Raw genomic sequence first — 57671 nt, forward strand, 5'->3', positions numbered from 1 at the left:
ATTTTTGATGCTCGTACAGGAATTAAAGCTCAGAACAACCCAATTAATTCAAAGAGTTGTATCAAGGCCGTATTATTCGATGTTTTTGGAACTGTTGTAGATTGGCGAGGAACAATCGTTAAAGAATTTGGTTATTTTTTTGACAAAAAGGAAGTTAAAAATATAACGAGTGAAGAGTTTGTTGCGGTTTGGGTCAACGCATATTCTGAAAACATGCAGAAAATTAGTAAGGGGGAAAGAGCTTTTGCAACAGTTGACGAGCTGAATAAACTTGCTTTAATCGAGATCATGCAGCAGTATGCTATCCTTGATAAGTTCACAAATGAAGAAATAGACCACATGAGTATGGTCTGGCATCGATTGGAACCATGGCCAGATTCAGTTTCAGGCATTCATCAGATAAAAGACCTTTTCATTACCGGTACTCTTTCGAATGGAAACATAAAGTTGCTGGAAGGCCTGTCAAAAAAAGCTCAGATTGATTGGGATGTAATTTTATCAGGTGAGTCTTTTCGCTGCTATAAGCCGAATCCATTGGTTTATCAAAATGCTGCCAAGGTTTTAAAACTAGAACCTTCAGAAATTTTGCTTGTTGCTTCACATAAATATGACCTTGTGGCAGCGCACCAATGCGGATATCAGACAGCATACATTTTTCGACCCCTGGAATTTAAAACCGTTCAAGATAACCAAATACCTAAAGACAGCGAATTCGATTTTTTAGTGGATAGCCTGGATGATTTGGCAGAAATGTTAAAAACTCTGAAACAAAATTCACGCTATTGCGGACTTTTATAATAATTTGGTTTTTAAATCAGGGAGTGATTATGAAATTACATATTCAATATGTTCATCCTTTTGAAATCAAGCATAGCCATACCGATGAAACTCAAACAGATATAGTAGAAGGCAATCCACTCTCGTTCTGAGGCGCTGCTAAAAATTTACGCTTGAATCCATTCAAGGAGAAAAAATGAATATTTTTCTAGCGTCAGGACTCTTTATAGTCGGCCTTTTTCTTGTAATTTATTTTGCTGAGAAGCTGGTAAAAGGAGCAATGGGCGTTTCTATCGGCTTTGGAGTTTCTGCTTTTTTCATCAGTGTGTTTTTTATTGGTTTTGACCCTGAAAATTTGGCAGTTGGTTCGGTAGGTTCTTTTAACGAAATGGCGGGTATCGCGCTAGGTTCCATAATTGGCGCAGCAATGGTGGCAATTGCGCTCGCGTTTGGTATGACGGCAATGATCGCGCCTATGGCATTTAAGCAAGCGCCGAAACGGATTCTTATTTTACCAAATTTGGCTATTGTTTTATTTGGGTTATTGGCCATGGATGGGGAGCTTTCAAGAATTGACGGCCTCATTTTATTTATGGGCTTTGTTTTTTGCATCATCTATCTTTTATGGCTTAATAAAAAAGGTTATGACATCAAGCCCTCGCATGAGCTTTCTGAAGCCATCGCATCAGCTAAAAAAGAGCATCGATGGAAAGCTTTAGGGCTTTTATTTATTTCTCTTTTTGCCATTATCGCAGGCAGTGAGCTAATCGTTACGGCATCCAAAACTATAATTGATTATTTTGGGCTGTCTGGTACTTTTTTTGGAATAATTATTCTTGCTTTTCTGGTCAGCATTGAAGAAATAGCAAGAGAACTGCCCGCAGCGCTCCAGGGCAGGGCGGAAATCAGTTTCGGTAATGTAGTCGGTTCAATTTTTGCTTTTTTCCTCTTTAATGCAGGCATCATTTCCATGATAAAGCCAGTCATTGTTAACCAGCAGGTATTGCTTTTTTATCTTCCTTTTTGTTTGTTCACCATGTTCCTAATCTCTCTTTTCATGTTAACAAGGACAATATCTCGATGGATGGGCGGCAGCCTCGTTATTCTGTATTTAATTTTCGCCGCAGCAGGTTATTTTTTTGAATAGGCCAGAACAAGGTCTGTTTTTTCCAACTGATCATCTTGGAAAATTTTTTGGAATTCTTTTTTGAATTTTAAAAACTCTTCCGGGGTAAAGAGGTCTTCAAGGCTTTTTATTTCGATTCTGCTTTCAGTTTCATAATCTCTGCAAATCAATTCTATTGTTTCCAACTGATCTATATATTGCAAGCTTGTTGATGGTGAGCTCTTGGCAAGCTTATCTTTAAGCCATGAAATTTCATCAGATAACTTCTGCATGTTCATATCACTGGTTTCAAGGGGTAATAGATGCTCTTTTTTAGTTATTCCAGTGACCTGATCTGCAAGAGATTTAGAGGATACCTGCGCAGATTTTCTCCAAAAAATTTCTTTTAATGAGTCAAAGAATCTGTACATACAGGTCCCCTTGTTCAGGATATAATATTGTTAACAGCAGCCACAATAACCCATGATATCAAACTAATATATAACAGGCTTGCTGTGTATCCTAAGACAATAAATATTCCGTCTTTTTCAATCAGCCCCATACTGAAGACAATGAGCTGGATTGCAAAAATAAAATTGCTGAATGGTATGGGCAAAATTAAAAGGAGAGCCAGGACCAAAATAACCAAACCGTTTAAAATTTCCATAGGACGGCTGGTCATAAATGCCCATCTTGGTTTTAAAAAAAATTCTGCTTTCTTTAGATAGGGGAGGGTGGTGTTAATTATTTTAGCCAGAGATTTTTGCGATACGGTTTTTTTTGCAATAATATCTGGCAACCAAAGCGTGCTTCTGCCAAGAATCATTTGAACTGCAATAAAGAAAATAGGGGTACTAAAAACAAAGGCCAGGCCTGGAATAACTGAAAAAGGCAGGGCATTGGGTAGAGAAAATAGCAATAATGCAATACCAAAAGCACGCGTTCCAAGGAGTTCGATTATTTCTTCAAAAGAAATAGCTTGTTCCAGTTTATGGGAATGGATAATTTCCAATAGTTTCTCAGAAGAGCGTTGATTATTTTTCATAGTCTTAAATTATAGTCCGATTCTTGAATGTCGGCAGCTGACGTTTTTTAGCCTGTTCTGCCGTCATATAAATGCTTTATTCCCAATGAGATTGCTTTGCTCCATTAGGGAAAAGATTGTTTCTATGTCATATTGCCCGCTCTCATCCATATTTCCATCACCTAACGAGAAAACCAAAACCTGCTTTGTTTTGCTGTCTAGCACAATATAAGGGCGATTTTTTCTTGCTTGTTCTGCAAAGAAAGCATTTGCTTTTTCCTTGTCAGGAAAAAATAGCGTAGCTTCATCGTCTTCAATTTCAAGGTTCTTATTAGGATAAGTGCCTGTCAATTCCTGAATGTAATCTTTATAATCATCAACCATATCTTCAAGTGCTTCACTATCCACAAAAACAGCCACAGGCAATTGTTCTTCCAGCGGATCTTTTAACCTGCGCATTCGCCAAAATATAAAATCATGCTGCAGTTCCTTTTTGGGCCCTTTATATTTCCATAAATTAATGGCAGGATGGTTTTTGTTTTCCATGATAAACTGACGTATTTTTTCATTCATCAATGCTGGTTTGAAATTCCCTTTCAGCCATTCTCGTTTTTGTTTTTTCTCCTCATTCAGTAATCTAGTCAGTTTTTCAGAGTATTCTCTGATGATGTGTAAATTTCCTGATTCAACATAGAATGCCTGGAAGTCTTTTTGATGGGTCAGAGGCATGTTGAAAAATGATTCATTCTCATCCATAAATTGCTCTGTTTCTCTTATAGTTGGGGTAGTCAAATCTTTCTCCAGTGATTGGTTTTACTGTTTTTTGATTGCTTGTTATTTATTAAAATTTTCTCTAATCCGAGTCTTTCTTTTTCTTAGCTTTAGCAATTGCAATAGCAATAGCTCGCCCTTCTTCATAACCTTCTTTCAGTAATTTATTGGCGATTTCAATTGCTTTATTTCGAGTAGCTGCATCGAGATTTTTCATGGAATCAGGGTAATCTGATTTAGTCCAGGGCATACTATTCTCCTTACAGGGCTTATGCGTGAAAAAACTCTTGACTTCTACGTTCTGCGGTTTATCCGCGAAATCCAGTGATTCTGAATCAAATGCTGGATCCCACGAACAAGTCGCGGGGCGTAGAAATAGGAGTCAGGTTGACCTCAGCTAATTCAAGTTTGATTTTCATGCGTAGGCCCTGATTCTCCTTAATCATATTTTTGTGTTGACATGGAATATGTATGTTATAGCATGGCTATTTCTTCTACAATTGTTCGCTCTTCTTAGGTTAAGGTAGATAATATGAGTAAAAACAAAATGGATAAAGTGATTAAATCAGCGATTAAAACCGCTCTTGGCTTAACCGCCGCCGGTGTTCTGGCGACAGCACCTGAAGCCATTGCCCATGGCGAAATCAAAGGCAAGGAAAAATGTTATGGGATTGCCAAGGCTGGCATGAATGATTGTGGTACTGCAACGACCTCCTGTGCGGCTACTTCCAAAATAGACGGGCAGGGTGATGCCTGGATTTACCTGCCTGAAGGCACCTGCAAAAAAATTGTCGGCGGTTCACTTGAACCCAGGAATAAAGATTGATGTACGCCAACATTAAAAGCAACTTGAATTGGATATTCTAGTGTCAGTTTAAAGCTCTAAAGCGCAGCACCACGCTGGAGAATTTTAAAAATAAAAGCTTCTTTGCCTGCTCAAATATTCGGATGACGTAGGGATATAATTCTTAGGCGCAGTTGTTTTTCTGTTTCAATTAGCGCAAAAAAAACCACTCCAATAGCTATGACTAAAGCACCATCAAAGAAAGGAATCGCTTCAGTCGAAAAAATATGTTGCATAAAGGGCAGGTAGGTAATCGAGAATTGCGCTATCGTAATGACAATAATGCTTATCCATACAACTCTTGTGCCTTTTACAGCATGCCAGGTTAAAGAAGTTCCGTAAATATTGCGGATATAAAATAAATGAAAAATTTCCAGTACCACCAGTGTATTTAAGGCAATCGTTCTTGAAAGCTCAAGGGAATATCCTTTATCCAAGACATAATAATAAATGCCAAACACCCCACAAACAAAAAGAAAAGATACAAGGACAATGTGCCAGGCCAGTGCACCGGTTAATATTGGTTCATTGCGGGGTCTGGGCGGCCGATGCATGGTATTGTCTTCAGTTGGTTCAAACGCGAGGGACAGGCCAAGGGTTACTGTTGTGATTAAATTGATCCACAGTATCTGGATAGGCGTTACAGGAAGGCTCAAGCCTAACAGCAAAGCAAGAATAATGGTCATTGCCTCGCCAGCATTTGTGGGCAAAGTCCAGCTGATTACTTTTTTTAGATTATCATATACAGTACGGCCTTCCTGGACTGCTGCGGCAATTGAGGCAAAGTTATCATCGGTTAGGATTAATTCAGCAGCTTCTTTGGAGACTTCATTGCCTTTTTGCCCCATGGCAATGCCCACATCGGCTCTTTTAAGGGCCAATGCATCATTGACTCCGTCGCCAGTCATGGCAACAACCATCCCATGAGATTGCAAAGCCATGACGAGCCTTAACTTATGCTCAGGACTGGTGCGGGCAAAAATATCATTTTCTAAAACCGCGTTTGCAAGTTCCATATCATTCATTGCATCAATCTCAAAGCCTTTGAGTATCTTATCCGGATGTTCCAATCCTATTTGCCGGCCAATAGCTTCTGCGGTTACAGCATGATCACCTGTGATCATTTTCACGTGAATCCCGGCATCAATACATTGGCCTACGGCAATAATAGCTTCTTCCCTGGGCGGGTCTATCATTCCGGTCATCCCTAACAGCACCAGGCCTTCTTGAACGTCTTGCATCTGAAGAACGGTTTTATCTGCTGGTATGGATTTCATGGCAAAAGCAAGCACTCTCTGACCTTTTTTGGCAGTTTCTTCAACTTTTTGGAGCCAATAAGCCTGATTGACCGCTTCCTGATCTCCTCTATCGGATTGTTGATTTTGACATAAAGTTAATAATTGCTCTGGAGCTCCTTTAACAAAAATATAAGCATGGCCCTGATGGTTATGATGTAAAGTTGCCATAAAACGATGTCTGGCATCAAAGGGAATGATATCCGTACTGGCCCAGGTTTGGCGTATTTCGTTGATTGGAATACCTGCTTTTTCTGCAAGCACCAGCAATGAGGCTTCCATAGGATCACCTTCTATTTGCCAACTTCCTTGCCGATGGTATAAAGTCGCAGCGTTACAAAGGACTGAACATTGTATAAGTCTCAAAAGCGAAGGATGTTTATTTGGATTAATGATTTCGCCATGGAGTTTAATGGAGCCAACAGGCAAGTAGCCGGAGCCTTCAACTTCATAGAAATGATTTGCAGTTAATGCACTAACCACGGTCATTTCATTGCGAGTGAGCGTTCCTGTTTTATCAGTGCAGATAACTGAAACTGAGCCAATTGTTTCAATTGCTGGCAGGCGCCGAATAATGGCATGCCTGCGCGCCATAGCCTGCACACCTACCGCGAGTGTAATGGATAAAACTGCGGGGAGTCCTTCAGGAATCGCGGCAACAGACAAACCAACCACTATCATGAATAACTCGCTAAAATTGTAATGCTGAACAAAATAACCGAAAATCAATAATAAGGCGGCAACCATTAAAATCAGTATTGTGAGCCATTTTGCAAAAATATCCATTTGCCTCACTAAGGGTGTTTTTAATAACTCAACTTTTGCCAAGAGGCCACTGATTTTGCCAATTTCGCTATACAGGCCGGTTGCAACAACTACCCCCGCTCCAGTGCCTCTCGTCACAAGAGTGCCGCTGTAAGCCATGGAAGAGCGTTCCCCAAGAACGGCATCCTGTGCTACGGGTTTGGTATCTTTCTCGACAGAAACTGATTCGCCTGTGATGACTGACTCATCGATATTCAAACCATGGGCTTTGATAAGACGTATATCGGCCGGAACCTTATCGCCTGCTTCCAGCAGTACTATATCTCCTGGCACAAGTTCTTTTGCAGGAATTCTTTGGCGCTCGCCCCCGCGTAAAACATCAGCCATAGGGGACAACATATGACGAATGGCATCCAGGGCTTTTTCTGCTTTTCCTTCCTGGATAAATCCAATAAAAGCATTCACAATAACCACAAGAAGTATTACCACAGTATCTACCCAATGTCGTAATAGGGCGGTTGTGACGGCAGCGATCAGAAGCACATAAATTAAAAGATGATTAAAATGTCTTAAAAAACGCACAAGAATCGTTTCTTTAGCAGCGGCAGGAATTTGATTGAAACCAAAAATCGCCTGCCTGTCGCGCACTTCATTGGCATTTAGCCCCTTGGCGCCTGTCCCAAGAGTAATTAAGGCTTTTTCTGCGGGTTCCGCATGCCAGTTTTTACTCATTTCCCTAAGACTCCTAACTTCCATTTGTTTTCCCTAAGCCAGTTATGTCATTTGCTTTTCAGAGAAAATGACTCATAACATTCTATTATGACCAGTAAATGAGTTTTATAAATAGCTATATTGAAGCTTTTGCCAAGGACAATTTTAATCCTAATAATAAAGTTCATAAAGCAAGATTTGCTAGAATCCAACAAAATCAAGCGCTTCAAGCCATTCATTTTCTTGATGAGTTTCTTGCTATTGAGGAAGGCAAGGAATTGGAGACTACCCGTATCGGTTATTGGCCGCTCAACAAAAAACATTGTTCTTGGCGAACAAAGGCGTATTTAGTAATCGTACCGGCAAATTGTTAACGCGGTTAAAAAATAGAACAGACAATGTTTCAGGTTTGCAAATTGATTTAACCAAATAGTCCTGCTAATTTTAAAAAACGCCCAATAAATAAAGCTTGTTATGGACAGAAAGGTCAGGATTGCCATTATCGGAGCAGGGACTGCTGGATTATCCGCATATAAGGAAGCCCAAAAATATACGGATGATATTTTAGTTATTGATGGGGGACCATTAGGTTCCACCTGTGCACGAATTGGATGCATGCCTTCTAAATTATTAATCCAGGCAGCGAATAACTATCACCAACGGCTTCATTTTGCCGAACAGGGGATAAAAGGGGCTCAATATCTTAAGACAAATTTACCTGAAGTCCTAAACTATGTTCGGAAAATGCGCGATAAATTTACCTCCGGTGTTGTGGAATTCACTCAATCTTTGGGTGAATCGTTTCTGTATGGCAATGCAAAGTTTATTTCCCCAAACGCCCTTCAAGTTGGAGATCAGATCATCCACGCCGAGAGCATTATCATTGCCTGCGGTTCAAAAAGCATCATCCCCGATGAGTGGCTTAAATTTCAAGAAGATATATTAACCAGTGAAACTATCTTTGAACAGGATTCATTGGGCCATGAGATAGGTCTTATTGGTGCGGGTAGCATTGGTTTGGAATTTGGCCAGGCGCTCTCTCGTTTGGGGATTAATATTTCTGCGTTTACCGCTACCGGCCACATTGGGGGAATAAGCGATCCTGAAGTCAATCAAGCAGCGCTTAATATTTTTCAGCAGGAATTTCCCATTTATCTCAATGAGAAAGCTTCATTAAAAAAGAAAAACGGTCAATTGTATATTCATGCATCAAGTGACATTCCAGTCAATCAAGTCATTGTCGCTATGGGGCGTAAACCAAATTTAGCCAATTTAGGCCTACAAGAACTTGGTATTGAACTGGATGAAAAAGGAATTCCGAAATTTGATTCAACCACCATGCAAATTCAGGATTCCCCTCTTTTTCTTGCAGGAGATGTGAATCATGCGAGGCCATTATTGCATGAAGCAGCGGATGAAGGGCGAATTGCTGCTTATAATGCAATAAATAAAAATCAGTGTTTTAAAAGGCGAACGCCTCTTCGTATTTTGTTTACCGAACCTAATATAGTGGTTGTTGGAAAAGCATATAAAGAATTAGAAGAAGGATCCTTTATTGCTGCTGGAATTGACTTTTCAAATCAAGGCCGAGCCAAGATTTTGCAGCAAAACCACGGTTTATTGCGAGTATATGGGGCGAAAAAAAATGGTGAACTCCTTGGCGCTGAAATGGTAGCCCCCGGCGGTGAGCACCTGGGGCATTTACTGGCTTGGGCTATCGAGCAAAAAATGACGGTATTTGATATGCTAAAAATGCCTTTTTATCACCCTGTACTGGAAGAAGGGATGAGAACAGCGTTAAGAAAGCTCAGCAAACAAGTGGAAGAGAAATCCAGTGATTTTGACTTGGCGATGTGTGATAGTGAGGCAATTCATTCATTGTCATAAATGGCTAAAAACTTACGGAATACAGCAAATAATGATTCACTATCGGGGGCAAAAAATGGACTTAAATATCAAACATGATGAAAAAAATCAGAGATTCTATGCTACGAAAAATGATGAAGAGAGTGAGTTAAAATATAAAAAAATTGACGATACGACTTTAGATTATTTTACAACCTTTGTACCGGAAGGCTTAAGACACCAGGGAATCGCTGCAGAAATCACCAAGCATGCATTAGAATATGCAAAGGAAAACGGTTATAAAATCGTACCGACCTGTCCATTTGTTAAGAACTTTATTGATGAGCACCCAAAATATCAGAATTTGGTTAAAAAAAAATCAGAAAAAAGTTCGGATGAATCCTCCTTGAAACGATATTGGCCTTTGCTTTCTTTAATTATTGTCTCTTTCCTTGCAGCACTGAGCATTAACTGGCAAGTTGGCGGGGACATGCGCGTATGGATGCATTACTTTATGGGTATTTTTCTGGTGATTTTCAGTACATTAAAACTATTCCATCCTGTAGGCTTTGCTGATGGTTTTGAGATGTATGATATTATCGCCAGGCGTTCACGCCTTTATGCTTATTGCTATCCGTTAATCGAATTGTTTCTGGGGCTTGCGTACCTATCGTTCTTTTTACCGATACTGACTTATTTATTGACCATCGTTTTATTAAGTATTGGGGCAGTGGGGGTGGTTAATGCATTGCAAAAAGGTCTGGATATAAAATGCCCATGTATGGGCACGGTTTTAGATGTGCCTTTATCAACCGTGACGCTTACGGAAGACATTGCCATGGCAATAATGGCTTTTATATTGTTGATAAAGAGTTTATTTACCGCATAATCGATATTGTTGTTGCTCAGCATAGGGATTATTAATTAACAGAGCAACAGCAGTTGTTCGAACGGGTTCATTTCTGTATGATGTCTTGCCTTTTAGGATTATTATGATTCAATTGGCACAATTTATTAATAGTTATGTCAGGTTCAGGTGATTTTGAAATTCACATTAGATGACATATAAAGTGTTTTTATATAGAATCCAGGCATTTTTATAATGCTTTCTTTTTTTACCAAAGAGCCTCATTGAGAAGATAAATGCCTGGTCAAAATAATCAATCTATTGTTCAAAACTCCCCTATACCTTCTTATCATCAGATTTATGAAATGTTGAATATGATCCCTTGGGAACCAGATAATACCGAGGAAGCTCTTGCTGTTCGGAGTCAATGGATACAATCGATTTCTGAGCAAAACCAGCCATTGGGCACTATTCAAAGTGGCAGTAACAATGTTGAAGAGTTAAATGGATCATTGCTTTCTTTGCCAGAAAATAACGATGAATATTTATTCGATTTTGTACTGAATTCCAGCGGTGTCTCCTCTCCACTGAATTTCCCTCCCGATTTCCTGCAACCAGGAGGATCGTTTTCGTCACATCATGACGCTAATACTACACTCCAGCATCAGGTTGAAATGATGCAGCAAATGCTATCTTACCAGCAGGCGATTATTACCCAGCAAGCCGAGCGAATTCAATGGCTGCAGCTGCAGCTCCAAATTCAAAATATTCCTCAGCAGATCCAGCTTCCTGAAACATCTTCAGAAAATATCACTAATCCAGATGATAGTGGGGAAACAAAAATCACTCACGGGAGTAAACCAAAAGCGCACGGTAAGCGCAGTATTGAGGTTAGAGCGGCAGAAGCTGGAGCAAGATTGGCTCGTTTGAGGATGGGGCACTCTAAACCTGAAGAATCGAGCGAAGAAATCACTCAAAGGCTGCAAAAAAGAAGCTTTGACCAAAAATATATAAGATTATATATAAAAGCCTATAAAACTGTTTACATGAGGCATAAAACAGAAGATGCATCCTTAAAACGAAAGCGGCAGCCTGAAGACATACCAGGCGCTAAAAAACAAAGAAATGATTGGAATAATTCCTCTGAGGCCAGTTTTATCTCCGGACCGAGCACTTTTTTTGCAAATTCTAAACGTACTGCGAATTTCAGTGCCTCAGAAAATGAGGTGAGTTGCTCTGACGATTCAACGAATTTCAGTTCTGTATCGAAAAGCTAGAATATTAAATGGAGCCGAAAATCGTTATAAAAACCGTAGGTAAGTCATTTTTGATACGTAATGTTGTTTTGAATGACGTGGGGAGTTTTTTTACTATCAATGTCGTGAGTTTCGTGTGATACCTGAATAACTTAAAGCAATCCTCAGGATTTGTATGAATGCTCCCTAAAAAGGCGCTGATTTCGCCTACCCTGTAACCAACCAGAGGAAGCTATCATGTCTTTCTCTTGGAACACCGGGGTAAATTTCCCTAGTCGATTCATCAAATAATGACTGTTGCCTGGATCGAGTAAACATGTAACTATTCTGCTAATTAACCTAAAGAGTTATGTTCGCATTCATGAAAAACGAAAACTTATCCGCTGAAGATACTCTAAAAACAATTCAAGCATTACGCGATCGCATCAGAAAATATGATTATCATTATTATGTGCTGGATGAACCGCTCGTACCGGATGCAGAGTATGATCGCTGCTTTAAGGCTTTGCAGGAATTGGAAAAAAAGTTCCCGCAGTTTAAATCGCCCAATTCTCCAACCCAGCGCGTGGGGGCGACTCCGGCTTCTTCCTTAGAACCTATTGCCCATCAAAAACCAATGCTTTCTCTGGCTAACGTGTTTTCAGAAGAAGAATTGCGGGCATTTATGAAACGTTTGGCGGATAAACTTGAATGCCAGATTGATGATTTACAGTTTGCCTGTGAGCCAAAGCTTGACGGGCTTGCGGTCAATCTTACTTATGCAAACGGCCTTCTGCAGTCCGCGGCAACGCGCGGCGATGGTATGGTTGGGGAAAATATTACCAATAATATAAAAACCATTCCTGCAGTGCCTTTAAAACTGTTGCTTGATGACGTACCTTCATTAATAGAAGTCCGCGGGGAAGTCTATATGCCCAAAGCGGGTTTTGAGGCATTTAATGAGCAGGCAAGGCTGCGTGGAGAAAAAACATTTGCCAATCCCCGCAATGCGGCAGCAGGAAGCTTAAGGCAATTAAATCCGCAAATAACAGCAAGCAGGCCTCTATCTATTTATTGCTATGGCATAGGAGCCTGTGACGGATATAGGCTTCCTTCCACCCACCTTGAGCAGTTGAAATTATTGCAGAAGATGGGCTTTCGCATATCCGACGAGTCAAGGCTTGCTGTAGGGATGAAAGGTTGCATGGATTATTATTTCAGCATATTAGAGAAACGGAATGATTTGCCTTATGAAATTGATGGCGTGGTTTATAAAATTAATTCCATCAGTGAACAGGAAAAATTAGGGTATGTTTCACGCGCGCCCCGGTTTGCCTGCGCGCACAAATTTCCTGCAAGTGAAGAAATGACGCAATTACTTGAGGTTGATTTCCAGGTTGGGAGAACTGGCGCATTGACCCCTGTTGCGCGTCTTCAGCCCGTCAGTGTAGGCGGCGTTACCGTCAGTAATGCAACTCTGCATAATATGGATGAAATTGAACGAAAAGATATACGAATAGGCGATTATGTGGTTGTTCGTCGCGCAGGGGATGTGATTCCCGAGGTTGTGTCGGTTGTTTTGGAAAAGCGTCCCAAGCAAACAAAAAAAATTCAATTGCCCGCACACTGCCCTGTTTGCGGAGCAGATGTTGTACGTGAAGAAGGGGAAGCAGTGGCTCGCTGTACAGGGGGGTTATTCTGCAAAGCACAGCTAAAGCGGATGGTCTGGCATTTTGCATCCCGCAAGGCCATGGACATTGAAGGTTTAGGAGAAATACTGATTGAACAGCTGGTAGATAAAGAACTGATAAAAGATGTGGCAGACGTGTACGCTTTAAGCGAGGAAGAACTTGCGGGCTTGCCGCGCATGGGCAAAAAATCAGCGCAAAATTTAATTGAGGCATTGAATAAAAGCAAGAAAACAACATTTCAGCGCTTTTTGTATGCTTTAGGAATACGGGAAATTGGCGAAGCAAGCGCTCATATTCTCGCGACTCATTTTGAAAGCCTTAACGATCTAAAAAAAGCAACGACAGAGAAACTGACTGAATTAAAGGACATCGGCCCTATTGCCGCAAACCACATTGTCCATTTTTTTCGCGAGCCGCATAATCTTGTTGTAATTGATAAATTAATCGCCCGCGGCGTTGTATGGGAACACGATAAAACTCCCCAAAAAGCCGATAAGAGCCATCCGTTTTATGGTAAAACCATTGTGTTAACCGGGAGTTTAGCCAGCATGAGCCGAGAAGAAGCCAAAACAAAACTCCTGGCCATTGGCGCAAAGGTCACAGGCTCTGTTTCTGCGAAAACAGATTATGTCATCGCAGGATTCGATCCTGGTTCAAAGTATGATAAGGCTGAAAAACTGGGCGTGCCGATTTTAAATGAAGCATCATTTATAGATATGTTATCAGGCTGAATAAAACTGTTTTGGCGCACGGCCGGGCTACTTATTTAACTGGATGGGCCAGGGCTAATCACTGTAAGGATGCATCCGTTGTTGCAAACAATCATGCCGAGAATATTGTTGCTGTTATTGCTCTGCCTCAAAGCGGGTGTGGCGTCTGCCGGGTGGGTATTCAATAATCCCTATCCCCAAAGCGAAGCGGATGAAAATATTTATTATTCATCCTTTAACGAACAACCCAAAACCTTGGATCCTGCGAAATCCTATTCCAGCAATGAATATCAGTTTATCGGCCAAATCTATGAACCTCTTTTGCAGTATGATTACCTGACTCGTCCCTATAAACTCATTCCATTGACAACCGCTGCCATGCCTGAGGTTCATTATTACGATGAAAAAGGCCATGAATTAGCCGCTTCAGAAAATACAGATGTGGCAACCAGCGTGTATACCATTCATCTCAAACCGGGTATTTATTATCAGCCGCATCCTGCATTTGCAAAAAATAAAAAGGGAGAGTTTTATTATCATAACCTAACGGCCGATTACCTGGACGAACATGATATCAATCAATTAAGCGATTTTAAGCAGCAAGGTACGCGGGAGTTGATTGCTGATGATTATATTTACCAAATTAAACGGCTTGCGGATCCTGCCGTAAATTCACCGATATACGGTTTAATGAGCACATATATTTTGGGATTTAAGGAGTTTGGCAAAAAGCTTCCTTCAAGCGTCGATCGCGCATTTGTAGATTTAAGGCGTTACCCCTTGGCTGGCGTGCAAAAGATCAATGATTATACCTTTAAAATTATTGTTAAGGGAAAATACCCACAATTCATTTTTTGGCTTGCCATGCCTTTCTTTGCCCCTGTGCCCTGGGAGGCAGATTTATTTTATGCCCAACCGGGAATGGAAGACAGGAACATCAGTTTAGGCTGGTATCCAATCGGCACAGGGCCTTTCATGTTGACAGAAAACAATCCCAATAGCCGCATGGTTCTTGAAAAAAATCCGAAATACCATGCAGAATATTTTCCATCGCAGGGAACTGGCCTTGATATAAAAAAAGGGTATCTGCATCACCCGGATGCGCGCTTGCCCCTGATTGAAAAAGCAGTCTTTACCCTGGAAAAAGAAGCCATACCCCGATGGAATAAATTTTTGCAAGGCTATTATGATTTGTCAGGGGTAGCCGCAGACAGTTTTGACCAGGCCATCCAGATTACACAATCCGGGAATACGACCTTGACTCCTGCCATGAAAGCAAAAGGGATGCGTTTGACTCAAATGACTGATCCAAGTATTTTTTATCTTGGATTTAATATGTTAGATCCTGTTGTTGGCGGCCAGTCTGAACGCGCAAGGAAACTCAGGCTTGCTATTTCTATTGCCGTTAATTATGAAGAAAATATTGCAATTTTCTTCAATGGCCGTGGTATTCCGGCACAAGGTCCGATTCCTCCAGGCATTTTTGGCTACAGGGAAGGCAAAAAAGGCATTAATCCCTATGTTTACCGCTGGAAGGGAGAACCGGTTCGGCGACCTATCAGCGATGCCTTACAGCTGATGCGTGAAGCGGGATATCCAAATGGCTTGGATCCAAACACTAATCGGCCTCTCATTCTTCATTATGATGTGCCGGCCAGCAGCGGTCCCGATGCTAAAGCGCAATTGAACTGGATGCGTAAACAGTTTGCCCGTATTGGCATTTCCTTAAATATCCGCTCGACCCAATATAACCGTTTCCAGGAAAAAATGCGAAGCGGAAACGCCCAGATTTTCAGCTGGGGATGGAACGCAGATTATCCGGATCCTGAGAATTTTTTATTTTTATTGTACGGTCCTAATGAAAAAGTGGCTTATGGAGGTGAAAACGCAGCAAATTATCATAATCCCTTATATGATCAATTATTTGAAAAAATGAGATATCTCCCCAATGATGAAGAAAGGCAAAAAATAATTGACGAGATGGTGGCAATTCTTCGCCATGATGCGCCATGGGTTTGGGGAATCAACAGCCAAAGCCTTGTCTTAAGCCAGCAATGGGTAGCCCCGTTTAAAACCAATACCATTTCACAAAATACCCTAAAATATATGGCGATCAACGTATCCTTACGGAACTATTTGCGGACCTTGTGGAATCAGCCGGTGTTGTGGCCTGTTCTATTGTTCATACTTTTGTTGTTATTATTATTGCTTCCGTTTGCTTTTGCTTATGTTCAAAAACAAAAAAAGCGTGCCGAGAGAATCCCGCTATGAGTGCTTATTTATTACGCAGGCTTTTTTATGCTGTTCCAGTACTTCTTGGAATTAACATTTTAACGTTTTCTTTATTTTTTGTTGTCAATTCTCCTGATGATATGGCAAGAATGCATCTTGGCCAAAAGCATGTCAGCGAGGATGCAATTGAATATTGGAAAATGCAGCGAGGGTATGATTTGCCCTTGTTTTACAACGGTAAAGAGCAGGGGATTCTTCAATTTACGCAAACCCTTTTTTATAAAAAGTCGTTTCTATTATTCACCTTTAATTTTGGGAGCTCTGACGCCGGTCGCGATATCAGCCAGGATATTTACCAGCGCATGTGGCCAAGCCTTGCAATTGCCCTGCCGGTTTTACTGTTAGGCTTGTTTGCCAACATTGCCACAGCAATGACCATGGCTTTTTTCCGGGGGACTTATCTTGATTTAACAGGCATGATTTTTTGTATTATTTTAATGTCCATATCCGCTATGTTTTATATCATTGGCGGCCAGTACCTGTTTGGTAAAATCTTACGCCTGGTTCCCATATCAGGTTATGATGATGGGTTGAACAGCTTTAAGTTCATTATATTGCCCGTGATTGTCGGTATTATCGGCGGGTTAGGCGCAGGAAGCAGGTGGTACCGAACCCTGTTTCTTGAAGAAATCAGCAAAGATTATGTAAAAACCGCGCGCGCCAAGGGTTTATCTGAAATCAGGGTATTGTTTCGCCATGTGTTAAAAAATGCAATGCTGCCAATCCTTACAGGGGTTGTGGTTATTATTCCTTCATTGTTTATGGGGAGTTTGGTTCTTGAATCATTTTTTGGCATACCGGGGTTAGGAAGTTATGTGATTGATGCAATCCAGCAACAGGATTTTGCTATTGTCCGTGCCATGGTATTTTTAGGGTCAATTTTGTATATCCTGGGCCTCATGCTCACAGATATTTCCTACACTTTGGTTGACCCGCGCGTGAGGCTCAAATGACTTTTGAATTGCTATGGACTGATCAATGTTTTTTAATTGTCCTGGCATTCAGTTTTGCGGCTATAGGAATTAGCTTGCGCAAAAAACATACCAGATATGCTTTTTTCCAGCTTTTCAAGAAACCTATTGCGGCAAGCGCTTCCATCATTTTATTGTTTTTTTTACTGATAGGCATATTAGATTCTATACATTATAAAACAGCAAACGAATATCAGCCGCAATCGATTCTTGACAGGATTCTTGCGCCTTTAAATACCCATCATGAAAAAACTTATTCCGCCCCATTGGCCCTTACGCTTTATACCACTGAAACCATACTGGCTGACGGGCAGGCAAGGCAAGTGTATCCGCGCCTCACTTATCCCTCAAAACAGTTTAAAACCACAAAGGATGTCAAATTTTGGCTCGAGAAAGTTTTCATTAAAAGCATTTTTTTTAGTCTTATGATGATTTTGTTTATTAGCCTCTGCGCGCTCATTGTTAAAAAATTTATCCTGAAAACCAGGTTGATTAAGCTCCATGCTGCCGGCATCAGCGCTTTACTGACTTTGTTTGTGGTATTGACAATCACTGTTGCAAGCTATTGGATATCGCGGGAATTACATGTATTAGGCACTGGGGAAATTGGCCAGGATATATTTTATTATTCTATAAAAAGCATACGCACGGGCTTGGTTATTGGCACTTTAACAACCTTATTTATGATGCCCCTTGCCCTCATTCTCGGAACAGCAGCAGGATATTTTGGCGGCTTTGTAGATGATGTTATTCAATATATATACACAACTTTAAGCTCAATTCCTGGCGTATTGTTGATAACGGCGTCTATTCTTGCGATGCAAACATATATCACCAATCATCCGGATAAATTTACAAGCCTTGCCCAAAGTGCGGATGCGAGATTGCTGGCATTATGCTTTATTCTTGGAGTAACAAGCTGGACAAGTCTTTGCCGTTTACTGCGTGCTGAAACATTAAAATTGCGGGAAGTTGATTTCGTAATGGCGGCGAGAGCGTTGGGCAGCAGCTCATTTAAAATTTTAAGAAAACATATTTTGCCAAACGTCATGCATATTGTTTTGATTACTCTGGTTCTCGATTTCAGCTTCCTGGTTCTGGCTGAGGCAGTTTTATCTTATGTGGGCGTTGGAGTTTCCCCGTTGACCATCAGCTGGGGCAATATGATTAATGCTGCAAGACTTGAACTTGCACGGGAGCCTATTGTTTGGTGGCCAATGTTAGCCGCATTTGTATTGATGTTTATTCTGGTATTGGCCAGCAACGTATTTGCTGACGCAGTACGGGATGTGTTTGATCCTCGCCAAGCAAAGTTGATATGAAAACAGGGCTTGCTCTCTGCCTATCGGTTCGGTACAGTTCATTCATAATAGATTGAAAATTTATCTTTCCATGCAACAACGCTTTGTTCATCTTCGCTTGCATACAGAATATTCACTGGTTGATGGGCTGATTCGCATTAAGCCTTTAATGCATTGCCTCGCTAAAAAAGGCATGAATGCAATTGCGGTAACGGATTACTGTAATTTATTTGCTGCAGTGAAGGTATTTAAGGCAGCGATTTCCCAGGGAATCAAGCCAATTATTGGTTGCGATATTCCATATCATGACCCTGAGAAACCAGAACAGGTCTATTCAATTGTTTTATTATGCCAAAATGAAACAGGTTATAGAAATCTGACTCGCCTGGTTTCAAAAGCCTATCTTCAGGGGCAGTATGATGGAAAACCCCATATTCACCGATCATGGATAGCAGAATATGCTGAAGGGCTCATAGCCTTATCAGGAGCCCGCATGGGAGATGTAGGCCAAGCATTGATTGCAGGTGATGAGGATAGAGCAGAAATGCTCGCTCTTCGGTGGCTTGAAATGTTTCCTGATCGGTTTTATTTAGAAATTCAGCGAACCGGACGAGAAAATGAAGAGCTATATAATAAACGCGTGGTCAAGCTTGCTGAATCGTTAGCGCTCCCCCTGGTCGCAACCAATGATGTGCGCTTTATTGAAGAAGAGGATTTCGATGCCCATGAGGCGCGGGTTTGCATACATGATGGATTAACTCTTGCAGACCCCAGGCGAAAAAAAATATTCAGCAGCAAACAATACTTGCGGTCCGCCGAAGAAATGCTGGAGTTGTTCAAGGATTTGCCCCAGGCCATAGATAATACCGTAGAAATCAGCAAGCGATGCACAGTCAAACTGAATCTTGGCCAAAATTATTTACCCAATTTTCCGGTACCTGCCGGTTCCTCGGTAGAAACTTACTTGTCTCAATTGGCGGAAGAAGGTTTGGACAAAAGGTTAGAAGAAATCTATCGGCACAAACCCGAAGCCATCAGCAGCGGGCGCAAGCAATACGAGCTCAGATTAAAAACAGAGCTTCACGTTATTAACTCTATGGGATTCGCGGGGTATTTCCTTATTGTTGCTGATTTCATTAAATGGGCAAAGAATAATGGCGTTCCTGTGGGTCCAGGGCGCGGATCTGGCGCGGGTTCTTTGGTGGCCTATGCGTTGAATATAACTGATTTGGATCCATTGGCCTATGACTTGCTTTTTGAGCGTTTTTTAAACCCGGAACGTGTATCCATGCCGGATTTTGATATTGATTTTTGTATGGAAGGGCGCGATAGGGTCATTGAATATGTTACCGACAAATATGGCAGACAAAGCGTTTCTCAAATAATCACTTTTGGTACCATGGCCGCCAAAGCGGTTGTGCGGGACGTAGGGCGTGTACTGGGGCATCCCTATGGCTTTGTTGATAAACTGGCCAAACTCATTCCTTTTGAGCTGGGTATTACCTTGAATAAAGCTTTGGAACAAGAGGATGAACTTCGGAGAAGATATGAAAATGAAGAGGATGTCAAGGAACTAATCGATTTAGCTTTAAAACTGGAAGGAATTACCCGAAATGCCGGAAAACACGCTGGCGGCGTTGTTATTGCGCCGTCTGAGTTAAGCGATTTTACTGCAATTTATTGTGAACAGGGTTCCACCCAGCTGGTCAGTCAGTTTGATAAAGATGATGTTGAAGCGGCAGGGCTTGTAAAGTTTGACTTTCTGGGTTTAAGAACGCTGACCATTATCGACTGGGCTTTAGCCATCATCAATGAGCGTCAAAAACGCGCCTCACAACCCCCTGTGAATATTGCAGAAATCTCGATGGAGGACGAGAAGACATTCAAGCTGTTGCAAGCCTGCCAAACCACAGCGGTATTTCAGCTGGAATCCAGAGGAATGAAGGAGTTGATCCACCGCCTGCAACCCGATTGTTTCGAAGATATTATTGCTTTGGTTGCCTTGTTTCGGCCAGGACCCTTGCAATCAGGCATGGTCGACGACTTTATCAACCGTAAGCACGGCAGAGCGTCAGTAGAATATCCGCACCCAGATCTGGAACCTGTTTTAAAACCAACCTATGGCGTCATTCTTTATCAGGAACAAGTCATGCAGATTGCCCAGATCCTGGCAAATTATACTCTGGGAGCAGCAGACTTGTTGCGTCGCGCTATGGGAAAGAAAAAGCCTGAAGAAATGGCAAAGCAACGGGAAATTTTTATACAGGGTGCGAATGAACGGGGGGTGGAAGCTGAAATTGCTACAAAAATATTTGACTTGATGGAGAAATTCGCAGGCTATGGCTTTAACAAATCACATTCTGCAGCTTATGCTTTGGTCGCATATCAAACAGCATGGTTAAAAGCTCATTATCCTGCTGAATTCATGGCAGCAGTCATGTCTTCTGATATGGACAATACCGATAAGGTAGTGAATTTTATTCATGAGTGTAGGCGCATGAATATAGAAGTACTTCCGCCTTGTTTGAATCGTTCCTGCTATCATTTTACGGTGTGCGATGATAATAAAATTATCTATGGCTTAGGCGCAATCAAGGGTGTCGGTGAATCTGCAATCCAGTGCATTGAACAAGAGCGGGAAAACAGGGGAGCATTCAAGAGCTTATTTGATGTATGCCAACGACTCGATATGCGTAAAGTCAATCGCCGTGTCCTTGAAGCTTTAATAAAAAGCGGGGCGATGGATGAATGGGGCATTAATCGCGGGATTTTGTTTGAGTCAATTGACAAGGCACTGCAAGTGGGGCTTAATTTTCATCAGCAGCAAACAAGCGGGCAAACTGATTTATTTTCGTTGTTTGATGATGGCAAGGAAGATGTTGATTATGTTGCCGGTAAACCCTGGAATGAAAAAATGCGGCTTGAAGGGGAAAAAGAAACGCTTGGCTTTTATATAACAGGACATCCAGCAAGAAGTTATTTACATGAATTCCAGGATCTTGTCATTCCGATTGCTGATTTAACTCCAGCCGCCAGAAAGGCGATCATTGTCGGCATGGTAACCAGCACAAGGCGAATTCTTACCAAGCGGGGTAAAAAGCTCGCTATTATTAGTTTGGAAGACGGTTCAGGGCATATTGATGCTGTCGTTTTCTCAGAAGTATATGAGCCATTTCAGGAAAAAATTCAAAGTGGGGAAATTCTGGTGTTGGAAGGGGAGCTAAGCCATGATGACTACACAAACAGAACCAAACTGACCGCATCAACTTTATATTTGTTAGCTGATGCCAGAACGCGTTTTGCGAGATGCGTGCGCATTCGGCTAACAGAGGCAGAGCAGCATGTTTTTCCTCTTTTACAGTCTGTCTTGAAAAATCACCGGGGGGAATGTGTTGTGCAATTAGAATATATAAACAGGCATGCAAAGGCAGTTTTGAACCTGGGAGCGCAGTGGCGAGTTATGCCTTCAGATGAACTACTGTCTATTCTTACTGATCTTTTGAACAATAAAGCAACTGTCTGCTATTAAATAGGTTGGCAGGTCAGAAATATAGTTTTTAACGGATTCTCGTACCAGGAAGATTAAGGATTCAATATGACAATGTGTTTAATTTCCCGATGTTTTACTTTGTTGCAATGCCAACAAATCATGAAATTTTTACTTTTACTGTGTTTTTATTTTTTCGGTGTAGGCGCATCTTATGCCGAAATACGTAGCGCTGCTGAAATCATTATGACCGAATCCGTTATTTCCAGCACCCAGATGGCTAACTCAAGTACTCAAGCGGCCGATGCTCGCGCCCTGGATGCCAAGCCAGATGTGCAAGTTGCAGACTCTGGGGCTTTGTCTGTCAAGACTATGCCTCGTTCCCGTAAAAATACTCAATATTTTTACCGCAATATTTGGGAGCCTACTTATCATATATTACGCTTGAATTATTGCATGTTCGACGGCAAGGAATGCGGTATGGCAGTCGCTTCCCGTTATTGCCGTATGTTAGGTTATGATGGGGCTGATAAGGAAATTGTTGCAAACAACGTTGGATTAACTCACGTTTTAGCCAGTAAAGCGAAATGCCAAGGATGGCAATGCAACGGGTTTAAGTTAATTCGTTGCATAGGCAAGATAAATCATCAGCCTGCAAAACCTTACTATTACCGTGAGAAGCGTTTTGTTTATCCAAGACTGGATTCTTACCGCATTGCCTGGTGCTATAAAGATGGCAAGGAATGTGGCCAAAGAGCAGCTTATTCTTTCTGCCGCAGAATGGGTTATCTTCAAGCAAAACATTATAAAAAGGAAACCGAAATCGCCGCGACCAAAGAGCTTGGCAATCAAAAATTATGCTTTGGTAAAGATTGCAGCGGGTTTCAATATATTACCTGCTACCGTTGATGAGATTTTCTATCTTAAGTTTTTGTTAATCTTCTTCAGGTATAATTGCTTATAACATTATAAATACTATTGTAATAATGAGTAAAAGCCCTGAAAAATTTTTATTCGTCAATCATATTTCCTCTCGCGGCAATAAGCGTTTGGTTACTGTCGTAGGCGGATATCCGTTCTATCAGTCAACGGGCAAGAATTCTTCTGAGGAAAATACATTTTTTCCTTTTGGCGGAATTTCTCTTTATAACTTCTCATCAGGATGGTTTCTCAAGCCAACTTGCTCAATTTCTCAACCTTATTTCCCGCAAAAATTGGCTAAATTCATTACTGATAATTTTCCCGGTAAAGACGAATTTTTTATGAGATTTGGTAATCTTGAAACAATGTTGCTGTCCATGTTAATGGGTGGTGGTTATTGGGACGGGATAGAGGGCACTAAACTTAAAATATACTTATTGGGTGAGTTTGCTGCAGAAATTCATTCCTTACAGCAGCAAAATAGGAGTTTTTTTGATTATTATCAGAAATTGGACACGCAAACAGTTCCGGAACTAAATAATAATGAACAAATTAATGAGCTATTAGCGCGGCACTCTTTTCGCCTGAAGCTCGAGGCAATGAATAAGAATTTTAAAGTACCTGCTGAGATTGATTACGCAAAACACCAGTTTGTTGCTACCCAATCCGCCGATAATGATCAAAACAGGCGCAAATATGTTGTCGCTGCTATCGCCTTGTGCGATGAATATTTGAAGCATTTAAGGTCCCGATATGATCATCAAACGCATACCATAGACAAGATTAATGCTGTTCAAGCAATGCGTGATGCCTTAAGTAACAGCAACGTAAAAAGCGACCTTGAAAGACTTAAGCAAGCATATAAAATTCATAATGAACACCAGGAATTATGGAAAAAACATCGAGACCCGTTGGGTTTATTGATAATAAAATTTATAGGACATATTTTGACTTTAGGCATAGTTTCAAAAATTAACAAGGGAACTTTTTCTTTTTGGAAGCCGCATAGTCAGGTATTATCCGAGAATCTTAAGTCTATTTTTAATCAATCGGAAAGCCTGCAAGAATACCAAAACAGCCCGCAGCAGGCCTCTTCTATCGCTCTACAGTCTGGATGAGACAAAGTGATATGGCTTGAGATTCTACTCTTTCCTGCATTATCTTATGCTAACGCGGGCTAACTTTTTCCTTATCCGCCGATTGAATGAAAAATTGCGAAATCTCATGAGATAATTGAGTTAATTGATGGTTCATGCTTGAAACCAAAGTTTGTGGCGAAACCTTGGATAACTTGGTGCAGTAACAAATGGATTGTTTTTTCACTGTTTGTTCATGGTGATAGATCAGATACTCGGCCCTTAATTCACTTTTACCGCCTATATCGAGCTTATACTCTGATATCATGACCTGCAGCGTATATTCCGGCACAAATCTACGATTCCATGGTTCAACCTCAATGATTGCGCCAGGCAATAAAGTGGATAGATTGGTTTGCAATACGCGCATAATATTATCTTTCAAAGCTTCAGCCCATTGATGATTTTCTTCGAGATGAACCTGGTTTGAGGTGCAGTAAAAACTGAGTTGTGGTTTTTCAAGATAGCCTGGAATTTTTATTCGGTCTATTCCAATTCTTAAATGATGAAAGACAGGCTTTTGTTGAGAATGTTTACATGGAATAGGATTTAGGACGTAATATTGAGATTCTTTGCTTCGTCCGCAACTGACAATAAGCATCATAAAAAACAGGATTAAAAAAAGTCGCATCCCTCGATTCATGTTATTCACACTCTGCCTCGCAACAGGGACTCAGGATAGCGGCTTAAATAATCCATAAAGTTTTCAGTGGCGTAAGCAGCTTTGGAAATTTGCTCGAGGCTTTGATTTAAATAGGAAATTAATGGATTCACATTCTGATTTAAATTACTCGCCAATTTATCAATACTCCTTGTCATGTCTTTAATGGATTGTATGGTTTCGGTTACTTCCCTGGATTTAATGAATTCTCTGATATCTTCCAGAGCCTTGCGCGCTTCTTTTAAGGTTTCATCGACCGAGGTATGTTTTTCGACAATCAATGTGGTTGGGAAAATCGGATATTCACGGTAGAATTTTCTTTGGGTTCTGACAGGGGTACCTGATTCAATCAGTTGAATGCTCGCAACGCCCGTGATTAAATTGGGCTTTGATATATCAGCTACGTAGCCTTGGTCAATTAAAAGCTTAACAGGGTTATGTTGAAATCCAATGGTTCTTTCTACGAAAAACTGTACGTATACCGGAACTTCTACAGTATTATTGACGGGATTTTCAGTGATTTCTATCTTCGTTACCTCGCCTATCTTGACGCCGCGATAGGTAATGATGGATCTGGCTTCCAAACCTTCCAGGGAACCGTTGAAGAACATGACATAAGTTTCCATTTTTTGCTGGTAATATGCGCGGTAAAAATAAGTTGCGCCAAGCATTAACAAAGCTATTGCCCCGATGACCAATATCCCTACTAATGTATACATGCGATCCTGAATCATGAATAATCCCTGTTGCAATTCATCCGCTGATTTGCGCTTATTGGTTTGGCAGCTTGCTAAGTACTGAAAAGCCCCAAATATACGCTCGCAATTATGATGAAAAGCAGGCTTCTTGTCATAATTGTAGAAACTGCTTTGCGCAGTGAGACTTTTCGGATTGCTACTTCATAATAATAATAACCAACCACTATAGCGACAATCCAGCAATATAATACAACCTTGCTGAACGAAAGATATAAATCCCAAAGAGTTATATAACTTGCGATATTGATTAAGTAAATGCTGACGTCGAGCCTCAGAAAAAAATAAAATGTAGAATAAATGCCCAATAAAAAAGCAATCAATGAATAAACATACAAGAGGATGCCGGCAATCAGGATTCCTGCCATGGCAGGTATTACATGAACCCGTAAAACAGTTTGCGGCATTTCGTGTAATTTGTGAATGCGCGCATTAATCAAATTCAGTGACGATTGTATGGATAAAATAATGCCAATTAAAATTGGGACAATGCTTCTTATGGCAATGCTCTGTGTGAGCGGCAGGGCGCTTTGAAATAAATGAAACCGGTTAAAAAGACTGTGAAAAGTCATAGCCAGAGAAAAACCGGTTAAAATACTGATAATAATAATTGGAGTAGAAAGCCTTACTCCTGAGAGAAACAAGGTGTTAATCGTATATGACCAGGCAATGGATGTTCGTCCCAGAAGAAATTGAACGCTAACAATCGTAAGATGTCCTAAAAATTGAAGAAACAGGCGAATGCTGCCTAGAAAGCGTACGGAGGAATACCCAATTTCCTGGAAACTATACATTTAGCGGCGCCTGTAAAAATGACCGTTCGTTATGCTGAAGCAATTGATCCAATTTATCATATACATGAATCTGATTTTGTTTCAACGTGTTAATGGATTTTTACTGGCAAATCTTCCTGGATATCCTTGTTGAAAATAAAATAGCATTAGTGCTGATATATTTGACAGCCAATATGTGACTTCCGATACTTAATGTAAGTCCATATTATACAGGGAAGACTCTATGAGCAGTTTGAATGAGATTTACCTTGTCGAAGATGATGAAACAAAGTGCAAAAAGATTGATCATTTGTTTCAGTTTGTTGGCGAATCATGCCGTGTTTATAATCGGGAAAGCAAGCTTTGTTTAAAAGACTGCAAGGCTCTTTTGGTCGGAAGCTGCTCATCTATTGAAATTAAGGAGCTATTGAAAGAAGCATCCGGCACGAGGCCTGATTTACCTGTAATCCTGATGGGAAATGCCTGGGAAAAAAACGATTTAACTCTAAATAGGCATGGAACTATATCTTATCCTTTTACTTATAATGAGTTTTTAGCCGCATTACACCAGTGCCACTTGCCATCAGAGAAAAAAAAACTGTCCGCATGCAATGAAAGCACACCTTTAACACGGAGTTTGATAGGTCAGAGCAGCAGAATTTGTGAAGTTAGAAAATTAATCAATCTTGTCGCAAATACAGACGCTTCCGTACTTTTGCTGGGAGAATCCGGAACAGGTAAGGAAGTTGCTGCGCGCAATATCCATGACTTATCCTCTCGTGCGCATAAACCTTTTATACCGATCAATTGCGGTGCGATACCGTCAGAGCTGCTGGAAAGCGAACTTTTCGGCCATGAAAAAGGCTCTTTTACCGGCGCCATTACGGCAAGACAGGGACGGTTTGAGTTGGCGCATGGGGGAACTTTATTTCTGGATGAAATAGGGGATATGCCGCTTCCCATGCAGGTGAAATTACTGCGGGTGCTGCAGGAGCGGCGTATTGAGCGGGTAGGGAGTAATAAAAGTATTGATATTGATGTACGCATCATAGCTGCTACTCACCGTGATCTGGAAAAGATTATTCAAGAAGGTTTGTTTCGCGAAGATTTGTATTACCGTTTGAATGTTTTTCCCATCGAAATGCCTCCATTGCGTGACCGAGTAGAAGACATCCCTTTATTGCTGGATGAGTTAAATCAGCGCAGGAGAACTGAAGGTTTGCCAACCATTCAATTGTTATCGGATGCCTTGTCCATATTATTTCATTATGAATGGCCGGGAAATGTGCGGGAGTTAGCGAACCTTGTAGAGAGATTAGCTATCTTATTCCCTGGCGGGGTTGTTTCAGCCCGGGATTTACCAAACAAATTCCAGAAAACTATGCAGGATTCCGAGACCAGAACCGAGCGCGAAGTGATGCTTGATTTGCTGGCTAATCAAAATATACGCCCAGAGAATGGGGTTGATTTGAATCAATATTTACTGAATGCTGAGGTTAAGCTCATTCAGGATGCTTTAGAAAAAACCGATTGGGTAGTGGCTCAAGCCGCACGTTATTTAAAAATCAGACGCACAACGCTCGTTGAAAAAATGAGAAAATACAAGTTGCAACGTTCTGAAGCTGTTTAAGTCGAATTGGCAAAAAACATCACTTAAACTGAATTAGCGTCATTTCTGGTAATGACGCCATACTCAGCTTTCTTTTTTATCTTTATTTGCTTTTGATTCAGGTTCTGATTTTGTTTTTTCTGTATTTTCAGTCTCAACGGGCGGAACTTCCGGGGTAGAAATAACTGTAGGCTTGGGCTTTATTTCTGAAGGCTCCTTTTCGGTTTTGGCCTTATCCTCAGAACCAGATTTTTGTTCATTCTCAGCGCTTTGCGCCCGTTTATCCTTGTAATCACTGATAATTTCTGAGACGCTGTTTTTAATGTCTTTAAACAACTTGCTTGTCATTGAAGATAATTCTTTAAAATCCGGTAATTTTGATTTGAAATCACCCATCATGAATCTCCACTGAAAAATTAATTTCTACAGGTAAGTATATACGATTATTAGAGTTTTTGCTTGTCAAAAACTGGCGAAAACACTTCCGGCATGATGTTGACCATACTGTCCATCATTAGATGGACAACAGAAGTCATGCCCAGGGATGAAGCATTTTTAAAACAGGCTTAAGCAGTTTGTCTGTTAGTGAATGCTTGCCATGCACCGTAACCTTGTAGCAATGATGAGATTCCATTTTATCAAGCAGATATTCATCACTGGTTTTTAGAGCATCCACAAGGCGCAAATCAAAAGCATCCCGGGCAAGCCAATGCTCGCCTGTAGATACTTTATCAATATCGAGCTGCTGGCGGTTTTTCAAGACATAATCGCGAAAAGACTGGTGAATTGATTCCAATTCTTCTTGAAATTTTTTTCGGCCTTTTTCCGTGTTTTCGGCAAAGAGCGTGAGGGTTCGTTTATATTCACCGGCCGTAAGCAGTTCAACATCAATATTATTCTTTTTTAGCCAGCGGTAAAAATTAGGTATCTGGGCAACGACACCAATTGAGCCTATGATAGCGAAAGGAGCAGCAATAATGCGGTTTGCAACGCAAGCCATGAGATATCCCCCGCTGGCCGCGACTTTATCAATGCAGGCGGTCAATGGAATATTTTTATCACGAATACGGTGCAGCTGGGCTGCCGCAAGCCCATAAGCGTTTACGGCGCCGCCAGGGCTTTCAAGGCGGATCACAACTTCATCCTCGGGGGTTGCTACCGAAAGCACAGCGGATATTTCATCACGTAGCTGCTGGACTTCAGAAGCTTTTATATCGCCATTAAAATCAAGTACATACAGGGAAGGTTTGGATTTTTTAGGTTTATTCAGTTTTTTGGCTTTCCTGGCGGCTTTCTTGCCAAGTACTTCTTTTTGCATGGTATTTCTGAGCTGCTCCCAATCCTCATTCAGAGAGCTGATTTCAAGTTTTGGTCTGGGTTTTCGTCCGAGGGAAAACAAACCGCCGACAAGAAGCAGTATGGCCACAACTACTGTAAACGATTTTAAAAGAAACATGCCGTATTGAGCGATAAAGTCCATCTTGACCCTGCAATTTTTTTAAAAACGATATTATTACTGCCAACGCGTTCGGGTTCAAGTCAGATCATGCTGTCGCCTGTGAGATTTCATCTGAAATGATCTCTTAAAGAGCTTGTCAAAAAGATGGAATACCGATAGTCTGCAGATTTTTCCAGTGTCATTTTATGCTTGAAGTTACTGCCATCAATTTTGAATATCCTGAGAGATCTGTGTTATCTCGTGTCAGTTTCTCTGTTGAAAGAGGGTCTTTGCTTCATTTAAGGGGAATGAATGGCGCGGGAAAGACAACATTGCTTAAATTGCTGGCGGGAATTCTGCCGGTGCAGGACGGTACAATCCAATTCCAGGGCAAAAATATTAGTGACGATTTAGCATGCTATCAACAGCAGATCTGCTTTTTGGGTCACAAATCAGGAATCAGTTCTTTATTGACCCCGCTTGAAAATTGCCGTTTTGATTTATCAAGAAATGAAATTTTTTCCTCCCTGAACCAGTTATTGAAACAGTTTTCTCTGCAACATGTGGCTGATATCCCCTGCGGCCTGCTTTCAGCTGGTCAGAAACGGCGGGTAGCTTTAATGCGCCTGGCCATGTCTCAAGCCACGATATGGCTTCTTGATGAACCCATGGTTGCACTGGATCGCGAAGGTACAACACTCTTGATGGACATGATTGGCGAACACCTAAAACAAGGAGGAATGGTTATTTTATCCTCGCATCAAACAATCCCAAACCTCGGGAAAGCATATCAGGAGTACTGCCTATGATGTCTTATGGCAGGCTTATTAAAAGGCAGGTTATGCGCGAGGCGTTACTGCATGTCAGGGAGTTGAGCCTTCTTGTTAATTCGCTTTTATTTTTTTTGATGATACTTGTTTTTTTCCCCTTGACCATGCCTGCAGAAACAGCATTGCTGCGTACCGTAGCGCCAGGAATAGTTTGGATTGCAGTCTTGCTTGCAATGCTTCTTTCTGCAGAAAGATTGTTTCAGCGTGATTATGAGGATGGCGTAATTGAACAGTGGCTGGTTTCAGGATATCCCTTAAGTTTATTGGTTTCTATTAAGGTTATCATTCATTGGTTTTTAAATTTGCTGCCTTTAATTTTTCTCAGCCCAATTCTTGGTATTTTATTTTCATTTTCACTTGACGAAATATTGGCATTGATGTTTAGCCTGCTGTCAGGAACCCCGGCGCTTCTATTTCTTTGCGCCTTGGCTGCGGTGTTCAGTATTGGCTTGCGGCAAAAAGGGGTGATGATGGCGCTTGTTTTATTTCCCCTGACCATACCAGTTATGATCTTTGGCAGCAGCGCAATAACTGCTGCCATGCAAGGGTTTGCCATATCCGGTTACTTAGCGTTACTGCTTGCTTTTTCCGTGGTTGCAGCGGGTTTTCTGCCGTTTGCAATTGCAGCCATGATCCGAATCAGTCTTGTTGAATAGCCTTATTCCCGTGCGGTGCCGGGTTAACAGGACGATTTAGCCGTGATAAAATTTTAATCTTTTTTGATTTTATTCTTTGCCTATGTGGAATTTACTTTATCAGCTGGCTTCGCCCAAGTCTTTTTATAGCCTGACAGGACGTCTGTTATCCTGGCTTGCAATTTGTGGCGGATTGCTTTTTTCCCTGGGCGTAATCTGGGGTCTTGTTTTTGCGCCGGCTGATTATCAGCAGGGCGAAGCTTTCCGTATTATCTACATGCATGTTCCCTGCGCATTCCTGTCGATGGCTTTATACGCATGCATGGGCTTTTGGGCTTTTCTGTTACTGGTTTGGCGCATTAAGCTTGCCGGCATTATGCTTTCTGTGACTGCGGGCTTGGGCGCCTCCATGGCTTTTTTGGCGCTCTTAACTGGAAGCTTATGGGGCAAGCCGATGTGGGGAACCTGGTGGGTTTGGGATGCGCGGCTTACTTCAGAGTTAATTCTATTGTTTTTATATGCTTCTATCATTGCAGTAACCAATGCCGCGCCGAATAAAGAGCAGGGCGACAAAATAGCAGCCATACTGACCATAGTAGGCCTTATTGACTTGCCGATTATTCACTATTCTGTGTACTGGTGGAATACCCTGCATCAAGGCGCGACAATTTCTGTTCTCGCCAAACCCAAGATACATTCCAGCATGCTCTATCCTTTATTGTTTACCCTGGCCGGTTTGTCCCTTTACTCAGTGTTGGTGATCTTGTTAAAAGCACGCAATGAACTATTATGTCGGGAAAGGCGGCAAAACTGGGTAAAAAACCTGGTGGAGAGGGGAGGATTATGACTCAATTTTTACAGTGGTTATCCATGGGAGGTTATTCTATATATGTTTGGCCTGCATATGGCGCAGTTTGTATAGTGCTTGTTATGAATTTACTGGGTATTAAATGGCAGCGCAGACGTATTTTAAATAAACTTAAGTTTTGGCTTAAACGGGATTGAGGATGAACGCCGTACGAAAACGAAAACTCCTGATGTTGTTATTGATTGTATTAATTTTAGCAATCGCTACGGCTTTGGCGCTCTTTGCCCTGAAACAAAATATAAATCTGTTTTACTCCCCTTCTGAGGTGGTAGCAGGCAAAGCTCCGCTCAATCATCCCATCCGCGTTGGCGGTATGGTGGTTAAAGGTAGTGTCATACGAAATGCCAAGGATTTATCTGTACGATTTAAAATAACTGATTTTCGTGAATCGTTTGAAATCAGTTATCAAGGAAGTTTGCCCGATTTATTCAGGGAAGGGCAGGGTATTGTGGCGCAAGGGGTATTGGTTGAGAGCGGGCAATTTAAAGCTACCGAAGTCTTGGCTAAACATGATGAGAATTATATGCCGCCGGAGGTAAAAGATGCATTGGCCAGGGCTAAAGGGTAAATCATGATTGCTGAGATTGGTCTTTTTTCTCTTATTTTGGCCTTGATATTTGCTTGTTTGCTTGTGATTGTCCCTTCAATCGGCATATTCCGCAATAAGCCTGATTTGCAATCTTCAACAAATCTCTATGTGTGCGGCCAGTTTGCTTTTATTGCCATTTCTTACCTGTGCCTGACTTGTTGTTTTTTGATGGATGATTTTTCAGTTATCTATGTATTGTCAAATTCCAGCATTTCATTGCCCTGGTTTTATAAGTTATGTGCTGTTTGGGGTGGCCATGAAGGTTCCATGTTATTATGGGTTTCTGTATTAAGCCTTTGGATGCTTGCCGTTTGTTTTTTTAGCCGACCCCTCGATGCGGCAACCAGAGCCCGGGTTCTTGCGGTACTTGGTTTCATCAGTGCGGGATTTATTTTATTTCTGTTAATCACTTCAAACCCATTTCTTCGTCAATTTCAATTACTGAATACTGATGGTCGCGATCTCAACCCTTTATTACAGGATCCCGGGTTTTTATTTCATCCCCCGATGTTGTATATGGGATATGTTGGTTTTTCTGTAGCATTTGCTTTTGCTATCGCTGCTTTATGGTCAGGCCGGGTGGAAAGCGCCTGGGCCAAGTGGACCAGGCCCTGGACCCTCGCGGCATGGTGTTGTTTGACTGCAGGTATAACTTTGGGAAGCTGGTGGGCATATCGGGAATTGGGCTGGGGAGGCTGGTGGTTTTGGGATCCTGTAGAGAATGCTTCATTTATGCCCTGGTTAATTGGTACTGCCTTGCTGCATTCCCTTGCTGTGACAGAGAAGCGCGAACAGTTTAAGGCATGGACGCTATTGCTTGCCATCTGTGCCTTTTCATTAAGTCTGGTCGGCACATTTCTTGTGCGGTCAGGTGTATTAACTTCCGTGCATGCCTTTGCTGTTGATCCTCAGCGCGGATTGTACATTTTGCTGTTTTTATTATTGGTTATAGGCGGGTCGCTTCTTCTTTTTGCTTTTCGTGCGCAAGCACTGCATAGAAGCAGTCAGCCAGGCATGTTCTCTCGTGAAAGTGCGTTATTGCTGAACAATGTCATACTTGCTGTAATGATGCTAACCGTTTTATTGGGCACAACATATCCTTTGTTGATAGATGGGCTGGGGCTTGGTAAGTTATCTGTCGGCGCCCCTTATTTTAATACAGTTTTTGTTCCTTTAATGTTCCCATTGTTATTCCTTATGGGCATTGGCGTGCATGTTAAGTGGCATAGGGACAGCTTCAAAGAAGTTTTGCTGAAACTCCGCTGGGTTGCGCTTTTAAGCGTTATTCTCCCTTTATTATTGCTCGCAGGCTCAGTTCGTGTACTGCACCTTTCAGTTTTAATTGGTTTGGTTTTTGCCTCGTGGGTCATGTTGAGCACGTTTAAGGTTGTGTTTAATCGGGTTCAACAACGCAGTAACCACACCATAGGCCGTTCATTTTGGGGTATGGTTGCGGCTCATTGTGGGGTAGCAGTAACAGTAACTGGCATTGCAATATCATCAGGCTATGGTATTCAGACAGATGTAAGATTGGCTCCGGGAGAGAGCACTTTATTTGCAGGCTATCATATACGCTTTGTTAATGAGTCGGAATTAAAGGGCGCCAATTACCATGGCACACAGGCAAGATTTATCATTAACCGCCATAATTACCATGCCGTGATTTATCCTGAAAAAAGAATTTATAATGTAGGCCGTATGCCAATGACCGATTCCGCGATAGATGTTACGCCATTCAGAGATTTGTATGTGGCATTAGGCGAGCCTCTGGAGCAGGATGCCTGGTCTGTCAGGCTGTATTTTAAACCGTTTGTTCGCTGGATATGGGGAGGCGGCTTTTTAATCCTGTTTGGCGGGTTTCTGGCCTTGAGCGACAAGCGTTACTATAAGCTTCGGCATAAAGAGACCATTTTGTACAGGGAGGCTTCTCTATGAAAATCAGTCTTTGGCGCCTGCTGCCGTTTACGGTATTTCTGCTCCTTGCCGTATTCTTTTGGCGTGGTTTGTCTTTAGAACCGCATCATCTGCCTTCTGTACAAATCGGCAAAAAGCTTCCAGATTTTAAATTGCCTTCACTTCAGCATCAAAACGAATTTTTTACCCCTCATGCCATGACTGGCCAGTATAAGTTGTTAAATTTCTTCGCAAGCTGGTGTAATACTTGCAGTGAGGAGCAGATTTTTTTGCTTAGGCTGGCTCGTGAAGGTATCCCTGTTTATGGCGTGAACTACAAAGATAACCCAATTGATGCAGAGCGCTGGCTTCTCACTTGGGGCAATCCTTATCGAGAAATTGGTATTGACCGAACCGGTAAAATGGCCATAGATCTCGGAGTATACGGTACGCCTGAAACTTTTCTCATAGATAAAACGGGAGTAATCCTTGCTCGACATGTCGGGGCATTGAATCAAGAAGCCTGGGAAAAAGAATTTCTGCCTCATATTAACAAACATACGGTTTGAAATGAAAATAACGCTACCATCACAATTAAGCTTGCTGATAATGATCGCTTTATTGATGCTTTTAGGCTCGCTAAATTTTCATTGCTATGCCAGCTCCCTTTATCCTTTTGAAACCAAACAGCAAGATGCGCAATTTCAACATTTATTGCATGAATTGCGTTGCCTGGTGTGCCAAAACCAGGATCTCGCCGATTCCAATGCGCCGTTAGCAAAAGATTTGCGTGATGAAGTGTATCAATTGGTTAAATCGGGTAAAACAGATAATGAAATAATTCATTTTTTAACAGAGCGTTATGGAGAATTTGTATTATTTAAGCCGCCGCTCAAAACAGTTACGATGCTGTTGTGGTTTGGTCCTTTTATATTTGCCTTATTGGGTTTACTGATAGTCTGGCGTACTTTTGCAAGGCGAACTACCAATGCGTGAATGGTTTTTATTGATAATTCTGGGATGTTTACTGTGCCTTGCTCTTGCAATGGCGCTTTATCCGTTGCGAAAGCGTAAAAAAAATCTGTTGATTGTATCACCGTTACTGATTTCTGCCGCCCTTGTCTTGTACTGGTATTGGGGGGCATTTAACGCATGGCATCATTTTTTACAACAAGAAGCGAACAGGGAACAAATTTTAGCATTAATGCAGACAATTCGTTCACCTGAGGAATTAATAGCCAAGTTAAAAGCGCGGTTAAACAACAAACCAGAGAGCGCAAAAGGATGGTATTTGCTGGGTCGATTGTATGCGAGCCAAAATAAATGGATTGATGCGAATCGGGCATTTGCGACCGCAAGGAAGCTAAAGCCCGATGAGATATCATTTATGATTAACTACGCTCAAAGTTTGTGGCAGCTAAACCAGCGGCGCTTTAACGAGGACATTGTTAAGTTATTTAAAGAAGTTTTAAGCCGTGATGCGAAACAACCCGATGCCCTGGCCATGCTTGCAATGGATGCATTCATGCGCCATGATTATTACTCGGCAATTGATTACTGGCAACGATTGTTGCAAATTGTAGAGCCGGGCTCAGAAGATGATCTGGCCATTAGAAAGGCAATTGCCAAAGCTGAGCAGAATATCGCCAGAAAATAATGTCGGGCTTTTGTATATCAGGGAGATTTGAAGCATGGTTGACAAAGTTTATCAGGTTATAGAATTGGTCGGAACTTCACAAAATGGTATTGAAGAAGCCATTAATAATGCCATTGCCCACGCTGCAAAAACTCATGGCAAGCTGGACTGGTATGAAGTGGTTGAAACGCGAGGATTCATTGAAGGCGATAAAAGCAAGTATTATCAAGTTCATCTGAAAATAGGCTGTCACGCTCATTAATATTGCCATCAAGTCTACACTTGCCGCTTTCCTCGCAGGAGCGTGGGGAGAGGAGGTGTGGGCACCTCAACTGCCTTTTTTAGATTTGCGTTCTGCTACTTTTTAACCAGATTGAGCGGCCAGGCGTTATTCCTGCTGAATTATCTTTAAAAACTGTTTTCCATACAGGTTCAGCTTGTGCTGGCCAACGCCAAAAACGGATAATAAGTCGGTTAATGTCCGAGGCTTCACGCGAATCATGTCATGTAGAGTTACGTCGCTGAAAATCATAAAAGGCGGTTTATCTTCTTCTTCAGCCAATTGCTTTCTTAATTCCCTCAACCGCTCAAAGAGGGGATGAGCACAGTTTTGAACTTTGGGGAGCATATTTTTCTTTTTGCTTTCATTATGCAATGGCATGCGCGGAAGGTTGATAAAAATTTTCTCATCACCGCGTAAAACAGGTTTGGCATTCATATGCAGGCGCAATACTTGAAAGTGATCAAAATCCTGGTAACAGTATTCTCGAAGAATTAATTGCCACGTTAAGTATTTCCAGTAATTTTGAGATTTATCTTTGCCAATGCCAAAGGTGGATAAACGGTGATGGCCTGCCTGGGTGATTTTTTCGGTCATCTTGCCGCGCAATACGTTAATTAGGTGGGATAAGCCATAATTCTGCTGCATGCGGAAAATGCAGGAAAGCACCTTTTGGGCATCCACCGTAGCATCGACTGTTTCAGGAGGTGAATCACAAACATCACAGTAGCCGCATGGCATATCCATCATTTCATTAAAGTATTGCAGAAGGATTTGCCGCCGGCAGGTGGAGGCATCAGCATAGGCGAGCATCAAATTAAGTTTTGCATGTTCATGTTGTTGGTGTGATTTAGGGGTGTTGGCAGAAATCAAGCTTCTTATCCTTGTGCTGTCAGCCGGGTCATAAAGTAATAATGCGTTTGCCGGCAGTCCATCTCTTCCTGCTCTTCCTGTTTCCTGGTAATAACTTTCTATGGTTTTTGGCAAGTCATAGTGCACAACAAAACGCACATTGGGTTTGTCAATTCCCATTCCAAATGCAATGGTCGCGACAATCAAATCCACTTTATCATGCCGAAACATTGTTTGAACTTCCCGCCGTTCCTGGTGGCTTAGTCCTGCATGATAGGCGCGGGCATTGTACCCTGATTCCCGGAGTTTTTCGGTTAACCGTTCGACTCCCAGCCGCGTGCCGCAATAAATAATTCCCGGGCAATTGGCTTTCGAGTCAAGAAACTGTTTTAGTTGGCGCAAGGGGTTTTCTTTCGCTAATACTTGGTAATAAATATTAGGACGGTTAAAGGATGCGATGTATTCTTTGGGATTATAGTTTAACTTTTCTACAATATCCTTTCTGGTTTGTTTGTCGGCTGTTGCAGTTAAAGCAATTATCGGCACTTTGGGAAATTTGGTTTTTAAAATGCCAAGAGCGCCGTATTCAGGACGAAAATCATGTCCCCATTGCGAAATGCAGTGCGCCTCATCAATGGCGAAGAGCGCGATGCGACACTCGTGAAGATGCTCCAGAAAGGACTGGCTTAACAGCCGCTCCGGGGCTATATAAAGCAAATCCAGTTCATCGTGATGCAGTTTTTGAAGCACGGTTCTTGCTTCCTGACTTGTTAATGAAGAGTTATAGTAATCAGCCCGGATGCCAAGCAGTTTTAACGCAGCCACTTGATCTTCCATTAGGGCAATCAATGGGGAGACCACAATTCCTATGCCCGGGCGCACTATTGAAGGAATTTGATAACATAGCGATTTTCCGCCTCCTGTAGGCATTAATATCAATAAATCCTGGCCAGATATCAGATCAGTTATGATGTCTTCCTGGGGTGGACGAAATGACTCAAAACCATAATAATTTTTTAATGCGTCAAGGGCAGGTGTATGTGAGTTCGTGAAATTTTCCATGAGTTTGTTCTTATTTTTCTTTCACGGGCGCAGGATTTTGGCAATAATATCATTTTTCAATGGATCGTCCATCCGTTTAATTAAAACGGCAGGAATCAGTCTGGAGAGGGAACGATGCAATTTGAGCTTACAGAACAACATCGGGCTTTTAGGGATATGGCCGCGGAGTTTGCCAGAAATAAACTATTGCCAAACGCTGATAGGTGGGATGAAGAGAAACATTTTCCCGTGGATGTTCTACGGGAGGCGGCACAACTTGGCATGGCGGGTATTGTGGCGAGAGAGGATATTGGGGGCTCCCAGCTTACGCGCCTCGATGCAGCCTTGATTTTTGAACAACTGGCAGCAGGCTGCGTCAGCACCAGCGCTTACCTTTCCATCCATAACATGGTTACAACCCTGGTTGACCAGTATGCCGATGAGGCCTTGCGAAAAAAATGGGGACCGCGGCTGACTTCTATGGAGGCATTGGCCAGCTACTGTTTAACAGAGCCTGATGCAGGCTCAGATGCAGCCTCCCTAAAAACGCATGCTGTTTTACAAGGTGATGAGTACGTCATTAATGGCGCCAAGGCCTTTATTTCTGGCGGTAGTGTCAGTGATGTTTATGTATGCATGGTCAGAACAGGAGATAACACGCCGCGCGGGATAAGCTGTGTGTTGATTGAAAAAGACCGCCCCGGCATCAGTTTTGGCCAGCAGGAAAAGAAAATGGGCTGGAAGAGCCAGCCTACTTCAATGGTGTTCTTTGAAAACTGCAGGATTCCGGTCAGCAACCGCATTGGCGATGAAGGGATGGGGTTTAAGATAGCTTTAAATGCCTTAAATGGCGGGCGTGTCAACATTGCAGCCTGCTCTTTGGGAGGAGCGCTCGCATCTCTCCATTTAACTCAAGCTTATCTTAATGAACGAAAACAATTCGGCAAGTACTTAGGTAAAATTCAAGTCTTAAGATTTTATTTTGCTGATATGCTGACTGCTTTTGAAGCAGCGCGCCTGATGGTTTATCGTGCGGCTGATGAGCTTGATAAAAACAATCCCAAAGCGCCAATGTATTGCGCAATGGCAAAACGTATGGCAACGGATGCTGCTTTTGATATCAGCAATAAAGCGATGCAAATTCATGGGGGGTATGGTTACTTGCGGGATTATCAGATTGAGCGCATTTTTCGCGATTTACGGGTGCATCAGATACTTGAAGGTACAAATGAAATTATGCGCGAGATTATCGCGAAATCAACATTAGACGAAGATTATGTAATTGAATAAAAGGAGTTAACAACGTGGCTATAATCGAACAGAATCTGGATAGTCAGGGAATCTTAACCATTTCCTTGAATCGTCCTGAAAAATTAAACGCCTTAAGCAGTGAAGTATTGCTGTCGCTGGCAGAACTATTCAACTCAGCAAAAGACAATCATCAAATAAAAGGTTTAATTCTAACAGGAACAGGAAAAGCATTCTGTGCCGGTGCAGACATTAACCGTTTGGCAGAATGTGACGCACAGGAAGGATATCAGTTTGCTCAATTTGGCCAGCAAGTTTTTAGACAGCTTGAAACACTGGGCAAACCTTCAATCGCGGCCATCAATGGCTTTGCTTTTGGAGGAGGATGTGAACTTGCCATGGCGGCAACGATCAGAATCGCTGCAACCAGAGCTCAATTTGGACAGCCGGAAGTGAAGCTTGGAGTGATTCCAGGATATGGCGGCACCCAGCGTTTAGCCAGGCTGGTGGGTAAAGGCAGAGCCCTTGATCTGTGCCTTACAGGTCGATTTATTGATGCGCAAACAGCGCTTGATTGGGGTTTGGTGAGCGCCGTGGTTGATGAAGATAACTTAATGATTGAAGCAAAAAAAATATTGCAAAATATTTTATCTATGGCGCCTCTTGCTGTAAAAAGCGTGATGGAGACAATTGATATAGGGTATGACTTATCTTTGACTGATGCTTTACATCTCGAAGCGGTTCATTTTGCCAAAGTCTGCGCAAGCGCGGATAAACAAGAAGGGGTCACCGCCTTTCTTGAAAAAAGAAAAGCAGAATTTAAAGGAGCATAAGATGGCTGCTGAGATAATATTTGCCAAAGAAGGGCAAATTGGCCTTGTGACTTTAAATCGTCCTGAAGCCCTGAATGCTCTAACGCTTTCAATGCTGAATGCGCTGCAGGAGCAGCTTGCAGCATGGGCGCAGGATGAAGCCATTGCCGCAGTAGTTGTTAGGGCCAGTCCCGGAAAGGCATTTTGTGCGGGCGGGGATATACGATGGCTGTATGAAGCCGGAAAATCAGATGATCCCAAACAAATGGATTTTTTTTGGCATGAATATCGTTTAAACAATTATATTCACCATTATAAAAAACCCTATATTGCTCTAATGGACGGCATTACGATGGGAGGCGGGGTTGGTATTTCTCTTCATGGATCACATCCTGTTGCCACTGAGCGGTTTGTCTTTGCAATGCCTGAGACTGGAATTGGATTTTTCCCTGATATTGGGGCAAGTTATCTGCTTTCGCGCTGTCCGGATGCTACGGGCGTGTATCTTGGCCTCACGGGAAATCGCTTGAATGCGGGGGAGGCGCAATCCCTGGATCTGGTCAGATTCACTATCAATTCAGAACAAATAGATTCATTGCTCGAGCAGCTCATAGATACAGATTTATCAAATCATGCTCAAATAAAAATTGATGCTCTTCTTCATGAGTACACAAGTCCAATATTCCGTGATCAAAAAATGCAGCACTTGGAGCACATTTCGTCGGCGTTCAATCAGCCCAGTGTGGAAGCGATATTTAAAGAATTGCAAAAGCATGATACAGAATGGCATTGGCAAACTCTGAATTCACTAAAGGTCAAATCGCCGCTTAGTCTTAAAGTAACCTTTGCGCAAATTAAAAAAGCAAAATCCATGTCTATGGCAGAGTGTGTGCAGATGGATTATTGCCTGGTGGGTCATTTTATGCATCACCCTGATTTCTATGAGGGAGTTCGCGCATTGTTGATTGATAAGGATAAAAAACCGAAGTGGCAACCGGGAGTTTTGTCTGAAGTGTCGGAAGACATGGTAACATCTTTTTTTTCTTGCAGAGCCAAGGAACTTGAGCTGGCTTAGCATATGGCGTCATTATGTTTTGTTGGATTTCTCCTGAGATTCACATCAAGCGATGAAAGGAAAGGTCGGCATGGATACAAATGATTGCCTGATGCGCAGGAATAACACAAATAAAGCATGATACAAGCAAGGGATGACTTTGCCCTGGCCATACCTGCTATAATTTGATGAAACAGCTTAATTCTCTTAAAATACGCGAATTTCTTTTGCTATAACGCCCAGCAGGTACCATGTCACAGATTTATCAAGATTTTACTAAACGGCGGACGTTTGCGATTATTTCGCATCCTGATGCCGGAAAAACTACCGTCACCGAAAAACTATTATTGTTTGGCGGTGCTATCCAGTTAGCTGGGACAGTAAAGGGACGAAAAGCCACACGCCATGCTACTTCAGACTGGATGGAAATGGAAAAAGAAAGAGGCATTTCAGTCACCACTTCTGTGATGCAATTTATTCATAATAATCATGTTATGAATCTATTGGATACACCAGGCCATGAAGATTTTTCAGAAGATACTTATCGTACCTTAACTGCTGTTGATTCGGCCTTGATGGTCATTGATGTTGCCAAGGGCGTGGAAGAAAGAACCATCAAATTAATGGAGGTATGCAGGCTTCGTGATACCCCTATTATGACCTTTATCAACAAGTTAGATAGAGAAGGGCGGGAACCGATTGAATTGTTGGATGAGGTTGAAACGGTGCTTGGTATTCATTGCGCACCAGTAACCTGGCCTGTTGGTATGGGAAAACGTTTTAAAGGGATTTACCATCTTTACCAGGATATTGTTTATCTCTATCAGCCAGGAAAAAATGCTCAAAAACAAGAAGCCAGGCAAATCAAAGGTCTTCATAATCCCGAGCTCGATATTTTGCTGGGTGAGAGCGCAAAGGAATTGCGGGACGAGATTGATCTGGTTAAAGGAGCGTCTCATGCGTTCAACCTGACCGATTATCTTGCAGGCAAACAAACCCCGGTTTATTTTGGTTCGGCAATCAATAATTTTGGAATTAAAGAACTGCTGGATGATTTTGCTGAATATGCCCCGTCACCGCTGCCCCGAAAAGCGCATGAACGAATAGTGCAACCGAATGAGCCTGCATTTTCGGGGTTTGTTTTTAAAATCCAGGCCAACATGGATCCCAAACACCGGGATCGCATCGCTTTTTTGCGGATATGTTCAGGTGTTTATAAAAAGGGGATGAAATTAAATCACTTGCGTATTGGAAAGGAAGTTCAGGTCGCGAATGCCTTAACATTTATGGCGGGAGACCGTACCCATACTGAAGAGGCTTTAGCAGGAGATATTATTGGCTTACACAACCACGGTACAATCCGCATTGGTGATACCTTTACCCAGGGTGAATCACTGAAATTTACCGGCATTCCGAATTTTGCCCCCGAACTGTTTCGTTTGGTTCGTTTGACCGATCCCATGAAAAGTAAAGCTTTGCTTAAGGGATTAATAGAATTGTCTGAAGAGGGCGCAACTCAGGTATTTAGACCGTTAAACAGCAATCAATTGATTCTTGGAGCAGTTGGCACGCTTCAGTTTGATGTGGTGGCTCACCGTTTAAAACATGAATACAAAGTGGACTGTATTTATGAACCCGTGAACATTGCCTGTGCGCGTTGGATCCATTCTGAGGACGAGAAAGCCTTGGAAGAATTACGAAATAAGGCATTTGATCACTTGGCTTTAGATGGCAGTGAAATATTGACTTACCTTGCCCCAACCAGGGTCAACTTAACCATGGCAGAAGAACGATACCCAAAAATTACATTTTCGGCAACTCGCGAACATTAGGGTTTCGGGGCTGCAAATTAGCAGTGAAACTCAACGATAAACCATCAACGATAATGAAAATGAAAACCACCTCTCCCTACCGGGAGAGGATGGGGTTCAGGAATTGAAAATCAGGCTGAAGAGCAGCGTGCAATGATTGTTTTCTGGCCTTGGTTTGTCAACTCAACCTGAGCGCCGGAGTGGGCAACAATATAAAACACATCACCGTTTTTTACATTAAATAAGACTGAGTCCCCTTCTGACAAATCAATATGATTAATTGAACCTGTTTTGCGTAATGCCTTAACCTGTATGAGCGTATTTTCTTCCTCGCTTAACATGGTGCAATTTCCTTTAACGGTCCATAAAAAAACGTTGGTGAAAACCTGGGGCGCATTGGGCGGGAGCTCGTATTCAAATGTCAGTCCCGGTACGAAAATTTCATGTTGGGCAGCGGGTAGGGTCATTGGCATCATCAAGCAAACAACACATAGGAGACAAGCTCCAAGTTTTTTAATCATTATTATCTCCTGGGAAAATGAACGTGCAAAGATACCTGCATTTATCAAAAGTAGCAAATCCAAGAGTTGCAATCCGAATGCAGCGCTTCGATTAAGCAATTATTCATTACATGATTTTTCATGCCTCCAATTATTTAACTCGGTTTCTCCTGTTCTCGTTGTTGTAAAATAATTTATTTAAAAAAATCTAGAGTTCTTGAAGAGCTTTCACAATTGATTCCAGCATTATTTTCGCATCGCCAAACAGCATATAGGTATTATCCCGATAAAATAAATCATTTTCCACACCAGCATACCCTGGCGACATGCTGCGTTTAATGAATAACACTCTTTTTGCGTTAGCAACATCCAGTATAGGCATACCATAGATTGGAGAGCCAGGATCAGTTTTCGCGGCCGGATTGGTAATATCATTTGCTCCTACCACTAATGCCACATCACAAGTGTTGAAATCCCTATTGATTTCACTTTGTTCAAAAACCTTATCATAGGGAATGTTTGCTTCCGCCAATAAAACGTTCATGTGGCCTGGCATGCGTCCTGCGACAGGATGTATGGCAAAACGTACATTGATTGAACGAGACTCCAGTTCATCAACCAGTTCTTTTACCGCATGCTGGGCGTGCGCTACAGCCATGCCATAGCCGGGAACAATAATGACTTCTTTGGCATTATTCAATAAAAATGCCGCATCTTCACCGTTTGCCTGCTGAACCTGGAGTGATTCTTCTGTGGCTATCTTACCAGAAGACGAGTCACTTTGTATGCTGCCAAAAATGACATTAATCAGCGAGCGATTCATTCCTGCGCACATAATATAACTAAGAATTGCCCCACTTGCCCCGACTAAAGCTCCTGTAATTACCAGTAAATGGTTGCTTAAAGTAAACCCGATGCCCGCTGCGGCCCATCCTGAATAGGAGTTCAGCATTGATATGACGACAGGCATGTCGGCGCCGCCAATTGGTACAATTAATAGCACGCCTATCAATAAGGCAATGCAGGCCATAAAAAGAAAGATAAGGAGGGATTGATTGGCCACAAATAATATTAGAAGAATGAGGATTGTAATGGCCAGCAACAGATTAACCAGCGCCTGCCCCGTAAACCTTAGCGGTATGCCGGACATGAGGCCTTGAAGCTTTAAAAAAGCTATAACAGAGCCTGTAAATGTGATTGCCCCAATGATTAAGCCAAGGCTCATTTCAATCAGACTTGTTATGGCAATATTTTTAGGAGTTCCGAGCGCGAATGATTGAGGGGAAAGAAAGGCGCAAAAGGCAACAAGCACCGCCGCAAGGCCTATCAGGGAATGAAAACCCGCGACAAGCTGGGGGATTGCCGTCATTTTGATTTTAAGGGCAATGAATGTCCCAATAGTACCGCCTGCAATAATTAACAACAGTAATAGCCAATGATGGTGTATATAAGGCATCAGTAAGGTTGAGACGATAGCAATACCCATGCCAAGAATGCCAAGCCAGTTTCCGGCACGGGCACTGACTGGGCTTGCAAGGCCTTTTAAAGCAAGAATAAAAAAGACCGCTGCCGCCAAATACAAAAGGGGAACATAGGAAGTCATATTATACCCATCTTTGAATAGTTATTGTTTCCGATACATTCTAAGCATGCGATGAGTGACCACAAATCCGCCAAAAATATTGATTGATGCAATCAATACGGCTATCCCGCCCAGAATAGTTGTTGTCCCGGTCAGCTTGCTGCCTGCGGCGATTAAGGCGCCTAAAATAATGATGCTGGATATGGCGTTGGTAACCGACATCAAGGGTGTGTGTAAAGCCGGTGTAACCTTCCAAACGACATAGTAACCTACAAAGCAGGCCAGTATGAAAATGGTCAGCATGGCAATATATGGGTTTCCCAACGTACTGGTATAGCTCATGATTGTTTTTCTCTCGCAAATTGAAATGGAAGGTATTGCCCGTCCAGGCATAAAAGGCCTTGCTTGATAATTTCATCTTCTTCATTAAAGGTTAATTTCGCTTGATCTGGGGTGAAAAGTTTTATTAAGTTAACGAGATTATTTGCATACAGTTCACTTGCGCTGGCCGGCACAAGTCCTGCCATATTGCTGAAGCCGACAATGGTGATATGATTAAATTTAATTATCATATCAGCTTCGCTCAGCTCACAATTACCTCCGCGCGCTGCGGCCAAATCCACAATTACCGAACCCGGTTTCATTTGTTCTACAGTTGATTGTTTTAACAAGACCGGCGCTTTTTTGCCTGGTATCAGTGCCGTGCAGATGACAATGTCAGAAATTTTTGCATAATGTTCAATCAGCTGAGATTGCAAATGCCGATATTCTTCGCTGACTTCACCCGCATAGCCTGATTTGGTTTCTGCATTTTGCCCCTCTTGCACCTCAATGAATTCCGCGCCAAGACTTTCTGCCTGTTCCTTTGCGGCGCTGCGTACATCAAAGGCATAGACAACAGCGCCCAACCGCTTTGCCGTGGCAATTGCCTGAAGTCCTGCAACGCCTGCGCCCAGGATTAAAACCTTGGCGGGCCTAATCATGCCTGCGGCTGTCATCATCATGGGAACAGCGCGGTTGTAATGGCTAATAGCCTCAATGACAGCGCGGTAACCTGCAAGATTCGCCTGTGAGGAAAGGCTGTCCATGCCCTGGGCGCGGCTTATGCGAGGGATACAATTCATAGAAAAAAGACCGATGCGTTGTTTGAGGCACCAATTGAGCAATTTACTTTGGGGATTGTTGTCAATTTGGCCAACCAGCAAGCTCTCCGGCTGCAATCCTTTCAGATCCTCCGGCATGGGCTCGTCAACACAAACCAGAATATTTGCTTTTTTAAGCAAGTTGCCCTTGCTTGTGGCAATGCTGGCGCCCGCTGCTTCATAATCTTCATCAAAAAAACCGGAGAGAAAACCCGCATTTTTTTCCAAAATTACCTGAAGCCCCATCTTGTGATAGGTTTTGATGCTTTGAGGTGTGATGGCAACGCGAGTTTCTGTACCGCCTTCATGCATAGCAGCAATGAACATGGTAAGTTCCTTTTACCCTGATAGATTCCACATAATCAATCAGCTTATTGGATTCGAAGCAGATTTTCCAGATTTATGAATCAAAAATATTAATGTTTTTCCCAGGCCAATGCTTACCATTTTGCCAGATGTTTTTTCGTCATTTTCTAACTCTATAGGATATTTTTATTATCTTGCCCTTATAATCAAACTAGGCTAAAGTGACTTTTTTAAAGTCCAGCCAGACAGAATATGGAAATTCTCTGTTTTTATGCAGGGATGGCTTGTGTGTTTTTAAACCATGCTTATCCCTGGCTGTTTTGGGTAACCATCCTTTTTTTTCGCTTTAAGCTCAAATACCTCATCTGGTTTATTGGCGCGCTTGTTTGGGGTCAATTTCATTTATGGTGGGTATCTGAAAAAGGGATGCCTGAAAAACCTGTTATAAAAAACGCTATTTTGCAGGGTTATGTTGCCTCGATCCCTGTACAAACCCGGCATAAAACGCAGTTTTATTTAGAGCTTGTTAAATTCAATGACAAAAAAGTTAATACAATGGTTTTGCTATCCTGTTATGACCATTGTCCAACTTTGCATGCAGGCGAGTTCTGGCAATTAAAAGCAACCATAAAACGACCAAGGAATCTTGGTAATCCCGGCGGATTTGATTTTGTAAGCTGGCTCAATGCAAGGCATATCAGCTGGGCCGGGTATGCGAAAAAAAATAGTTTTAAGCTTCTTGAGCCCCAAAAAAATCGCTATTTCATTTTATCCTTGCGCGAGAGGCTAGCCTCCCATCTTGCAGATTTATCGCTTAATGAGCATAGCCTCGGCGTTCTTGAAGCGTTAAGCCTTGGAGTTACAAGTCATCTTTCCAAGGATGAATGGGAGCTTTTTCGCCACACAGGAACGACGCATTTAATGATAATATCAGGAGCCCATATCGGGCTTGTGGCCGGGATTGCTTATATTTGGGTGAAATGGCTTTGGGCGCGTCTTGGTGTTTTTTGCTTAATTATTCCGGCACAACGGGCAGCAGGTATTGCTGCAATGAGTCTGGCTTTGTTATACGCCGCCCTTGCAGGATTTGGTATTCCGGCGCAACGTGCCTTAATTGTTTGTTTTTTCATGTTGCTGCGATATTTCACGAGCCAAAGATTTGGTTCCTGGCAGGCATGGCGGTACGCATTTTTCTGTGTGATATTGTTTGAGCCTCATTCGCTGTTAATGACTGGTTTTTATCTGTCCTTCATTGCTGTTGCCATATTAATTGTGATTAATCAACGCTTTCGGGGAAGAGGTATCCGGCAAATGATGAAAATTCAGTTTGCATGTCTCGCCGGATTGATGCCTTTGACTTTGTACTGGTTTGCATACGGCGCGGTAAATGGGCTTATTGCCAATTTGATTGCTATTCCATGGGTTGGTTTTGTTATTGTACCGATGGCTTTACTGACAGTGATAACCTGCGGATGGTTTTCTATACCTCGTTTAACAACTTTTCTTGATTACTGCATTCAATGGCTGCTGTATTTCCTGCAGCAAATGGATGCGCTGACATCGCAATGGAATTTAAGATTTACCTTTGCTGAGGTTTCATCGCCAATAGCGCTTATGGCTGCCATGACGGTTTTCGTTTTACTTCCCCTAAAAAATATGAGGCTTGCAGCAACATTGTTGGCAATCGCAGCAATTTTTCCAGCCTCTCCAAAAATTAAACCCGGCGAGGTTCGTATCGATACACTGGATGTTGGGCAGGGATTGGCGGTGGTTATTAGAACCGCAACCCATACCTTGCTTTACGATACAGGAGTAAAATTTTATCAAGGCAGTGATATGGGACAGCTTGCGGTTATTCCTTTTTTGAATTCCCAGGGGATTAAAAATCTGGATACGGTGATTATCAGCCATTCAGATATAGATCATCGCGGCGGCCTGGCCTCTATTGAGGAAAAGTATAACGTTAAAGAATTAATTGTTGATAATCGAGGCTTTTATCAGCGCGGTAAATCTTGCCATCATTATCAGGACTGGATCTGGGATGGCATATCTTTTCGATTTTTTGCGATCAAAGATTCCTTAGCCGGTAAAAATAATCACTCATGCGTATTACAGGTACGCAGTGACGGCGGCGCTATGCTCTTTACCGGGGATATTGAACAGGGTGCCGAAGCCTATTTGGTTGCTACTTATGGCGGGCAATTAAAATCTGAAGCCATCCTTGTTCCGCATCATGGCAGTAAGACCTCTTCTTCCTTACCCTTTTTGAAGCAAATATCACCGCAATTTGCTATTGCCTCCTATGGGTTTGATAACCGTTATCATTTTCCTCATGTGACAACCATCAATCATTATGCAAAAGAAAAAATTACCCTATTTAACACTGTTCAATGCGGTATGGTCAGCGTTCATTTGACTGCTAATGGTGTTTTGCCTGTTCAGTGTTTTAATCAAATGAAAGGCAGCCTTGTGCCATAATGTTGCGAAGATGAGGCATATTGGATCTAATCTTTTAAAGTCTTATAAATGTTTAAAGCTTTCTCGCGTGCTTTGCCATGCTCCACAATAGGCTCTGGATAATCCTTGCCAATTTTCACTGATAATGCCCCGCGGGGCGCTTGCCAGGGTTTGTGTATCCATTTTGCAGGAAGTGCTGCAAGCTCAGGCACCCATTTTCTTATGTAGTCGCCATTGGGATCAAATTTTTCGCCCTGAAGCACAGGATTAAATATCCGAAAATAGGGGGCAGCATCAGCCCCGCTGCCAGCTACCCATTGCCAGTTTGCTGAATTATTTGCCAAATTAGCGTCAAGCAGGGTATAAAAAAACCATTTGGCTCCCAACCTCCAATCAATTAACAAATCTTTGGTTAGAAAAGAAGCCGTTATCATCCGTATTCGGTTATGCATGTAACCGGTGCGCCATAATTCCCGCATCCCTGCATCCACGACAGGATATCCAGTCAGTCCTTTTTGCCATTTCGTTAGATTATCTTTATTGTTTTGCCAGGGAAAAGCGTCAAATTTGGAGCGAAAATTTGCATGCGGGAGATCTGGAAAATGATACAGCAAATAATGAGAAAATTCGCGCCAGCCAAGTTCACTGCAAAAGCGTTCAATTGCCTTTATATTGCGTTGTGGATTTCTTTTGAGTTCTTCAATTGTGCGCCAGATTTGCCAGGAACTTATTTCGCCAAAGTGCAAATGTGGGGCAAGATATGAGGTCGCCTCGGCTGTTGGAATATCTCTTTGCCTGTCATAATCGTTTAGGTGATTTTCGATAAAATTTTCAAGCTTTATTTGTGCGCCATCCTGGCCTGGCCGCCACTTTAGCTCAAATTCTTTTGCCCAGTTGGTTTTTTGAGGAAGCAAATTCCAATCGTCTAAATTATCCTTTTTCGCATCAGGAGAATCTGGCCAGTGTGAAACAATATGTTTTTCAGGTATAGATAATTGTTGCAGGCATTGGCGCCAAAAAGGCGTAAAAACTTTATAATATTCATCCTGTTGGGTTCTGATGGTTTCCGGATCAATTAAGAGGCTGCCAGAATAAGTATTGATTTTGATGTTTTCGCTTGTCAGCATTTCGCGAATTTTTTTATCCTGAGCTCTTTGTTCCGGCTCGATGGAGATATTCCAATATACTTGATTGGCATGATATTTTTTAATCAGGTCTTTTAATACCGAAAGCGGGTCGCCATTTTTTAAACATAGTCTTAGGCCTTTTAAGTTCAGCAGTTTATCAAGGCTTTTTAAAGAGTGATATAGCCACCATTTCTGAGCTTCACCCAGAGCGAGAGATAGCCCTTTATCATGAATGTAGAGCGGTATAACAGATTTGTTTGCATTGCAGGCTGCTGCAAAAGCCGGATTATCTTCAATGCGGAGATCACGCCTAAACCAAATGATTGCAGTCATATTTTGAATACTTATTAAGCATGTTGATATTTCTGCCGAGACAGCAGCGTGTTTTGCCTGGTTGATTTACAAAAATATTTGCTGTATACACCATCCCCAAGAATGCTTGTTAAGATATGCATTCGCTTTTTAATCTTAAAGAGATGTCCAAAAACTTTCAAGGATAAACCGATATTGTTTTTAAGGAAGACATAGTGTATATTAATTTGTCTAAAAAGATTTTTTGGATTTCTTTTTTATGTTTCGTTTTGTCTCTTTATTTTTTTTTATATTTTTCCTTAACACGACAGCCGCAGCGGACGATTTAAATCCTGCCGATACTTGCAGACAACATCATTGCATAGCAGTTGTAGATGCTGGAAGCACAGGTTCGCGACTTCATATTTATGCATTCGACCGAGATGAAAACAGTAACCCTGTGAATATCAACGAAGTGTGGTCTAAAAAAGTAAAACCTGGTTTTGCCACGCTCGCCCCTTCACCAGAGGCCATAAACCCTTATTTGACAAATTTGTTCAGTGACGCGCCTTCGCAAAATATGCCTCTTTTCTTTTATGCGACGGCAGGCATGAGATTATTATCAACGACCAAACAGGCACAGTATTACCGAACATTAGAAAGCTGGTTTGCCCAACAAGGCCAATGGCAATTGGTTTCTGCTAAAACCATTACAGGCCGGAATGAAGGTCTTTACGCCTGGCTGGCCGTTAACTATCAAACAGGGGCGCTGACCGATGCCAGTAAGCCATTATCAGGCGTGCTGGATATGGGAGGGGCATCTGTACAGGTTGCTTTGCCAATAAGCAATGATGCAGGCATCGAACCTAATGATTTGCTTGAATTTGATATATATGATCGTCACATCAAACTATTTTCGCATAGTTTTCTCGGGCTAGGGCAAGTGGTGTTGACTTATCAGTTTCTAACCTCGCCCGAATGTTTTGCAAATGGTTATGAGCTGCCGAGCGGGCTTCCAGGTGAGGGTGATGCCCGAACATGTGAAAGCAGTGTTGCAAAATTAATTAACGATGTGCATGGTGTAGATAAAATCATAAAGCCTGTTATTGCAAATAATCAGGTTTACTCATGGTATGCCCTGGGCGGCTTACCTGCCATGGCTTCCGAGCAATCATTTCATTTCAAAAACAATCAGTTGACAGGACAAAAACTCTTGGAGGAGGGTGATAATCAGTTCTGCCACCAGCAATGGGAAGATATCCAAAGCCATTACCAGGGACATGAATATGTATATGGTTACTGCCTGTTTCCGGCCTATTATTATGCCTTGATGGTAGATGGCTACGGATTGTCCTCTTCGAATGAGGTAAATTATTTTCCCGCATTAAAAGAAGCCGATTGGACTCTTGGTGTGGTATTGCATCAACCACAAACATAAGTATATACTTCGCGTGCATGCCGTTGTAGCTCAGTCGGTAGAGCAATTGATTCGTAATCAATAGGTCGGAGGTTCGACTCCTCTCAACGGCACCAGTAAAATCAACAACTTAGCAAATACCGCCAAATTTTGGGTCTTTCCCAATTACGGGGGCACTCAATCACCCGCAAAGCACTCTAACACGCACCCTATAATTTTCAAAGTTTCTAAATCCATAAGCTCTACGTTGAATGAGTTTCATTTTACGATGGAAGCCTTCTGTAATTCCATTTGACTTACTAAACCGCCATATTCTGGCGACTTCATCCTTCCATGTACCAGTGTCAGTGTCTTACCAAATGATGCTAACGCTTTAAATGCGCTTTGTTTTAACTCAGAAATCATATCTAGGAAGGTAGGAATTATTTTACGACACTCATGTTGGACCCTGTAAATCATCATAAACTTCTTTTCGATGTTTTATTGCAACAATAACGACGGTATTTGTTTCAGCTTCGATGCGGTAAACAATCCTATAATCACTAACTCGCAAACGTCTATGTCCTTTAAGGCTATATCGCAGTGGTTTACCGAAACCGATAGGATCAGCCATCAAACGCTCTTCGATGGCTTTTTTTATGAGTTTTTTAGCTGAAGTTGATAAATTAGGTATGTCGTTTCTAACAACATCTTCAATATATTCAATTTGATATAGTTTACTTCCAGGCGTCATCATGCTTGACTCTTTTTGTTGTAGCATGATCTCGAAATTCCGCAATGGCAGACAATACCTTATCTTCCCGCCTTTCCAATGCCTCCATGATAAGTTCTTTAGCCAAGCCTGAAATCGATTTATGTTCTAGCTCTGCAAGATAGGCAAGTAACCCTGCCGTTGATTCCTCAAAAGTAATATTTATTCTTGGATTTTTAGTAGGCATGATAGTGCTCCTGAATGGGTGCCTAAAATAAGTGTAACACTTTTGTATCACCTGTCAAATATTCATGCGCTCTTGATAATGGGTTGCTTTGCCTTTATCAAACCGTTTTGATAAGTCTTTTTGTGATATGCCTCGTGTATTCTCGTGATAAACAGCCGCTTGCAAGCGCCAGGTTGAGCGTTGAAACTGCTGACTTCCATAACGCCGACACACATTACAAAACAGCTTATACAGTTTAAACCTTAAAAGGCTTCGGCGGTGTCCTATCAACTCATGGTGAACCGTACGAATATAGGATGGCTTTTTACGAACGGCTCTGCTACTGCAATGCGCACAGCGAGCTATTCGATTATATTTAGCCTCTATAATAAAGGCCTGATAACCACTGATTTTTTGTATAGAAAACCAGGCAAATTTAATATAAGATCATGTTTGGGTACTTTAATCTCTTTTTGATAGCTAAATCAAGGAGTTAGTTTAAACTTACTTGGTTGTGAAGCTGATGGCTCAATTTGTTACGAGCAATTTTTAACTGATTTTTCCCGAAAAAATTTGCACAAGTTTAAGCAATGTGCTGATGATAATAAATTTTATTATCAAAATTTTTGTAATCTTTTTACCAAAAAAGAGCCTTTCATTAATTACTAGATATTTGGATCAGCAAGCCTTGATAAGCTCAGCGCATTAAGGTTTGTATCTAACTAATTCTCTCCCAAAGCCTTGTGGACTTTGTTCAATAATTTTGCAGACACCTTCTTTTGATTCTCAATTTTACTAATATAAGCCTGAGTTACCCCCATCAGCTTGGCTAATTCCTCACCTGATCATCTCTGTCAAAAATAATTCGCCATGATCCAACACGCAGGCGACAATAGGGTTAGCCATGTAATTTTTTATATCCAAAATTGGGTTATCTGGATTTTTTCCCAATAACACAATTTTTTCAGTAATTCTCGTTTTATCCAGTTGGGGTACACTTTGCAGTGCTTTCTTAAGCGTTGTTTTCTGTTTTGCTGCTCGGCTTTCAGGCATTGTTCCAGATAGTCGCAGTATCCTGCATCCTGTTTTGCCGCTTCCTGCACTAACGCGGCATAATTTGCAGCAATGCCTGTCAGGTTCAGTGCCTCACATAGTTCATTAACCCGCTGTGTCTGAAGATTCATTGCACACCTCCAAGTATTGCTTCATAAATATCCAGGGAATGATGAAGGTTCATCCGCTCATATTCACGGGGAACAATCAAGACAGGGTCTGGAACAGCAGGTATAAAAGGTTTTCTTTCATAAGGTTGAAGTGCCTGCAGTTCCGCTTTAAAGCGCTGAATGGGCTCTGCCTTTGTTGTTTGATGCAAACGGACATTGGCAACATCACGCAGCCATTTTTTGACTTCAAAATTGGCGGTCTCTACATCCAAAATTAAGCCTGCTTCTTTCAGTTGCGAGATAAGCGGTATGTAAAAACTGTAGCGAAGATAGCGGATGAAGCGCTCGACCTTACCCTTGGTTTTGGCTCGATAAGGCTGACAAAGGCGTGGTGTAAATCCAGTTTCTTTTGCAAAATCCCACAACCCTCGATGGAAACGGTGCAGGCCTGTACCATAGGCATTGCGTTTTTGAATCACCGTTTTCATATTTAGAAAATGATGGATCAATTTTCAGTTGCACGGGTGGGTCTTTTTTACATTGCCGTTAACACTAATGGTGTGATTTGATGATGGTGTTTTTTCAGAGCCTATACTTATTTTATGGGAAACGCATGATTCAATGCATCAATTCTATGATGAGGTAAAATTCATGCAGAAAAAATATCCAGAGTTGAATGTACCGAAACCGCGCGGCTGCATGGAAAAATGCCTTATCCAAACCCTTGAAGCACTTGCTCATATGAGTGAAATACATGATCCATACACAGCAAGTCACCAAAAAAGAGTAGCGAATCTTTCCATGGCAATCGCAAGAGGAATTGGTTTCAAAGGGAGGGATATTTTAGGGATTTATCTTGGAGCAGTGATTCACGATATTGGGAAAATAAAAGTTCCTGCTGAAATCCTTGCCTATCCTGGAAAGTTAACGAGAGAGCAATTTGAACTGATCAAGAAACATCCAGAAGACGGGTATGAAATCATCAAAAATATTGATTTTCCTTGGCCTATTAAGGATATCGTATTATTGCACCATGAACGACTTGATGGCTCCGGTTATCCTTTTGGGTTAAAAGCTAAAGAGATCCCTGTTGTGACCAAAATTGTTAGTGTTGCTGATGTGGTTGAATCCATGATGTCTCATCGACCCTATCGTCCCTCTTTAGGTGTTAGTAAAGCACTCGATGAGATTACAAGATATAGAGGATCATTGTTTGACAGCGAAGTGGTGGATGTTTGCATCGATATCTATAAAAAGAACAGACTCCGCTTTCTAAAAATAACTAAGAAAACGTAACTTTTCTGTATTGGGGATGAAAAAGAACAGAAAGCCCATCAAGATATGATGCGAAACACACCAAACAGCGCGCATGATCATGGAAATGCGCTCACCATTCAGCCCGCTGAAACCAAGAGGCTTACCTGGCAATTTAAATCTGGGAATGAAGTCGTTTTTTCTTGTAATATTCCGGACATTTTGAAGCAGGGATGTATGTGAAACTGAAGGTTAGCTCACGCTGAAGGATATGGTAGCTTGAATCAAACTACCCTTGTAGGTGATATGCAATTCCATGGATTATGATCTGAGATAAATCAATTTGATTGCTGGGGTGAGGAATGGTATTACAAGTTATCGCTATGTTGGTGTTTCTCAATTTAGCTCTTGCTAAACGGCAGCAAAAGGCAAAACTTGAAAAACCTGCATTAACAGGTGATGATGTACGCGAAGCTTTGGTTGAAGGCGCTTTGCTTCGTTTAAGACCGAAGTTGATGACTGTGTTTGCAATTATTGGCGGATTATTACCCATTATGCTATTTAGTGGGACGGGTTCTGAAGTTATGCGTCGAATTGCAGTCCCCATGATGGGCGGGATTGGAAGTCTGCCATGAATCGTTTTGCTATCGAATTCGAGGGTAGAATTCCTATGTAAAAATCGCAGTTACACAAAATTATTTACAGGGTCAACTATGTTAGGAAGAGATTTACATTTTACCATTATCATTTCGTTTATTTTGTTTCTATGTCCTTCTCTTTTGTTGGCCCAACATGAGCACCACACGACCTCTACAGCGGCTGCTTCTTTGATCAAATCTCAATCTAAAATACAACAGAGGGCTAAGAAACAAAGGTCGAATAGCAAGATAATCCCCGCCACTTTTGGTAAAGAGCACGTCATCAATTTAGTGGTAAGCTATAAGACTGTGAATTATGCAGGAAAGTATCGGCGCGCCATTGCAGTGAATAATCAAATTCCGGCACCTACACTTTATTTTAAAGAAGGTGATCGCGTAATCATCAATGTTTATAATCGCTTAGATAAAGGAACCTCAATCCATTGGCATGGCGTTTTGGTGCCATGGCAAATGGATGGTGTAGAAAATGTTAATCAGAAAACCATTCCGCCAGGAGGAGTGTTTCATTATCGTTTTACACTCTATCAAGCAGGTACCTATTGGTATCATGCTCATGCTGACGCTCAAGAACAAGATGGCCTTTATGGGGCATTTTTAATTGACCCCCCAACAAAACCTCATTATCACTATACGAAGGATTATGTTGTTGTTTTGTCGGATTGGAGTAATCTTGGTGGTGATCAAGTTTTTGCGAATTTAAAAAAAGATGGCGATTATTTTTCACCACGATTTCCTTTACAGCCTTCGCTGATGAAATTTATTCATGATTATCGTAAAGCCGATACTACAGAACGTAAGAAGTTAATCGGCGATTATAAAATGATGCAGCAGATGCGCATGAGTATTTATGACTTAAGTGATGTGGCCTATGATGCCTACTTGCTAAATGGTCAGTCCAAAACATGTCCTTGGCGTGCACCCGTTAAAGTTGGCGACGTGGTAAGACTCCGTTTTATTGGTGCCGCGGGCAGCACGATTTATCGCGTAAAAATTCCTGGTGCAAAAATGAGTATGGTGCACGTGCAAGGAAATGATGTTAGACCTTACTCGATGGATGATTTTAGTATTGCACCGGGCGAAACGGAGGATATCTTAGTTAACATTGAAAAAAACAAGCCTTACATTATTTATGCTGAATCGATTGATACTCGAGGAGTGGCGGTAGGTGCGCTGGTGACGAATCCCAATCAGACCGTTGACTACCAACAAATAACGCCATTTCCTGAGCCTAAGCCGGTCACTCGCGACATGATGGCGAACATGAATCATGGCTCGATGAAGATGCCCACTAATCATTCTTCTCATACAGCGAGTTTTAAGAAAATGAAAAAAGCTGATGAGATGAAGAATCATATGTCCATGGATCATACCATGGAGATGCCAACTGAGCCTACCATCGTTGGCGATAAGATAACGTCTATGAATCACAGTGACTCTAAAACCAAGACGATTGGTACAAAATATCAAGACCTAACGGCAGCGGTGATGACGAATGATCCCAATAAGCCAGTCGATGGTGTCGTTAAAATGGAATTGTTTGGTTATATGGATCGCTTTATTTGGATGATTAATGGCCTACCCGAATATAAAGCCAAACCCATTCTGATCGAGCCTGGTAAACGGTATCGTATTATTTTCACTAATAACTCCATGATGCGCCATCCCATGCATATTCATGGGCATTGGTTTATTTTGCGCAATGGTCATGGTGCGTATGATCCCTTATTGCATACCATTGAAGTACCGCCTGGAGCCACAGCGGTAGCGGATATTGATAGTGATGCCAGTGGCCAATGGTTTTTCCACTGTCACCACCTCTACCACATGATGGCTGGAATGGCGCGGGTGTTTCAATATGAAACCATCATTGAGGTGGCTCGAGGTGCGATGAAACCTGAGCATGAAATTTCGAAAGGGAAGTATGTGAATCGTCCCATTGTAAGGGTTGATGAACAAATACCCATTGATGTTTCACTGATTTCGCATCCAGAAGGACATCATGCTGGATTTTACTTTGCAAGTTTTGTGGATATCGGTGCCGATCCATTTAGTAATGCCCAGCGGCTGACCTATAAAGGCTTGTATGGGCCAGATTATAATAAACTGGAGTTATTTACAAATGATGCAGAACTTAGTGAAGGGGAAGTGGACAACGCGGATATTGATATTTTTTACTGGCGCCTCATTAGTCAATTTTGGGCAGTAAAAGGAGGAGTAAATTATTTTTATCGCCCAGCCACCTCTCCTTATTGGCAGCCAGGCATTGGTATTGAAGGGATAATGCCTTATTTTATCGCAACAGATTTGCGCAGTTATTATTATAGTGGCAGTGCCAAACTGGAT

At 41.9% G+C, this 57671-nt stretch carries 51 protein-coding genes, 1 tRNA gene and 3 pseudogenes (2 of these 55 only partly in view); 35 read left to right on the forward strand and 20 right to left on the reverse strand.

The genetic code is table 11. The features are described from left to right. Positions 1-798 carry the 3' portion of a haloacid dehalogenase type II gene (locus Llon_RS06560; RefSeq protein WP_058529268.1) on the forward strand. The gene continues 51 nt to the left of window position 1, outside the view, so the window shows 798 of its 849 coding nt (coding positions 52-849); its start codon lies beyond the left edge, outside the window; it ends in the stop codon at positions 796-798. 175 nt (positions 799-973) lie between these two features. Beyond that, on the forward strand, positions 974-1924 hold the full coding sequence (locus Llon_RS06565; RefSeq protein ID WP_058529269.1) for a sodium:calcium antiporter: 951 nt from the start codon (positions 974-976) through the stop codon (positions 1922-1924). Here the strand turns inward: Llon_RS06565 and Llon_RS06570 are convergent. From Llon_RS06570 to Llon_RS11395, 4 genes are all read right to left on the reverse strand, one after another. After that, complete coding sequence (locus tag Llon_RS06570; protein WP_058529270.1) at positions 1909-2313, reverse strand: hypothetical protein; 405 nt, start codon at positions 2311-2313, stop codon at positions 1909-1911. The genes Llon_RS06565 and Llon_RS06570 overlap by 16 nt on opposite strands. Positions 2314-2327: 14 nt before the next feature. Beyond that, a complete protein-coding gene (locus Llon_RS06575; protein ID WP_058529271.1) occupies positions 2328-2927 on the reverse strand; it encodes an exopolysaccharide biosynthesis protein in 600 nt (199 codons plus the stop codon). A gap of 63 nt (positions 2928-2990) precedes the next feature. Then, on the reverse strand, positions 2991-3698 hold the full coding sequence (locus tag Llon_RS06580; RefSeq protein ID WP_131754641.1) for a hypothetical protein: 708 nt from the start codon (positions 3696-3698) through the stop codon (positions 2991-2993). Between the two features lie 61 nt (positions 3699-3759). Further along, positions 3760-3927 carry a DUF2188 domain-containing protein gene (locus tag Llon_RS11395; RefSeq protein WP_115336860.1) on the reverse strand — a complete coding sequence of 56 codons (168 nt, stop codon included), beginning with the start codon at positions 3925-3927 and terminating at the stop codon, positions 3760-3762. Between the two features lie 282 nt (positions 3928-4209). Here Llon_RS11395 and Llon_RS06585 point away from each other — a divergent pair, with 282 nt between their 5' ends. Continuing rightward, positions 4210-4503 (forward strand): BufA1 family periplasmic bufferin-type metallophore, encoded by a 294-nt coding sequence (locus tag Llon_RS06585; RefSeq protein ID WP_237758281.1) that lies wholly within the window; start codon positions 4210-4212, stop codon positions 4501-4503. A 110-nt stretch (positions 4504-4613) separates the two neighbouring features. On the opposite strand, the gene Llon_RS06590 is transcribed toward Llon_RS06585, so the two are convergent. Next, entirely contained in the window at positions 4614-7337 is a 2724-nt protein-coding gene (locus Llon_RS06590) for a cation-transporting P-type ATPase (RefSeq protein ID WP_058529273.1), read from the reverse strand. Between the two features lie 74 nt (positions 7338-7411). On the opposite strand from Llon_RS06590, the gene Llon_RS06595 reads away from it, so the two are divergent. The 11 genes from Llon_RS06595 (at position 7412) to Llon_RS06645 (ending at position 23710) form a co-directional block, all read left to right on the forward strand. Next, positions 7412-7666 (forward strand): hypothetical protein, encoded by a 255-nt coding sequence (locus Llon_RS06595; RefSeq protein WP_058529274.1) that lies wholly within the window; start codon positions 7412-7414, stop codon positions 7664-7666. A 100-nt stretch (positions 7667-7766) separates the two neighbouring features. Next, entirely contained in the window at positions 7767-9179 is a 1413-nt protein-coding gene (locus tag Llon_RS06600; protein ID WP_058529275.1) for a dihydrolipoyl dehydrogenase, read from the forward strand. Between the two features lie 55 nt (positions 9180-9234). Then, positions 9235-10026, forward strand: a complete 792-nt coding sequence (locus tag Llon_RS06605; RefSeq protein ID WP_058529479.1) for a GNAT family N-acetyltransferase — start codon at positions 9235-9237, stop codon at positions 10024-10026. Positions 10027-10280: 254 nt separating this feature from the next. Continuing rightward, positions 10281-11261: a hypothetical protein gene (locus tag Llon_RS06610; protein WP_058529276.1), complete on the forward strand. Its 981-nt coding sequence runs from the start codon at positions 10281-10283 to the stop codon at positions 11259-11261. A gap of 340 nt (positions 11262-11601) precedes the next feature. Further along, positions 11602-13641 carry an NAD-dependent DNA ligase LigA gene (gene ligA / locus Llon_RS06615; RefSeq protein ID WP_058529277.1) on the forward strand — a complete coding sequence of 680 codons (2040 nt, stop codon included), beginning with the start codon at positions 11602-11604 and terminating at the stop codon, positions 13639-13641. Between the two features lie 93 nt (positions 13642-13734). After that, complete coding sequence (locus tag Llon_RS06620; protein ID WP_058529480.1) at positions 13735-15891, forward strand: ABC transporter substrate-binding protein; 2157 nt, start codon at positions 13735-13737, stop codon at positions 15889-15891. Continuing rightward, entirely contained in the window at positions 15888-16865 is a 978-nt protein-coding gene (locus tag Llon_RS06625) for an ABC transporter permease (protein WP_058529278.1), read from the forward strand. The genes Llon_RS06620 and Llon_RS06625 overlap by 4 nt, the downstream gene beginning before the upstream one ends. Continuing rightward, positions 16862-18205 (forward strand): ABC transporter permease, encoded by a 1344-nt coding sequence (locus Llon_RS06630; RefSeq protein ID WP_058529279.1) that lies wholly within the window; start codon positions 16862-16864, stop codon positions 18203-18205. The genes Llon_RS06625 and Llon_RS06630 overlap by 4 nt, the downstream gene beginning before the upstream one ends. Before the next feature lie 70 nt (positions 18206-18275). Next, positions 18276-21713, forward strand: coding sequence for a DNA polymerase III subunit alpha (gene dnaE / locus Llon_RS06635; protein ID WP_058529280.1), 3438 nt, complete (start codon positions 18276-18278; stop codon positions 21711-21713). Positions 21714-21779: 66 nt separating this feature from the next. Continuing rightward, positions 21780-22580 (forward strand): hypothetical protein, encoded by an 801-nt coding sequence (locus tag Llon_RS06640; protein ID WP_115336861.1) that lies wholly within the window; start codon positions 21780-21782, stop codon positions 22578-22580. Between the two features lie 77 nt (positions 22581-22657). Then, entirely contained in the window at positions 22658-23710 is a 1053-nt protein-coding gene (locus Llon_RS06645; protein ID WP_058529281.1) for a hypothetical protein, read from the forward strand. A gap of 49 nt (positions 23711-23759) precedes the next feature. On the opposite strand, the gene Llon_RS06650 is transcribed toward Llon_RS06645, so the two are convergent. The 3 genes from Llon_RS06650 to Llon_RS06660 are packed head-to-tail and all read right to left on the reverse strand — an operon-like array spanning position 23760 to position 25938. Continuing rightward, positions 23760-24359, reverse strand: coding sequence for a PqiC family protein (locus Llon_RS06650; protein ID WP_058529282.1), 600 nt, complete (start codon positions 24357-24359; stop codon positions 23760-23762). A 17-nt stretch (positions 24360-24376) separates the two neighbouring features. Then, positions 24377-25123 (reverse strand): MlaD family protein, encoded by a 747-nt coding sequence (locus tag Llon_RS06655; protein WP_058529283.1) that lies wholly within the window; start codon positions 25121-25123, stop codon positions 24377-24379. Positions 25124-25179: 56 nt separating this feature from the next. Beyond that, positions 25180-25938, reverse strand: coding sequence for an ABC transporter permease (locus tag Llon_RS06660; protein WP_058529284.1), 759 nt, complete (start codon positions 25936-25938; stop codon positions 25180-25182). A gap of 223 nt (positions 25939-26161) precedes the next feature. Here Llon_RS06660 and Llon_RS06665 point away from each other — a divergent pair, with 223 nt between their 5' ends. After that, positions 26162-27547: a sigma-54 dependent transcriptional regulator gene (locus Llon_RS06665; protein ID WP_058529285.1), complete on the forward strand. Its 1386-nt coding sequence runs from the start codon at positions 26162-26164 to the stop codon at positions 27545-27547. A gap of 63 nt (positions 27548-27610) precedes the next feature. On the opposite strand, the gene Llon_RS06670 is transcribed toward Llon_RS06665, so the two are convergent. Further along, entirely contained in the window at positions 27611-27922 is a 312-nt protein-coding gene (locus tag Llon_RS06670; protein WP_058529286.1) for a hypothetical protein, read from the reverse strand. A gap of 136 nt (positions 27923-28058) precedes the next feature. Further along, positions 28059-29006 carry a protease SohB gene (sohB, locus tag Llon_RS06675; protein ID WP_058529287.1) on the reverse strand — a complete coding sequence of 316 codons (948 nt, stop codon included), beginning with the start codon at positions 29004-29006 and terminating at the stop codon, positions 28059-28061. A gap of 164 nt (positions 29007-29170) precedes the next feature. Here sohB and ccmA point away from each other — a divergent pair, with 164 nt between their 5' ends. From ccmA to Llon_RS06725, 10 genes are all read left to right on the forward strand, one after another. Beyond that, positions 29171-29773, forward strand: coding sequence for a cytochrome c biogenesis heme-transporting ATPase CcmA (gene ccmA, locus Llon_RS06680; protein ID WP_058529288.1), 603 nt, complete (start codon positions 29171-29173; stop codon positions 29771-29773). After that, entirely contained in the window at positions 29770-30450 is a 681-nt protein-coding gene (ccmB, locus tag Llon_RS06685; protein WP_058529289.1) for a heme exporter protein CcmB, read from the forward strand. The genes ccmA and ccmB overlap by 4 nt, the downstream gene beginning before the upstream one ends. An 82-nt stretch (positions 30451-30532) precedes the next feature. Further along, positions 30533-31276 carry a heme ABC transporter permease CcmC gene (gene ccmC, locus Llon_RS06690; RefSeq protein ID WP_058529290.1) on the forward strand — a complete coding sequence of 248 codons (744 nt, stop codon included), beginning with the start codon at positions 30533-30535 and terminating at the stop codon, positions 31274-31276. 23 nt (positions 31277-31299) lie between these two features. Further along, complete coding sequence (ccmD, locus tag Llon_RS06695; RefSeq protein ID WP_115336920.1) at positions 31300-31434, forward strand: heme exporter protein CcmD; 135 nt, start codon at positions 31300-31302, stop codon at positions 31432-31434. Positions 31435-31436: 2 nt separating this feature from the next. Beyond that, on the forward strand, positions 31437-31865 hold the full coding sequence (ccmE, locus tag Llon_RS06700) for a cytochrome c maturation protein CcmE (RefSeq protein WP_058529292.1): 429 nt from the start codon (positions 31437-31439) through the stop codon (positions 31863-31865). Positions 31866-31868: 3 nt separating this feature from the next. Then, positions 31869-33821: a heme lyase CcmF/NrfE family subunit gene (locus Llon_RS06705; RefSeq protein ID WP_058529293.1), complete on the forward strand. Its 1953-nt coding sequence runs from the start codon at positions 31869-31871 to the stop codon at positions 33819-33821. Then, positions 33818-34348: a DsbE family thiol:disulfide interchange protein gene (locus Llon_RS06710; RefSeq protein WP_058529294.1), complete on the forward strand. Its 531-nt coding sequence runs from the start codon at positions 33818-33820 to the stop codon at positions 34346-34348. The genes Llon_RS06705 and Llon_RS06710 overlap by 4 nt, the downstream gene beginning before the upstream one ends. Position 34349: 1 nt before the next feature. Beyond that, a complete protein-coding gene (locus Llon_RS06715; RefSeq protein WP_058529295.1) occupies positions 34350-34775 on the forward strand; it encodes a cytochrome c-type biogenesis protein in 426 nt (141 codons plus the stop codon). Next, positions 34768-35436 carry a tetratricopeptide repeat protein gene (locus tag Llon_RS06720; RefSeq protein ID WP_058529296.1) on the forward strand — a complete coding sequence of 223 codons (669 nt, stop codon included), beginning with the start codon at positions 34768-34770 and terminating at the stop codon, positions 35434-35436. The genes Llon_RS06715 and Llon_RS06720 overlap by 8 nt, the downstream gene beginning before the upstream one ends. A 34-nt stretch (positions 35437-35470) precedes the next feature. Further along, positions 35471-35677 (forward strand): dodecin, encoded by a 207-nt coding sequence (locus Llon_RS06725; RefSeq protein ID WP_058529297.1) that lies wholly within the window; start codon positions 35471-35473, stop codon positions 35675-35677. 126 nt (positions 35678-35803) lie between these two features. Here the strand turns inward: Llon_RS06725 and recQ are convergent, their stop codons facing one another. Next, a complete protein-coding gene (gene recQ / locus Llon_RS06730) occupies positions 35804-37609 on the reverse strand; it encodes a DNA helicase RecQ (protein WP_058529298.1) in 1806 nt (601 codons plus the stop codon). A 114-nt stretch (positions 37610-37723) separates the two neighbouring features. On the opposite strand from recQ, the gene Llon_RS06735 reads away from it, so the two are divergent. The 4 genes from Llon_RS06735 (at position 37724) to Llon_RS06750 (ending at position 42534) form a co-directional block, all read left to right on the forward strand. Continuing rightward, complete coding sequence (locus Llon_RS06735) at positions 37724-38878, forward strand: acyl-CoA dehydrogenase family protein (RefSeq protein WP_058529299.1); 1155 nt, start codon at positions 37724-37726, stop codon at positions 38876-38878. Between the two features lie 14 nt (positions 38879-38892). Next, positions 38893-39669, forward strand: coding sequence for an enoyl-CoA hydratase/isomerase family protein (locus tag Llon_RS06740; protein ID WP_058529300.1), 777 nt, complete (start codon positions 38893-38895; stop codon positions 39667-39669). Between the two features lies 1 nt (position 39670). Continuing rightward, positions 39671-40723 carry an enoyl-CoA hydratase/isomerase family protein gene (locus Llon_RS06745; protein WP_058529301.1) on the forward strand — a complete coding sequence of 351 codons (1053 nt, stop codon included), beginning with the start codon at positions 39671-39673 and terminating at the stop codon, positions 40721-40723. A gap of 230 nt (positions 40724-40953) precedes the next feature. Beyond that, positions 40954-42534 (forward strand): peptide chain release factor 3, encoded by a 1581-nt coding sequence (locus Llon_RS06750; RefSeq protein ID WP_058529302.1) that lies wholly within the window; start codon positions 40954-40956, stop codon positions 42532-42534. Between the two features lie 110 nt (positions 42535-42644). Here Llon_RS06750 and Llon_RS11400 read toward each other — a convergent pair whose 3' ends face one another. The 4 genes from Llon_RS11400 to Llon_RS06775 all read right to left on the reverse strand — a co-directional run bounded on the left by Llon_RS11400 (position 42645) and on the right by Llon_RS06775 (position 46064). Then, positions 42645-43034, reverse strand: coding sequence for a hypothetical protein (locus tag Llon_RS11400; RefSeq protein ID WP_065238287.1), 390 nt, complete (start codon positions 43032-43034; stop codon positions 42645-42647). Positions 43035-43221: 187 nt separating this feature from the next. Next, positions 43222-44616, reverse strand: coding sequence for an NAD(P)(+) transhydrogenase (Re/Si-specific) subunit beta (locus Llon_RS06765; RefSeq protein ID WP_058529305.1), 1395 nt, complete (start codon positions 44614-44616; stop codon positions 43222-43224). A 21-nt stretch (positions 44617-44637) separates the two neighbouring features. Beyond that, a complete protein-coding gene (locus Llon_RS06770) occupies positions 44638-44937 on the reverse strand; it encodes a proton-translocating transhydrogenase family protein (RefSeq protein WP_058529306.1) in 300 nt (99 codons plus the stop codon). Beyond that, entirely contained in the window at positions 44934-46064 is a 1131-nt protein-coding gene (locus tag Llon_RS06775; RefSeq protein WP_058529307.1) for a Re/Si-specific NAD(P)(+) transhydrogenase subunit alpha, read from the reverse strand. The genes Llon_RS06770 and Llon_RS06775 overlap by 4 nt, the downstream gene beginning before the upstream one ends. Positions 46065-46331: 267 nt before the next feature. Here Llon_RS06775 and Llon_RS06780 point away from each other — a divergent pair, with 267 nt between their 5' ends. Next, positions 46332-48521: a DNA internalization-related competence protein ComEC/Rec2 gene (locus Llon_RS06780; RefSeq protein ID WP_162261946.1), complete on the forward strand. Its 2190-nt coding sequence runs from the start codon at positions 46332-46334 to the stop codon at positions 48519-48521. Positions 48522-48547: 26 nt separating this feature from the next. Here the strand turns inward: Llon_RS06780 and Llon_RS06785 are convergent, their stop codons facing one another. Next, positions 48548-49960 (reverse strand): cryptochrome/photolyase family protein, encoded by a 1413-nt coding sequence (locus Llon_RS06785; RefSeq protein WP_058529309.1) that lies wholly within the window; start codon positions 49958-49960, stop codon positions 48548-48550. Between the two features lie 238 nt (positions 49961-50198). Between Llon_RS06785 and Llon_RS06790 the strand changes: the two genes are divergently transcribed. Together Llon_RS06790 and Llon_RS06795 are read left to right on the forward strand one after the other, a co-directional pair. Further along, entirely contained in the window at positions 50199-51356 is a 1158-nt protein-coding gene (locus tag Llon_RS06790) for an acetate and sugar kinases/Hsc70/actin family protein (protein ID WP_058529310.1), read from the forward strand. A gap of 19 nt (positions 51357-51375) precedes the next feature. Then, positions 51376-51451: transfer RNA gene (locus tag Llon_RS06795), tRNA-Thr, on the forward strand. Between the two features lie 65 nt (positions 51452-51516). Here Llon_RS06795 and Llon_RS11895 read toward each other — a convergent pair. From Llon_RS11895 to Llon_RS11405, 4 genes and pseudogenes are all read right to left on the reverse strand, one after another. Further along, positions 51517-52719, reverse strand: a pseudogene (locus Llon_RS11895) (type II toxin-antitoxin system mRNA interferase toxin, RelE/StbE family). Positions 52720-52974: 255 nt separating this feature from the next. Further along, positions 52975-53079 (reverse strand): annotated as a pseudogene (locus tag Llon_RS11310) (helix-turn-helix domain-containing protein); the annotation flags it as partial. Between the two features lie 87 nt (positions 53080-53166). After that, positions 53167-53436, reverse strand: a complete 270-nt coding sequence (locus Llon_RS06810) for a P-loop NTPase family protein (RefSeq protein WP_058529312.1) — start codon at positions 53434-53436, stop codon at positions 53167-53169. A gap of 178 nt (positions 53437-53614) precedes the next feature. After that, positions 53615-53906, reverse strand: a pseudogene (locus tag Llon_RS11405) (IS21 family transposase); the annotation flags it as partial. 160 nt (positions 53907-54066) lie between these two features. Between Llon_RS11405 and Llon_RS06820 the strand changes: the two are divergent. From Llon_RS06820 to Llon_RS06830, 3 genes are all read left to right on the forward strand, one after another. After that, positions 54067-54711 carry an HD-GYP domain-containing protein gene (locus tag Llon_RS06820; protein WP_160149080.1) on the forward strand — a complete coding sequence of 215 codons (645 nt, stop codon included), beginning with the start codon at positions 54067-54069 and terminating at the stop codon, positions 54709-54711. Between the two features lie 320 nt (positions 54712-55031). Further along, entirely contained in the window at positions 55032-55304 is a 273-nt protein-coding gene (locus Llon_RS06825; protein WP_058529315.1) for an efflux RND transporter permease subunit, read from the forward strand. A gap of 78 nt (positions 55305-55382) precedes the next feature. Next, positions 55383-57671 carry the 5' portion of a multicopper oxidase domain-containing protein gene (locus tag Llon_RS06830; RefSeq protein ID WP_058529316.1) on the forward strand. 282 nt of this gene lie beyond the right edge of the window, so only the first 2289 of its 2571 coding nucleotides appear in the window; it begins with the start codon at positions 55383-55385; the stop codon falls past the right edge of the window.

Origin of the sequence: Legionella londiniensis, assembly GCF_001467825.1 — a bacterium.
In the GTDB taxonomy this organism is placed as follows: Bacteria; Pseudomonadota; Gammaproteobacteria; order Legionellales; family Legionellaceae; genus Legionella_A; species Legionella_A londiniensis.

Coding starts and splice junctions, on each gene's coding strand:
- Llon_RS06605 (WP_058529479.1), top strand. CDS start 9,235: ATGGACTTAAATATCAAACATGATGAAAAAAATCAGAGATTCTATGCT.
- Llon_RS11395 (WP_115336860.1), bottom strand. CDS start 3,927: ATGCCCTGGACTAAATCAGATTACCCTGATTCCATGAAAAATCTCGAT.
- Llon_RS06735 (WP_058529299.1), top strand. CDS start 37,724: ATGCAATTTGAGCTTACAGAACAACATCGGGCTTTTAGGGATATGGCC.
- Llon_RS06825 (WP_058529315.1), top strand. CDS start 55,032: ATGGTATTACAAGTTATCGCTATGTTGGTGTTTCTCAATTTAGCTCTT.
- Llon_RS11400 (WP_065238287.1), bottom strand. CDS start 43,034: ATGATTAAAAAACTTGGAGCTTGTCTCCTATGTGTTGTTTGCTTGATG.
- Llon_RS06625 (WP_058529278.1), top strand. CDS start 15,888: ATGAGTGCTTATTTATTACGCAGGCTTTTTTATGCTGTTCCAGTACTT.
- Llon_RS06765 (WP_058529305.1), bottom strand. CDS start 44,616: ATGACTTCCTATGTTCCCCTTTTGTATTTGGCGGCAGCGGTCTTTTTT.
- Llon_RS06720 (WP_058529296.1), top strand. CDS start 34,768: ATGCGTGAATGGTTTTTATTGATAATTCTGGGATGTTTACTGTGCCTT.
- Llon_RS06770 (WP_058529306.1), bottom strand. CDS start 44,937: ATGAGCTATACCAGTACGTTGGGAAACCCATATATTGCCATGCTGACC.
- ccmE (WP_058529292.1), top strand. CDS start 31,437: ATGAACGCCGTACGAAAACGAAAACTCCTGATGTTGTTATTGATTGTA.
- Llon_RS06620 (WP_058529480.1), top strand. CDS start 13,735: ATGCCGAGAATATTGTTGCTGTTATTGCTCTGCCTCAAAGCGGGTGTG.
- Llon_RS06745 (WP_058529301.1), top strand. CDS start 39,671: ATGGCTGCTGAGATAATATTTGCCAAAGAAGGGCAAATTGGCCTTGTG.
- Llon_RS06610 (WP_058529276.1), top strand. CDS start 10,281: ATGCCTGGTCAAAATAATCAATCTATTGTTCAAAACTCCCCTATACCT.
- Llon_RS06785 (WP_058529309.1), bottom strand. CDS start 49,960: ATGACTGCAATCATTTGGTTTAGGCGTGATCTCCGCATTGAAGATAAT.
- ccmC (WP_058529290.1), top strand. CDS start 30,533: ATGTGGAATTTACTTTATCAGCTGGCTTCGCCCAAGTCTTTTTATAGC.
- Llon_RS06650 (WP_058529282.1), bottom strand. CDS start 24,359: ATGCGACTTTTTTTAATCCTGTTTTTTATGATGCTTATTGTCAGTTGC.
- Llon_RS06640 (WP_115336861.1), top strand. CDS start 21,780: ATGACAATGTGTTTAATTTCCCGATGTTTTACTTTGTTGCAATGCCAA.
- Llon_RS06585 (WP_237758281.1), top strand. CDS start 4,210: ATGAGTAAAAACAAAATGGATAAAGTGATTAAATCAGCGATTAAAACC.
- ccmB (WP_058529289.1), top strand. CDS start 29,770: ATGATGTCTTATGGCAGGCTTATTAAAAGGCAGGTTATGCGCGAGGCG.
- Llon_RS06665 (WP_058529285.1), top strand. CDS start 26,162: ATGAGCAGTTTGAATGAGATTTACCTTGTCGAAGATGATGAAACAAAG.
- Llon_RS06660 (WP_058529284.1), bottom strand. CDS start 25,938: ATGTATAGTTTCCAGGAAATTGGGTATTCCTCCGTACGCTTTCTAGGC.
- Llon_RS06820 (WP_160149080.1), top strand. CDS start 54,067: ATGCAGAAAAAATATCCAGAGTTGAATGTACCGAAACCGCGCGGCTGC.
- Llon_RS06705 (WP_058529293.1), top strand. CDS start 31,869: ATGATTGCTGAGATTGGTCTTTTTTCTCTTATTTTGGCCTTGATATTT.
- Llon_RS06595 (WP_058529274.1), top strand. CDS start 7,412: ATGAGTTTTATAAATAGCTATATTGAAGCTTTTGCCAAGGACAATTTT.
- Llon_RS06565 (WP_058529269.1), top strand. CDS start 974: ATGAATATTTTTCTAGCGTCAGGACTCTTTATAGTCGGCCTTTTTCTT.
- Llon_RS06790 (WP_058529310.1), top strand. CDS start 50,199: ATGTTTCGTTTTGTCTCTTTATTTTTTTTTATATTTTTCCTTAACACG.
- Llon_RS06670 (WP_058529286.1), bottom strand. CDS start 27,922: ATGGGTGATTTCAAATCAAAATTACCGGATTTTAAAGAATTATCTTCA.
- Llon_RS06715 (WP_058529295.1), top strand. CDS start 34,350: ATGAAAATAACGCTACCATCACAATTAAGCTTGCTGATAATGATCGCT.
- Llon_RS06750 (WP_058529302.1), top strand. CDS start 40,954: ATGTCACAGATTTATCAAGATTTTACTAAACGGCGGACGTTTGCGATT.
- Llon_RS06645 (WP_058529281.1), top strand. CDS start 22,658: ATGAGTAAAAGCCCTGAAAAATTTTTATTCGTCAATCATATTTCCTCT.
- ccmD (WP_115336920.1), top strand. CDS start 31,300: ATGGGAGGTTATTCTATATATGTTTGGCCTGCATATGGCGCAGTTTGT.
- dnaE (WP_058529280.1), top strand. CDS start 18,276: ATGCAACAACGCTTTGTTCATCTTCGCTTGCATACAGAATATTCACTG.
- ligA (WP_058529277.1), top strand. CDS start 11,602: ATGAAAAACGAAAACTTATCCGCTGAAGATACTCTAAAAACAATTCAA.
- Llon_RS06810 (WP_058529312.1), bottom strand. CDS start 53,436: ATGAATCTTCAGACACAGCGGGTTAATGAACTATGTGAGGCACTGAAC.
- Llon_RS06725 (WP_058529297.1), top strand. CDS start 35,471: ATGGTTGACAAAGTTTATCAGGTTATAGAATTGGTCGGAACTTCACAA.
- ccmA (WP_058529288.1), top strand. CDS start 29,171: ATGCTTGAAGTTACTGCCATCAATTTTGAATATCCTGAGAGATCTGTG.
- Llon_RS06570 (WP_058529270.1), bottom strand. CDS start 2,313: ATGTACAGATTCTTTGACTCATTAAAAGAAATTTTTTGGAGAAAATCT.
- Llon_RS06775 (WP_058529307.1), bottom strand. CDS start 46,064: ATGTTCATTGCTGCTATGCATGAAGGCGGTACAGAAACTCGCGTTGCC.
- recQ (WP_058529298.1), bottom strand. CDS start 37,609: ATGGAAAATTTCACGAACTCACATACACCTGCCCTTGACGCATTAAAA.
- Llon_RS06710 (WP_058529294.1), top strand. CDS start 33,818: ATGAAAATCAGTCTTTGGCGCCTGCTGCCGTTTACGGTATTTCTGCTC.
- sohB (WP_058529287.1), bottom strand. CDS start 29,006: ATGGACTTTATCGCTCAATACGGCATGTTTCTTTTAAAATCGTTTACA.
- Llon_RS06590 (WP_058529273.1), bottom strand. CDS start 7,337: ATGGAAGTTAGGAGTCTTAGGGAAATGAGTAAAAACTGGCATGCGGAA.
- Llon_RS06575 (WP_058529271.1), bottom strand. CDS start 2,927: ATGAAAAATAATCAACGCTCTTCTGAGAAACTATTGGAAATTATCCAT.
- Llon_RS06630 (WP_058529279.1), top strand. CDS start 16,862: ATGACTTTTGAATTGCTATGGACTGATCAATGTTTTTTAATTGTCCTG.
- Llon_RS06655 (WP_058529283.1), bottom strand. CDS start 25,123: ATGATTCAGGATCGCATGTATACATTAGTAGGGATATTGGTCATCGGG.
- Llon_RS06600 (WP_058529275.1), top strand. CDS start 7,767: ATGGACAGAAAGGTCAGGATTGCCATTATCGGAGCAGGGACTGCTGGA.